Origin of the sequence: Citrobacter sp. A316, assembly GCF_002042945.1 — a bacterium.
Lineage (GTDB): Bacteria > Pseudomonadota > Gammaproteobacteria > Enterobacterales > Enterobacteriaceae > Citrobacter > Citrobacter portucalensis.
Map to the genome: position 1 here is coordinate 56993 of NZ_MVFZ01000018.1, position 57469 is coordinate 114461.

Consider the following 57469-nt stretch of genomic DNA (forward strand, 5'->3'; position numbering starts at 1 on the left):
GCGCAAGAAATATACCGCTGTACCTACATGCTTATGCTTTTCATCTGAATATGCGCTACGAGAGAGTCCTGCCGGGAGATCTTCTGGATATTGCGCATCAGCAAAAATTGAAGGGTGTAAAAATACATGTTGAGGATGGTGAGTCCCAATCACTGCAGAAACTGAACGATCAGCAGCTACACGATTTTAAAGAGAAGGCCAAAAAATATAATCTGGATGTGCATATCGAAACGAGCGCATCGGATAAGGCGACATTGACGGATGCCATCCGTATTGCTGTTGCTACTGGTGCAACTTCAGTGCGTTTCTACCCGCGTTATGAAGGGCATCTGAACGATGTTATGGTGAAGATTGCCAATGATATTGCGTGGCTGTCTCAGTATGACGATTGCGGACTAAGCTTTACTATCGAACAGCATGAAGATCTGCAAGGCCATGAGCTGGTGACGCTGGTGAACAATAGCGGGATGAAAAATCTCTCTATTCTGTTTGATTTTGGCAACATGATTAATGCTAATGAACAGCCGCTTTCTGCGTTAGAGGTTATGTCTCCTCTGATCACTCAGGTGCATATCAAAGACGCTAAAATTATTAAAGAAGGTAAAGGCTGGGGGCATGAGGCTTGTCGTTCAGGACACGGCGATTTACCCATGGAAGAGATGCTCAAGGCATTATTACTTTTAGGTGAAGATAAACCGCAAGTACATGCTTTTGGTCTGGAAGAAGAAGTTGAATATTATGCCCCTGCATTTCGCTTCGACGATGAGGGTGATAACCCCTGGATCCCATGGCGCGATGTAAGTTATACACCGTTGCCCGACAATGACATGATCGATGCGCGACTGGCGCAGGAAAAAGAACATGCTCTTGCCCAAATAAAATACATTCGTGATATGTGTGACAAGTTTATAGGCAATTAATTATTTTTCTTAAAATATTATTAAATACGGAAAGGATTATGAAAATAATCCCCTGGCTTTATTAATTATATAATCTAATTTAGATATTTCTCTCAACAAGCAATGAGGGTTTAATCATGTTCATGAATAAATGGGCAAGGCTTTGTTTTTTGATTTTAGGCGGCGGCACGATATTCAAGCTTTCAAGTATGAAAGATGTTTTCTATGTGCCAATGCAAAATGACTGGGGGTTAACCAATACGCAAATTGGGTTGAGCTTTACGGTTTATACGATTGTTCAGACCACCGGGCTTTTTCTTTCTCTCTATATCGCAGACCGTTACTCCAAGAAAATATTATTACCGTTCGGTCTGATTGGCGTTGGGTTATGTGGTTTATATTTAGCGACCCTACCGTCATTTACCGGTTATCTCATTTGCTTTGCCGCGATGGCGTTCTTTGCCGATGTGGTTTATTGGCCGGTATTGCTGAAAGCTGTTCGTTTGCTGGGCACGAAAGAAGAACAAGGACGCATGTTCGGCTTTTTAGAAGCCGGACGTGGCGTGGTGGATGTTATCGTTGCTTCTGGCGCTCTGTTTGTCTTCGTCCAGTTTGGTGAAGGTAAAGCGGGGATGCAGGCGGGCCTGTTGTTCTATACGGTAATTACGCTTGTGGCAGGTATTGTGACGTACTTTATTGTCGATGATGACAAAGTGAAAGGCGGCGAGAAAACCAGTGCTAACATGGAAGTGTTAAAGGGTATCAAACATGTTTTGTCCTGCCCTAACGTTTGGCTAGCCTCTTTAGGTATTTTCTTCGTTTACGCTGCGTATTGTGGCCTGACTTACTTTATTCCGTTCTTAAAAGATATCTATATGCTGCCGGTAGCACTCGTTGGTGCGTACGGCATCATCAACCAGTATGCGTTAAAAATGGTAGGTGGGCCGATTGGTGGAATGCTGGCAGATAAAGTTGCTAAATCACCGACAGTGTATCTGAAGTGGACGTTCCTGATCTCTGCTGTTGCGATGCTTGTGTTCATGCAGTTACCGCATCAAACAATGAACGTGTATATCGGTATGGCGGCGACATTAGGGTTTGGAGCGATTATCTTCTCACAGCGCGCCATTTTCTTCGCGCCAATGGATGAGATCGGTACCCCACGTGAGTACGCGGGTTCAGCAATGGCATTTGGCTGCATCATCGGATATATGCCAGCGATGTTTGCGTACACGTTATACGGCTATTTACTGGATACCAATAGCGGCATCACGGGCTATAACTATGTCTTTAGCGTGATGATTGCATTCAGCTTAATGGGCTTTATCTGTTCGACCATTCTGGTGAAGCGGATTAAAAAGCAAAAACTAGCGGCTGCAGAAGTGACAGCATAAGGTGAGAGCTTCCCCGGCACGAGGCTACCGGGGAAGCCTGTTAAGCGCGTTTGTACAGCGGCAACCAAATCACCAGCCGTAAACCACCCAGCGGGCTGTCTTCGGCCTTCACCCAGCCACGATGCTGCTGGATTGCGGTTTCAACAATCGCCAGGCCCAGACCTGTTCCGCCAGACTCGCGATCGCGCGCCTCATCGGTACGATAGAACGGACGGAAAATCTGTTCTCTGTCTTCAGGGCTTACGCCCGGACCATCGTCGTCTACGGTAATGGTAATCCCGTCGATATCCACCGCGAAACCAACTTCAATCTTGGTGTGTGAATAGCGCAGGGCGTTGCGCACAATGTTTTCCAGCGCGCTTTCCAGTGCATTTGGGTTGCCGTACAGCGGCCACGGACCCGGCGGGAAATTCACCGTGAGCGATTTACCCATCTGCTCAGCTTCAAAGGCGGCGTTATCCAGCACTTCGCCCCACAGCTGATTAGCTTTCACCGTTTCACTGACCAGCGCGTTTTTCTGCTGATTACGTGACATCACCAGCAGGTCGTTGATCATGCTGTCCAGTCGGTGTGCTTCTGTTTCAATGCGCTCCAGCTCTTTGCTCTCACCGCTACGACGGCGCAGCAGAGCGGTGCCCAGTTGCAGACGCGTTAGCGGTGTTCTCAGCTCGTGAGAGATGTCCGACAGCAGGCGTTGCTGTGTGGTCATCATCCGTTCCAGCGCTGTCACCATCTGGTTAAAGCTCGCGCCTGCCGCCAGAAACTCCTGCGGACCGGCTTCCAGTTCTGGATGCTGACGCAGGTTGCCCTGGGCCACTTCATCCGCCGCGTTTTTCAACTTACGCGCTGGTTTCGCCAGACTCCAGGCAAGCCAAAGCAATAGCGGAGAGCTGACTAACATGGTGACGATCAGCAACAACAGCGGTCGGTCAAACAGCAGGTTGATAAAGTCAGATTGTGAGCTGCTGGCAGGCCGTATGAGATACAGCTGGTAGTTATCTTCACCGTCTCTGACGGAGAAAGGCCCGACCATCTCAACGCGACCGTATTTTTTCTTTTGCGGATGGTCGGCGTTATCGGCCTGACCAATAAAGTTACGAATGATCTGCATTTCGTTGCGTTCTGCACCGATCACTCGTCCTTCCGTCGTAACAAGTAATAACCGCTGTCCTGGCGGCGCCCACTTGTCTATCGCCCGAAACAAGCGACGCCACCACATCAAATCGTTGGGTGGATCGTTCGCCAGTTCAGCTTCAACGTGTTGCTCAATCATCAACCCCTGGCGCTGCTCGCTATCCAGTAGCTCGGTCATCTGGCGTGAGTCGAGCTTGGGTAACATCAGTACCAACATCAACACCAGTGCCAGCGTCAACCAGAAGATGGCAAAGATGCGTGCGGTTAAGCTCCCTATCATGAAGCGGAGACCATCAGGTAGCCGCGACCACGCAGAGTTTTAAACCACGGGTGTCCGTCTTTACGCTCTGGCAGCTTACGGCGCAGGTTCGAGATATGCATATCGATCGCGCGATCGAAAGGCGTCAGGCGTTTGCCCAGCACTTCCTGGCTCAGGTGCTCACGCGAAACCACCTGACCGAGATGCTGTGCCAGCAAATAGAGCAGGGTGAATTCGGTGCCGGTTAACTCCAGAATTTGCCCGTCAAAGCTGGCTTCCTGGCGACCCGGATTAAGGCTTAACGCATCTACTTCCAGAGTCGGCGAGCCGTTATCGCTGTTCTGCTGCTGTTCGCTCCAGTGCGAGCGACGCAGAATAGCGCGGATGCGCGCGACCAGTTCACGGTCGTTAAACGGTTTAGGTAAATAGTCGTCCGCGCCCAGCTCAAGGCCAAGTACGCGATCCAATTCGCTGCCGCGAGCGGTCAGCATGATTACGGGTGTCTGGTGTGTCTGACGAAGTGCTTTCAGCGTATCAATGCCGTTTTTCTTCGGCATCATGACGTCGAGCAAAAGTAAATCGATGCTGTCATCCAGAAGCTCAAGCGCCTGTTCCCCATCATAGGCAACCAGCACATCGAAACCTTCCATTTCGAGCAACTCCTTTAACAGGGAAGTCAGCTCTCGGTCATCATCAACTAACAGGATTTTATTCATTGTTTACGTACCTCCGAGGCAGAAATTACGTCATCAGGCGTCGCTAATCTATGACTTTACGTTGTTTTACACCCCCTGACGCATGTTTGCAGCCCGAATCGTAAACTGTCTCTCGTTGAATCGCGACAGAAAAGATTTTGGGAGCAAGTGATGGGCAAAGTTACCGCTGCCGTCATGGCCTCAACGCTGGCACTCAGTACATTTAGCCATGCAGCTGAAGTCGTCACAGGCGATCACTGGCACCTGGGTGAAGGCTCATCGCAACGCAGCGTTCAGAGCCACATGTTTGACGGTATCAGTTTAACCGAACATCAACGTCAACAGATGCGAGATTTAATGCAGCAGGCAAGACACGAACAACCTCCTGTTAATGTTAGCGAAATGGAGACAATGCATCGCCTTGTCACCGCAGAGAAATTTGATGAAAGCGCAGTGCGCGCTCAGGCAGAAAGAATGGCGCAAGAACAGGTTGCCCGCCAGGTTGAAATAGCCAGGATCCGCAACCAGATGTATCGCCTGTTAACGCCAGAGCAGCAAGCGGTTTTAAATGAGAAACATGAACAACGAATGGAGCAACTGCGCGACGTAGCGCACTGGAAAAAAAGCTCATCGTTGAATTTATTGAGTAGTAGCAACTCACGTTCCCAGTAGTAACCCTGTTTTCCTTGCCATAGACACCATCCCTGTCTTCCCCCACATGATGTGGGGGTTTTTTTTGCCTAAAATTACAGTGAATTACCAAAGATAAACAGCTACTTGCAGATAGTATTTGGAGCTGAAAACAGCTTTTGTTATGTGTGGCTGACTTCAATGTAACTTACTGCCTTTATGTAGAGCGGCGTGATCTGATAATAATGCTTAGCTTTTTCCTAAATCCAACACTTTTCCATCATTGGTAATGATAAATGTGTAGTAGTGATTTTTTCCATTTAAGGTATAGCTTGCACCATACACCACCCCTTTTTCTAAATTGACCGTGAAGCAGGTACTTGGGTAGATGAGATGTTTAAAATCGCCGACTAATAATTTTTTATCTTCTCTACCATTAGTTGACAGAATATAGCGGTTTAACACATCATTTTTATCTATGGTAAAGCAAACACGATTGCCATCTACGTAGATCGCCTGTCGTTCACCGGACTCTGCACCCTCTCTGCCTTTCCCTGGGCACCCGGCCAGAAATAAAAGTAAAGGGAGAAAAAAGAACGATTTCTTCATATCGGAAAGCTCCCGAGTACCTTTTCATATTTCTGCATTAATTCCAGCGCCGGTTCTTCTGGGTCATAATCACGGTAAACATACAGATCGCTATGCCCATCAAACCCATAGTGCTTTAACAACCAGTAATCGCTGACTAAGGATGCTTGTTGCTCCAGTCCGTAATCAAGTAGATTTTTTTCATTTAGGCTGTATGTATAGTCAGCTGCCCATGAGAACGCCCCACGTGTTCGTACCCACATTCCATATTGGTGCTGCCAAACATGCATCATTTCATGCAAAAAAAGATGCTGGGCATTTGGAGTTGGCTGTTTTGTTGGCATCGAGAAATCATCTTCGTATTTTATTGTTCTAAACCACATTTCGCCGTCAGGCGTCATCGCCTGACCTGGGTTTTGAGTATCAAAAGGAAGATAACTTTCCAGATGAACCCAAACCTGATGGTAAAGAATGCTGAAGCCAAAGAGCGAGTTTGCAAGATTTATCTCGCCAAGCCTTAACCTACGCAGACCTCCTTCTTGGATCGGTTTCCAGTCAATAGAATTAGGGTAATACGCCATCTTAATCCCTCAAGATATGTTGATTGAGCGTTTATCGTACACCTAAAGTAAATGAGGATTAGAAGTGTTACAGAGAGGCCTTAAAAATTCAGAATAAAACGTATTCAGGTGACGTATTGCTGCAACATTCCATCCCTGTCTTCCCCCATATGATGTGGGGTTTTTTTTTGCCCAAAATTTGTCCCTCGGTTATTGCCTGACTGTTTTACTTCATCCGTTATACTAGCGGCATATCCTGGCAGGAGTGTTTATGAATCAAACCTATGGGCGGCTGGTGAGCCGGGCGGCAATCGCGGCAACCGTGATGGCATCGCTGTTACTTTTGATCAAAATTTTTGCGTGGTGGTACACCGGATCGGTCAGTATTCTGGCTGCACTGGTGGATTCTCTGGTGGACATCGCGGCGTCATTAACCAACCTGTTGGTGGTGCGCTATTCGCTGCAGCCCGCCGATGATGAACATACGTTCGGACACGGAAAAGCGGAATCGCTGGCGGCGCTGGCGCAAAGCATGTTTATTTCCGGTTCGGCGCTGTTTTTATTCCTGACCGGGATTCAGCATCTCATCCAACCCACGCCGATGAAAGATCCGGGCGTCGGGGTGGTTGTCACCATCATTGCGTTAGTATGTACAATCATTCTGGTCTCGTTTCAGCGCTGGGTAGTGAAGCGCACGCAAAGTCAGGCCGTTCGGGCAGATATGCTTCATTATCAGTCTGATGTTATGATGAACGGTGCGATTCTCATTGCGCTCGGGCTGGCATGGTACGGTTGGCATCGTGCGGATGCCTTGTTTGCGCTCGGGATTGGCATCTATATTTTATATAGCGCATTACGCATGGGGTATGAGGCAGTGCAATCTTTGCTGGATCGCGCTTTACCCGATGAGGAACGTCAGGAAATTATTGATATCGTGACGTCATGGCCTGGAGTCAGCGGCGCCCACGATCTTCGCACGCGGCAGTCAGGGCCGACCCGCTTTATTCAGATTCATTTGGAAATGGAAGATAATCTGCCGCTCGTTCAGGCGCATTTAGTGGCTGAACAGGTTGAGCAGGCAATTTTACGGCGTTTCCCGGGATCGGATGTCATCATTCATCAGGATCCCTGTTCAGTCGTACCCAAGGAAGGCAAGATGTTTGAGCTTTCATAATTCGTTGTAAAAAAAGTGAACCGGGCCAGCATTTTGTGTATAAATTACCACCATTTGGCCTGACCTGAATCAATTCAGCAGGAAGTGATTGTTATACTATCTGCATATTCGTTGGATCGTTTCGATATGCGGAATCGACTTCCGGCAGCAGATTTCATTTTGCATTCCAAAGTTCAGAGGTAGTCATGATTAAGAAAATCGGTGTGTTGACAAGCGGCGGTGATGCGCCGGGCATGAACGCAGCAATCCGTGGTGTTGTACGTGCAGCGTTGACGGAAGGGCTGGAAGTCATGGGGATCCATGATGGCTACCTGGGTTTGTATGAAGACCGTATGGTCCAGCTTGACCGCTACAGTGTGTCCGACATGATCAACCGTGGCGGTACTTTCCTCGGTTCAGCTCGCTTCCCGGAATTCCGCGACGAGAACGTACGTGCGGTGGCGATCGAAAACCTGAAGAAGCGTGGCATCGACGCCCTGGTTGTTATCGGTGGTGACGGTTCCTATTTGGGTGCAAAACGCCTGACTGAAATGGGCTTCCCATGCATCGGTCTGCCGGGCACTATCGATAATGATATCAAGGGTACCGACTACACCATCGGTTACTTCACCGCGCTGGGTACCGTTGTTGAAGCGATTGACCGTCTGCGTGATACCTCTTCTTCTCACCAGCGTATTTCCATCGTCGAAGTGATGGGCCGCTACTGTGGCGATCTGACCCTGGCGGCTGCAATTGCCGGTGGTTGTGAGTTCGTGGTAGTTCCGGAAGTTGAATTCAGCCGTGACGATCTGGTTGCTGAAATCAAAGCGGGCATCGCGAAAGGTAAAAAACACGCAATCGTAGCGATCACTGAACACATGTGTGACGTTGACGAACTGGCGCATTACATCGAGAAGGAAACGGGCCGCGAAACGCGTTCAACCGTGCTGGGTCACATTCAGCGTGGTGGTTCCCCGGTTCCTTACGACCGTATCCTGGCATCCCGTATGGGTGCCTATGCCATTGAACTTCTGCTGGAAGGTCACGGCGGTCGCTGTGTCGGTATTCAGAACGAGCAACTGGTTCACCATGACATCATCGACGCTATCGAAAACATGAAGCGTCCGTTCAAAGGTGACTGGCTGGACTGCGCGAAGAAACTGTATTAATTGCAATTGCCGGATGGCGGCTTGCGCCTTATCCGGCCTACATGATGCAAATCGTAGGCCTGATAAGCGTAGCGCCATCCGGCAAAAACCCCATTCCATATATTCCCCCAAGTTATAGCAAATCTTTTTTTATTCTTTAATGTTTGGATGCCTTTCTGGCACGCTTTGCTCATCACAACACTACATAAGAGAGCTGGGCGATGAACAAATGGGGCGTAGGGTTAACATTATTGCTGGCATCGACCAGCGTTCTGGCAAAGGATATTCAGTTACTTAACGTATCGTACGATCCAACGCGTGAACTGTACGAGCAGTACAATAAGGCCTTCAGCGCGCACTGGAAGCAGGAAACGGGCGACAATGTCGTGATCCGCCAGTCGCATGGTGGTTCGGGTAAACAGGCGACCTCCGTCATCAACGGTATTGAAGCCGATGTCGTGACGCTGGCACTGGCTTACGACGTGGATGCCATTGCTGAACGTGGTCGAATTGATAAAAACTGGATTAAACGCCTGCCGGATAACTCCGCGCCTTACACCTCCACCATCGTGTTCCTGGTCCGCAAAGGCAATCCCAAACAAATTCATGACTGGAACGATCTGATCAAACCGGGCGTGTCGGTCATTACGCCAAACCCGAAAAGCTCCGGTGGAGCTCGCTGGAACTATCTGGCGGCATGGGGCTATGCCCTGCACCACAACAACAACGATCAGGCCAAGGCACAAGACTTTGTGAAGGCTCTGTATAAAAACGTTGAGGTACTCGATTCTGGCGCACGTGGCTCAACCAATACCTTCGTTGAACGCGGTATCGGCGATGTACTGATCGCCTGGGAAAACGAAGCGCTGCTGGCAACGAACGAGCTGGGTAAAGACAAATTCGAGATAGTGACGCCGAGTGAATCTATCCTCGCGGAGCCGACCGTTTCCGTAGTCGACAAAGTGGTGGAAAAGAAAGACACCAAAGCGGTGGCGGAAGCTTACCTGAAGTATCTCTACTCTCCGGAAGGTCAGGAAATTGCAGCGAAAAACTACTATCGTCCACGTGATGCAGAAGTCGCGAAGAAATACGAAAACGCATTTCCGAAGCTGAAGCTGTTCACTATCGACGAAGAGTTTGGCGGCTGGACGAAAGCGCAGAAAGAGCACTTCTCTAACGGCGGTACGTTCGACCAGATCAGTAAACGATAAATAAGTCTGTGATTTACCGACCCGGTGGCCTAACGCGACCGGGTTTTTTATTTGTCATGGTTTTGCGTTACTCTTGCCCTTCAATGGGATACAGGAAACGCGTAATGAAAAAAGCAGGCTATCTTTTACTGGCGGTGATTGTGGTCGCCGCCGCTGCAGGTATCGGGTACTGGAAATTCACCGGCAACCCGGACGCATTACGCCAGATCGTTCTTCAGCAATGTCTGCCGCACCAGCTGCAGCAGCAGGATCCAGCACCATGCGCAGAAGTGAAGCCGGATGCCGGATATGTGGTGTTCAAAGACCGTAACGGCCCACTGCAATATCTGTTGATGCCGACCTGGCGGATCAACGGTACGGAAAGCCCGCTGCTGTTGAAATCAGGCACGCCGAACTTTTTCTGGCTGGCCTGGCAGGCGCGTAGCTTTATGAGCCAAAAATACGGCCAGGAAATCCCTGACAAAGCAGTCTCTCTGACCATTAACTCACGTAGTGGGCGTACGCAAAATCACCTGCATATTCATATCTCCTGCCTGCGAACCGATGTCAGAAAGCAGTTGGATGACAACCTGGCGAAAATCAGCACTCGCTGGCTACCATTACCGGGTGGGCTGCGCGGTCATGAATATCTGGCGCGTCGCGTCACGGAAAATGAGCTGGCACAACGCAGCCCGTTTATGATGCTGGCAGAAGAGGTGCCGGATGCACGTGAGCATATGGGCAGCTATGCGTTGGCGATGGTGCGCCAGAGCGATGAATCCTTTGTTCTGCTGGCTACTCAGCGCAATCTGCTGGCACTGAATCTTGCCTCCGCTGAGGAAATTCAGGATCATCAATGTGATATTCTGCGTTAACCCCACCTAATCTGGCGTTTACTCCGCATGCCTGTCCCCGTATTCTTGTTGAAAAAAACAACAGGAGACAGGCATGTCGCTCTGGCTTACACACCCTCTGTTTATCCCCTCTCTGGTGGTTGGCATCACCATTCTGCTCTGGGCCACGTCTCTGCTGCCGGAGTTTATAACGGCGCTGCTGTTCTTTGCCGTGGCGATGGTGGCTAAAATCGCACCTCCGGATGTTATTTTTGGCGGCTTTGCGTCCTCCGCATTCTGGCTGGTGTTTAGCGGCTTTGTACTGGGTATTGCGATTCGTAAAACGGGGCTGGCAGACAGGGCGGCGAGGGCGCTGTCATCGCGGTTGACCGATTCCTGGCCGTTAATGGTGGCGAGCGTAGTGCTGCTGAGTTACGCGCTAGCATTTGTAATGCCATCCAACATGGGCCGAATTGCGCTGCTGATGCCGATTGTCGCGGCGATGGCGAAACGAGCCGGAATTACCGACGGCACGCGCGCCTGGTATGGTCTGGCACTGGCCGTCGGGTTTGGGACGTTCCAGCTTTCTGCGACGATTTTACCCGCTAACGTACCGAATCTGGTGATGAGCGGCGCGGCGGAAGGCTCTTACGGCATCCACCTCAATTATCTTCCTTATTTGCTGCTGCATACGCCGGTTCTGGGTTGGCTTAAAGGCGCGGTGCTCATTGTGCTTATCTGCTGGCTGTTCCCTGGCAAGCCGCATGCGCCGCGCGATCTTACGCCGTCGGAGCCGATGAGCCGGGATGAAAAACGTCTGGCCTGGATGTTAGCGGTGGTGCTGTTCTTGTGGGTAAGCGAAAGCTGGCACGGTATTGGCCCCGCGTGGACCGGGCTGGCGGCGGCAGTTATCACATTGCTACCACGGGTTGGCTTTATCAATGGCGACGAGTTTTCCACTGGGGTCAACATTCGTACCTGTATTTATGTGGCGGGTATTCTGGGGCTGGCGATCACCGTCACGCAGACCGGTATTGGTAGCGCCGTTGGCGAAGCGCTGTTACAGGTGATGCCGCTGGATGCGGAAAAGCCGTTTACCAGTTTCCTCGCGCTGACCGGTATTACCACCGCGCTTAATTTTATTATGACGGCGAACGGCGTTCCGGCGCTGTATACCACGTTGGCGCAAAGCTTTGCCGATGCGACGGGATTCCCGCTGCTGTCGGTGATTATGATCCAGGTGCTGGGGTATTCCACACCGCTATTGCCGTATCAGGCTTCACCGATCGTGGTGGCGATGGCGCTCGGGAAAGTACCTGCAAGGGCGGGGATGCTGCTGTGTATCGCACTGGCGGCGGCAACGTATTTGATTCTTCTGCCGCTGGATTACGCCTGGTTTACGGTGTTGGGAAAACTGTAGCTGTATCAAAATGTTAATTTTTTGTTTTGTGAGTGGGTGAATTGTATTATGCGCGGCAATATCGGTTAATGCCTGAGCGCAGATTTGCGCACTGGAAATTCAAGGATTGATTCATGGACAGTTTGACCCCCATCCGCTGTTGGCCTGCCATCATCTCGCTCGTGATTACGCTGACCATCTGGTTTGTTATCCCGTGTCCACCTGACGTAACCCCGCAAGCGTGGCACCTGCTGGCACTGTTTATTGGTACGATCGCCGCAATTATCGGTAAAGCCATGCCGATTGGCGCAATTGCGATTGTGGCGATTATGCTGGTGGCGATGACTGGCGTTACTAACCCCGGCAAACCCTCCGCGGCGTTGAACGATGCGTTGAGTGGTTTTTCTAACCAGCTAATCTGGCTGATCGGCTTATCCATTATGCTGTCGCAAAGTCTGTTAAAGACCGGTCTGGGGGCGCGTATTGGCTATGGGTTTATTGCGCTATTTGGTAAAAGAACGCTGGGTATTGCGTGGGCATTAACCCTTGCGGAAACGCTGATTGCACCCGTAACGCCAAGCAATACCGCACGTGGTGGCGGCATTATCCACCCGGTAATGCGGGCGATTGCGGAAAGCCTCGGCTCGCAGCCAGGCCATGCCGAGAATGGCTCAACGGGCCGTTATCTTGCGCTGGTGAACTACAACATTAACCCGATCAGCTCGGCAATGTTCATCACCGCGACCGCACCTAACCCGTTAATCGTCAGCTTTTTGACGAAGGGGACAGACGGCGTGCTGAACATGACCTGGGGAATGTGGGCTATTGCGGCGCTTCTTCCCGCTCTGATATCACTGGTTGTCATGCCGATTGTAATCTGGTGGCTCTATCCGCCCGCTATCACGCGCACGCCAAATGCGCCGCAGTTCGCGCGGCAGAAACTGGATGCGCTCGGTCCATTATCACTGGCAGAAAAAATCACCCTGGCGGTGTTCATTTTGCTGCTCTGTCTGTGGGCGGGTGTTCCAGCGATGCTGATGGGCAGTGCCTGGAGCGTAAACCCCACTAGCGCCGCGTTAATTGGTTTGTCGATTCTATTGATGGCGGGCGTATTGAGCTGGGATGACATTCTTAAATGCCGCGGGGCATGGGATACGATAGTCTGGTTTGCCGCGCTGGTGATGATGGCGGATTTTCTCAGCAAATTGGGGTTGGTGGGATGGCTGGCAACCAGCGTTGGTAGTGCAATCGATCATCTTGGCGTGCACTGGAGCGTTGCGACGCTGCTGTTGATTCTGCTTTACGTTTACTCGCACTACTTTTTCGCCAGTACAACTGCGCATATTACGGCGATGTTCGCTGCGTTCTTCGCCGCAGGATTAGGCCTCGGCGCGCCGCCAGCGCTGCTTGGTTTAATGCTCGGTTTCTCCTCCTCCTTGATGATGTCGCTCACGCACTATGGTACGGGTACTGCGCCGATCATCTTTGGTTCGGGCTATGTCACGCTGGCTGAATGGTGGAAAACGGGGCTGGTGATGAGTGTGGTCAACCTGACTATTTGGGGTGTGACCGGTGCCTTCTGGTGGCACTGGTTGGGATACTGGTAAATTTAATACAGCGGGAGGAGTGCTCCTCCCGCCTTAACAACTTAAGCCTGTTTAGCGGCTTCTGCTGCTTTAACGATGACTGCGAAGGCGTCGGCTTTCAGAGAAGCACCGCCAACCAGCGCACCGTCGATGTCCGGCTGAGCGAACAGTTCTGCCGCGTTAGCTGCGTTTACAGAACCGCCGTACTGGATGATTACTTGCTCAGCGATTTTCGCGTCAGCTTTAGCAATGTGGTCACGAATAAATTTGTGAACAGCCTGAGCCTGAGCAGGAGTTGCAGATTTACCAGTACCGATAGCCCATACTGGTTCGTAAGCGATAACGACGCCTTCGAATGCTGCTGCGCCCTGAGTTTTCAGAACCGCGTCGATCTGACGTGCGCAAACTTCTTCAGTTTTGCCCGCTTCGTTTTCTGCTTCGGTTTCACCGATGCACAGAACCGGAGTCAGACCCTGTTCTTTCAGCACGGCGAATTTTTTAGCGATCAGCTCGTCAGACTCTTTGTGATAAGTACGACGCTCAGAGTGACCGATAATGATGTACTGCGCGCCGATATCTTTCAGCATTTCAGCACTTGTTTCACCAGTGAATGCGCCAGACAGGTTCAGGTCAACGTTCTGCGCGCCCAGAATGATGTGGCTACCGGCAGCGGCGTGTTTCGCCAGGTCGATATACATTTCCGGTGGAGCAATCGCTACTGCACAGCCAGCAACGCCAGCCAGTTCTTTACGCAGATTAGCAACCAGTTCGTTTACCATGTGGCGGCTGCCGTTCAGTTTCCAGTTACCCATCACTAAAGGATGTCGCATTTCATTTCTCCACGCTTGTCAGCGAATTAAGGAATATGGCCGCCCGTCAGGGCAGCATGGTCTGTGAAACAGTATAGAGATTCATCCCCCGAAAGGCTTTGCTTTTTGTCATTTCCCCGTCATTCTCCACGTTGCAGGTGCGTTGGCTGTACTCTCTCACCCCAGTCACTTACTGATGTAAGCTCCTGGGGATTCGTTGCGTCGCCGCCTTCCTGAAACGTGAATAATTTAGGGGGAATTCGACCCTTCGAGGTTTTCAGATAGTGCCAGCTTAATCGGTTCAACAGCGAAGGTCAGCCCCTTTTCGCCGTTATCTGCAACGACATAGCGAATTGCACCTTCCGTTTCGGCGTAATAGTGCTTTCCTTTGCCAGCGGCGAGCAGTTTTTGCAGCTTTTTCTGGCTCTGTTCTTTCGTCAGTAGCGGTGCGACGGTGCGGATGACGGCGGTCATGTATTCCAGCGCTTTCGCTTTGGCTGCCTTTTGCTCTGGCCCTTGAATTGGTAACCAGGTTATCTGCATGCTTTTGATTTTTAGGGTGCCGCGCTCAAGAGCGGAAGATGCATACAGGTTTTCATTGATTTTACTGGCCGCGCGGGTGAGATTTGCCCGATCGCGACTGCTGTCGATGGCGCGGAATTCATTCAGGATAAGCTTCGGATTCTGCGTATTAAAGTTTTCGCGAAACTGGCTAATCGACAGGTCAAAGGTCGGCGCGCCCGCCAGTAAATAGGGGGCTGTGGTTGCTGTCGATGGCTCTTCCGCCAGTGCCGCAGTGCTCGCGGTTAAGGCTGAAAACAATAATAAAAACAGTGTAAATCCTTGCTTCATCAATCGTACCTTTCGTTATGACTGACCACGATTAAAACGATAACCGTCGAGCTTGTCAAAAGGGTAAACTGTTCTGGAAGGTAATAATAAAGGAACTTACATGACCATACAGCAGTGGTTATTCTCATTTAAAGGGCGCATCGGGCGCCGTGATTTCTGGATTTGGATTGGCCTATGGATCGTCAGCATGCTGGTTCTGTTTTCGCTGGCGAGCAAACAATTACTCGATATTCAGACCGCGGCTTTTTGTCTGGTGTGTCTGCTATGGCCAACGGCGGCAGTGACGGTAAAACGTCTGCATGACCGGGGGCGTTCCGGAGCGTGGGCGCTGTTGATGATTCTGGCGTGGATGCTGCTGGCCGGAAATTGGGCGATGTTACCCGGCGTCTGGCAATGGGCGGTAGGCCGCTTTGTTCCAACGTTAATTCTGGTCGGTATGCTTATCGATCTGGGGGCGTTTATTGGCACCCAGGACGCAAATAAATATGGTAAGGATACGCAGGACGTAAAGTACAGAGCTGACTCGTAGGCCGGATGAGTGTAAGCGCCATCCGGCAAAATGCCCGGGTGTTTACCGGGCAGTAAAACGTTCTTACCAGTAATGCTCAGCAGTCATATGGCCCGGTCGGCGACGCAGATGTTTGGTCATCTGCCGGGTCTCTTTCAGCAACTGCTGGGTATCGCGCACCATCTGTGGGTTCCCACAGAGCATCACATGGCTGGTGGCAGTATCCATCGGCAAACCCACTGCTTTTTCCAGCTCACCGCTTTCAATCAGCGCGGGGACGCGGCCGGTCAGCGAGCCAGCGGCCGTTTCACGACTGACCACCGTCTGGATGCGTAATTTACCTTCGTAGCGCTTTTCCAGCGCCTGCATCAACGGTAGATAGCTCAAATCGGCGGCATAGCGCGCGGCGTGGACCAGCACCAGATTTTTGAAGCGATCCAGGTCTTTGCCTAATTGCAGAATCGACAAATATGGGCCGATAGCCGTGCCGGTTGCCAGCATCCACAGCGTGTCGCAATCGGGGACTTCATCCAGCACGAAGAAACCAGCAGCTTCACTCACCACCTGGACTTCATCGCCTGGCTTCAGTGCTGCCAGACGAGGGCTGAGTTTGCCGTCGGGAACCGTCACCAGATAAAACTCTAAATCGGGGTTATCAGGGGCATTGACGTAAGAATAGGCGCGCTGGACGCGTTCGCCGTCGATCTCCAGGCCAAGCTTAGTGAACTGACCTGCAGTGAAAGGAAGAACTGGAGCTCGCACGGTCAAACTAAACAAGGCATCGGTCCAGTTCTGTACCTTCGTGACTTTGCCTGTTACCCAATCTGCCATGGTTTTCTCCTGTCTGCTTTGATTGCCTTATCTTCGTTCGTTGGACGAAAGATTTCCAGCCCATATGGGCTGGAAGGCTCTATTGATCAAATCAATTACAGGATGTGCGCCTGCACATCGGGATCTTTACGATCGAGGTAGTGAATCGACTGAATGCGGCGGATCGTACGTGATTTGCCACGGATCAGCAGCGTTTCTGTGGTCGCGATATTACCTTTGCGGCTAATCCCTTCCAGCAAATCGCCTTTGGTGATGCCGGTGGCGGAGAAAATGACGTTGTCGCTACGCGCCATTTCATCGAGGCGCAGCGCTTTGCCCGCTTCAATGCCCATGGCGGCGCAACGAGCCAGTTCTTGTTCGCCAATACGACGGTTCTCTTCGCTGTCGCCTTTGACATCATGACGCGCGAGCAAACGGCCCTGCATGTCGCCGTCCAGCGCGCGGATCACAGCCGCGGAAACCACACCTTCCGGTGCGCCGCCAATGCCGTACAGCACGTCAACTTCACTGTCTGGCATGCAGGTCAGAATGGAGGCTGCAACGTCACCGTCTGGAATAGCAAAGACGCGCACGCCCAGTTTTTGCATTTCGGCGATCGTTTCATCATGGCGTGGCTTGGCCAGAATGGTGACGGTCAGTTCACTCAGCGGCTTATTGAGTGCAGCGGCAACGTTATGCAGGTTGGCTTCCAGCGACAGGTTCAGGTCGATAGACCCTTTTGCGCCAGGACCGACAATCAGTTTTTCCATGTACATGTCTGGTGCGTTCAGGAAGCAGCCTTTATCGCCCACAGCCAGCACCGCCAGCGCGTTTGCCTGACCCATTGCCGTCATGCGCGTGCCTTCGATAGGATCGACGGCGATGTCGACCGCATCACCAAGACCGGTCCCGACTTTTTCACCGATAAACAGCATCGGTGCTTCATCGATCTCGCCCTCGCCAATCACGATGGTGCCGTCGATATTGACCTGGTTGAGCATAATACGCATGGCGTTTACCGCCGCGCCGTCAGCGGTATTTTTATCGCCGCGGCCCAGCCATTTATAGCCAGCCAGCGCGGCCGCTTCGGTCACGCGTGAAAATTCAATGGCAAGTTCTCGTCTCATTGCAAACTCGTAGCTGAAAGGAATGGCGCGAAGTGTAGCACAGGGGAGGGGGCGAGATTATTGATGTGTGTGCGGGGTTGCCCCCGCACGAAGATATTGCCGGATAAGGCACAGTCGCTATCCGGCAATGACGTATTACTCGTCGTGATCTTCCCACGCCATGGCGCGTTTGACCGCTTTTTTCCAGCCGCTGTAACGGAAGTTACGTTCGGTGGTTTCGATGCCTGGGCGGAATTCACGCTCGATGACCGCTTTTTCCTGTAGCTCATCCAGATTCTGCCAGAAGCCTACTGCCAGACCGGCCAGGTATGCCGCACCCAATGCGGTGACTTCGCGGACTTCTGGGCGCTCAACGCGCGTGCCGAGAATGTCGGACTGGAACTGCATCAGGAAGTTGTTGGCGACCGCACCGCCATCAACACGCAGGGCGTGCAGACGAATACCGGAGTCAGCCTGCATCGCTTCCAGAACATCACGAGTCTGGTATGCAATAGACTCAAGCGTGGCACGGATGATGTGGTTGGAGTTTACCCCACGGGTCAGACCAAAGATGGCGCCGCGAGCATACGGGTCCCAGTACGGTGCGCCCAGGCCAGTAAATGCCGGAACGACGTACACGCCGTTGGTGTCTTTCACTTTGGTGGCGAAATATTCGGAGTCGAACGCATCGCTGATGAGTTTCATTTCATCACGCAGCCACTGGATAGATGCGCCAGCCATAAATACCGCACCTTCCAGCGCGTAGTTCACTTCCCCGGTCGGTCCGCAGGCGATGGTGGTCAGCAGTCCGTTTTCGGACTTAACGGCTTTCTCGCCGGTGTTCATCAGCATGAAGCAGCCGGTACCGTAAGTGTTTTTCGCCATCCCTTCCTTCACGCACAGCTGGCCAAACAGCGCCGCCTGCTGGTCACCGGCGATACCGGAGATAGGAATACGAATACCGCCTTTACCACCGATGTTGGTCTGACCGTACACTTCAGAAGAGCGACGCACTTCAGGCAGCATTGCACGCGGAATATCCAGCGCATCCAGCATCGTGTCATCCCAGTCCAGGGAGTGGATGTTGAACAGCATGGTACGCGAGGCGTTGGTGTAATCTGTGACGTGTACGCGCCCCTGCGTCATTTTCCAGATAAGCCAGGTGTCTACGGTGCCGAACAGCAGTTCGCCGCGACGAGCGCGCTCACGCGAGCCTTCTACGTGGTCGAGGATCCACTTCACTTTGGTGCCGGAGAAGTACGGGTCAATAACCAGGCCGGTGTTGTTACGGATGTACTCTTCCATACCGTCGCGTTTGAGTTTTTCGCAGATATCCGCGGTACGACGACACTGCCACACAATCGCGTTATAGATTGGTTTACCGGTTTCGCGTTCCCAGACGATGGTGGTTTCACGCTGGTTGGTAATACCGATCGCTGCAATTTCATCGGAACTGATATCGGCTTTCGCCAGAACTTCTACCAGCGTGGAGCTTTGGGTCGCCCAAATTTCCATCGGGTCATGTTCTACCCAACCTGCTTTCGGGTAGATTTGTTCGAATTCGCGCTGTGAAACGGCAACGATATTCGCATCGTGGTCCATTACGACCGCGCGGGAGCTGGTGGTGCCCTGGTCGAGCGCAACGATATATTTTTTTTCAGTCATAATTTTTTGTCCCGTAGTCACATTACTGCGAAGCTTTTTGTTGAGTGTTGGCCGCAACGTCTTTCTCTTCAATCGCGCAGACATCGCACGGTAAATGACGACCAATCAGTTTGCGATATGCCCATGCGCCCAAAATCGCGCCGGTAATCGGGCCAAACACCGGAACCAGGAAGTAAGGGATATCACGACCACCCGTGAAGGCAATCTCACCCCATCCGGCCATCCAGGCGAAGAGTTTCGGTCCGAAGTCACGTGCCGGGTTCATCGCAAAACCTGTCAGCGGACCCATGGAAGCACCAATAACGGCAATCAACAAGCCGATCAGCAGCGGTGCCAGCGGACCACGAGGTACACCGTTACCATCGTCGGTCAGAGCCAGAATCAGCCCCATTAGAATAGCGGTAATGACCATTTCAACCGCGAAGGCCTGCACAAAATTGATATGCGGGTTCGGATAAGTGGAGAAAGTACCTGCCAGACCCAGGCTCTCGGTACTGCCGCGTACGATATGGTTAGTTTGTTCGAAATCGAGGAAAAGATTGTAATAAAGCCCGTAAACCAGTGCCGCTGCGCAAAAGGCGCCGGCAATTTGCGAAATAATAAATGGAACAACTTTGCGTTTATCAAAACAGGCGAACAGCCAGAGTGCGATGGTTACCGCGGGATTCAGGTGTGCACCAGAAACGCCTGCGGTCAGATAGATAGCCATCGCTACTCCCAGACCCCAGATGATACTGATTTCCCACTGACCAAAAGTAGCCCCAGCTACTTTGAGTGCAGCGACACAGCCCACACCGAAGAAAATCAACAACCCGGTACCGAGGAATTCAGCAATGCACTGGCCTTTTAAGGTTGAGGTTTGACTCATAATCGGATCCTGAAGAGAGTTTAATGTTTATTGTGTGCGAGAAGGTCACTGACATCCCCGGAGCCGGTAGGCACACTGTTAATTTATCGTTAACGCGCAAAAACGAGAAATATCGAAATTAAAATGTGTGTACTGCATCAACAAAATGAGCGTTTTCGCGCCATTGTGAGGTATTTGTTATACAAAAATAGTGTGAGCTGAATCATTTCACTGAACAATCTGTTAACACTTAAGAGTTATGACAGTAATGTCACCAGGAGAAAGACTAAAAGTGTTGCAAACCGCAATCTGCGCGGGATGCCGCTGGACAGGGATGACGCGGCTTCATACAATCGGTGTTAAGTAGAGTGCGCTCGTTTTTATTAAGGCGTCGCCGGTTATCGGGACGAGGATTTTTATCCATCAACGCCTTGCAATTCAGGAGAGGTATGACGATGTCATTAGAAGTGTTTGAGAAACTGGAAGCAAAAGTACAGCAGGCGATTGATACCATCACGCTGTTACAGATGGAAATCGAAGAGCTGAAAGAAAAGAACAACTCACTGTCGCAGGAAGTTCAGTCTGCACAGCAGCAGCGTGAAGAACTGGAGCGTGAGAACAACAGCCTGAAAGAACAGCAGAACGGCTGGCAGGATCGTCTGCATGCCCTGCTGGGTCGTATGGAAGAAGTCTAATTCTGATTTCTTGAAAAAGGCATCCATAATGGATGCCTTTTTGCTATGTAGAGATTAGGATATCGTATTTTTTAAATATCAAAGAATACGATATGACAAAAAGAAACGATATTATTGATGATTCGGATCGACTTATCACCAGAGATATTAGATATGGTCTTATCTATACAGAGAATTTAGGATGGATTGATTTAGGCCATGCTAATCCGGCAGGGGCTGAAAAATTATGGTTTGAAATGACAAGGCCTCGTGGTGGTGATAGTGAGTTTTATGAAGTGAATTATCATCAAAGTATGTCCAAAAGCATTCATGGCATAAATATCAATACTGGTATATATCGTAGATTTATGGTGCGCCGAGGATTGCAGGAGCGAACCTTACAAGGTATTGCTTTATCAATATTCTTAGGTACGTCACATCGCTTTGAGTCCTTACAGGACTTTTGGCCTTATGTTTATTTAACGGATAGTGGTTATAGTGCTGAAGATTTGGTCTCAAATCTATTTGGTTTTTACCAAGCGGTAAATTATGCAGATTACACCTCTTATCTTCAGATATGCTCGAAAGAAAAGGCTTATCGAATCTGGGACTTCTATGGCCCAGTTGGTGAGTTTAAGAATAAAAGTGTTATTCCGTTACTGTTTCCTGACCCTATCAATAAAGATAAGAGACATGAACCCTATGCGGGTGAATTACCTTTATTTATGGATGTAATAAGACCTATTGCTAATCCTGATTATGTTCGGGAAATCCACATATGAAATCCAGGAGATCAGGTTTTATTATTGTGTTTATGCTTTTTATTGCGTTATTTTACTGTCATTTTATGGTGAGCATCTATACAGAAAAACTCTACACTCAGCAGAATTTATTATTTTATCATCTGCTAACACCGAAACCTCTTAAACAGGTTCCAAGGATATCTAACGACTGGTTTTTTGTAAGCTATGCAGATGATGGTAGTCATCTTCAACGCAGTGAGATAATTTTTACCGGGATACAAAAGAGTGGCATTCAGATAGCTGAGGATAAATTAAATGCTTATATCGAAACTTATCCTGTCAGTCGTGAGACGATGAGTATCGTTGTCGAAGAGAAATATGAAAAGTATGATATTAAAGTCATTCATTACGAATCAAATGAATGAAAAAAAGGCCATCAAATTTGCTGATGGCCTTTTTTGATTACTCGATATCGAGTGGGTCTTCGGAGAGGATTATCCCGGTGTTGTCGGCGTACAGGTGGTCGCCGGAGAAGAACGTTACGCCGCCAAAGTTGACGCGCACATCGCTTTCCCCGATACCTTCTCCTGAAGCACCTACCGGAATAGCGGCAATCGCCTGAATGCCGATGTCCAGCTCTCCCAGATCGTCTACCTGGCGGACGGAGCCGTAGATGACCAGACCTTCCCATTCATTCTGTACGGCCAGGCGAGCCAGTTCGGCATCGACCAGCGCACGACGAACGGAACCGCCGCCATCGACCAGCAGAACACGACCACGGCCATTTTGTTCGAGCAGATCGTACAGCAACCCGTTGTCCTCGAAACATTTTACCGTGATGATTTGTCCGCCAAACGACGCCCGTCCTCCAAAGTTAGAGAACAGCGGTTCCACGACGTTGACATCTTCCTGATAGATGTCACAAAGCTCGGATGTATCGTATTTCATAGGCTTAACGTTCAGTTGCTGCGAGAATTTTTAGTATATCGCGCTATGTGTACTGTTGGCAAAATCATCAATTGTTAATTGATATTTGTCAGTTAAAGAGACCACTGACTTAAGAAAATTCCAACGACAAACAGCAGGTTAGTTAACAATGCCGCTTTTACGGTGCGTTCCAGCATCGGACGCATTGCAGCTGGGTCCATCTCGCGCATTACATAGCGAGCCTGTTTGATCAGCAGCGGAGCGGCGAGGATAAACAGCCATCCCCACAGGCTTTGCAGTGAGAACAGGTTGAACAGTGCCAGACAGACTAGCGTCCCCATCAGCAGACAGGCGTGGTAGCGGCGGGCATTGACGGCGCCTAAACGCACGACCAGCGTGTTCTTGCCGTTCTCTCTGTCGCTGTTGATATCCCGCAGGTTGTTGACGTTGAGCACGGCGGTTGCCAGCAGGCCGCAGGCGGTGGCAGGCAAAATCAGCGCTGGAATCAACGTATGCGCCTGCAGATACCAACTTCCCATTACGCTGAGCCAGCCGAAGAATACCAGCACAGAAATATCGCCCAGGCCGATATATCCGTAAGGGCGATTACCCACGGTGTAGGTGATCGCGGCGATAATCGACAGGCCGCCGAGCACCAGGAAACCGACAAAATCCGCCAGCGTGTGACAAGCTACAGCAACCAGGGCCAGCCCGGACAGACAGATCAGCACCACGGTGACGATCAGCGCGCGCTTCATCTGCTGTTGGGTGATGAGCCCTTTTTGCATACCGCGCAGCGGTCCAATACGGTCGGGCTTGTCGCTGCCTTTGACGGCATCGCCATAGTCGTTAGCGAGATTGGACAGAATTTGCAGCAGTCCTGCCGTAATCAATGCCAGCAGAGCAACCAGCGGATCGAAGTATCCTTGCCACCATGCTAATGCCGTACCGACGATGATCGCCGCGAAGGCGAGCGGTAAGGTCTTAGGTCGTAAACTTTCCAGCCAGGCTTGTGAGCGGCTAATTTGTTGTTGTTCAGTCATATTTAGCGCCAATAAAAATGGGGCTTTATCAGCCCCATCAACAGTGATGAAAATGCATTGAACGCGATTATAGGATAAAACGGCTCAGATCTTCATCTGCGACCAGCGCATCCAGATGTTTGCTCACATATTCGGCATCAATTGTGATGCTTTGGCCGTTCAAATCGCTCGCATCATAGGAAATATCTTCCATCAGACGTTCCAGAACGGTATGCAGACGACGTGCACCGATGTTTTCGGTTGTTTCGTTGACCTGCCAGGCCGCTTCGGCAATGCGTTTAATACCGGATTCAGTGAAGTTGATGTCCACACCTTCAGTCGCCATCAGCGCTTTGTACTGAACGGTGATGGAGGCATTCGGTTCGGTAAGGATACGCTCAAAATCGCTGGTGGTCAGCGCCTGTAGCTCGACACGAATCGGCAGACGACCCTGCAGTTCCGGGATCAGGTCGGACGGTTTGGCTACCTGGAATGCGCCAGAAGCGATAAACAGAATGTGATCTGTTTTCACCATGCCGTGCTTGGTGGAGACCGTACAGCCTTCAACCAGCGGCAGCAGGTCGCGCTGTACGCCTTCGCGGGACACGTCCGGGCCGGAGGATTCACCGCGCTTACAGATTTTGTCGATTTCGTCGATAAACACGATCCCGTGCTGTTCAACGGCGTCGATAGCTTCCTGTTTCAGCTCTTCCGGGTTCACCAGTTTGGCCGCTTCTTCTTCAATCAGCAGCTTCATCGCGTCTTTGATTTTCAGCTTACGCGGTTTTTGTTTCTGACCGCCGAGGTTCTGGAACATGGACTGCAGCTGGCTGGTCATCTCTTCCATTCCCGGAGGCGCCATAATTTCAACGCCCATCGGTGCGGCCGCGAGATCGATTTCGATCTCTTTATCATCCAGCTGGCCTTCACGCAGTTTTTTACGGAATGCCTGACGTGCTGCAGAAGGTTCCTGCGGCTGCTCTGACTGTCCCCAGTTATTTTTAGCCGGAGGGATCAGCACGTCGAGAATGCGCTCTTCCGCCATCTCTTCGGCACGGAAGCGGTTTTTCTCGATTGCCTGCACGCGGACCATTTTAATGGCGGCATCGGTCAGATCGCGGATGATGGAGTCAACTTCTTTACCAACATAGCCGACTTCGGTGAATTTTGTTGCTTCGACTTTGATGAACGGCGCGTTGGCCAGTTTTGCCAGACGACGGGCGATTTCGGTTTTACCGACGCCGGTCGGGCCAATCATCAAAATGTTTTTCGGCGTGACTTCATGGCGCAACTCTTCGTTGAGCTGCATACGACGCCAGCGGTTACGCAGGGCGATCGCCACGGAACGCTTCGCGTTATCCTGGCCGATGATGTGTTTGTTCAGTTCGCTGACAATTTCGCGTGGGGTCATTTCAGACATGGGGGATCCTTACGCTTTGGAGTTCAATTCTTCGATGGTATGGAAGTGGTTGGTATAAATGCAGATATCCCCTGCAATATCCAACGCTTTCTCAGCAATCTCGCGTGCGCCAAGCTCGGTGTTTTCAAGCAGAGCGCGTGCAGCAGCCTGGGCGTAGGGACCGCCGGAGCCGATAGCAATCAGATCGTTTTCTGGCTGGATGACGTCGCCGTTACCGGTGATGATGAGCGATGCAGTTTCATCTGCGACGGCCAGCAGCGCTTCGAGTTTGCGCAGCATACGGTCGGTACGCCAGTCTTTTGCCAGTTCAACGGCAGCTTTCACCAGGTGACCCTGGTGCATTTCCAGCTTGCGTTCAAACAGTTCAAACAGCGTGAATGCATCCGCAGTACCGCCCGCAAAGCCCGCGATGACTTTATCGTTGTACAGACGGCGGACTTTCTTCACGTTGCCTTTCATTACGGTGTTACCCAGTGTGGCCTGACCATCACCGGCGATTACCACATGGCCGTTACGGCGTACGCTTACTATTGTTGTCACGAGCAGACCCCTTGGTTACAAATGCAATGTACAGGCCCCGCACAGTATGCGGGGCGTAATGCAAGTATAGATGGGGGGGATTTTGGGGGTTTCAACCCCCAGTGGAGAGTCGAATGCAGTTTGTGTGACCAGCAACCTTCAGGCGGCTGATGGTGTTGTCGGCATTCTCTTTGCCTTTGACCGGACCAATGACCACACGATTCCAACCGTTATTGGTGGTAATACGGGAGTTAAAGCCTTCAAAGGCCAGCTGTGCCCGTACGGTTTCTGCCTGCTCAGCGCCTTTAAATGATCCGCACTGAACCATCCAACGGCGTTCATCTTTTTTCTCAGCCGTCTGTTTTGGCGGCTGCGTTTCATTGGTTATTGGCGCGGCCGGCTGCGTTTTCGGTTGAGCTGCGGCGGTATGCGCCGGTGTTTGCAGCAGATCCTGATACGGCTGTTGCGCAGCCGGTTTTGGCTGCGGTTTCGGCTGCTGTACCGGCGCGGCTTGCGCTGTACGTGTTTGCTGCTGTTGGTAAGGCTGTTCCGTTGCCCGCGGACGCGGCTGCTGAGCCTGCTGCTGTGCGTTATTCCACTGCTGCTGTTGCACCTGACGCTGACGCTGCAACGTTTGCTGGCGCTGTTCAGGCGTTTGCTCGTTCCACGGTACTTCGTTGAGCTGTGTCGGCTGTTGACGCATATCAGCCTGCATTTGCGCCAATAGCTGGCGCTGCTCATTGGTTAGCTGATCGGCGTTCAGCACCTCGCCGCCCGCAGACGGTTCGGTAGGCGCACGTACGCCAGGCTGACGGCTTTCCAGCTCTTTGATGTATCGCCAGCGCTCTTCCGGTTTTGGCGGAATGCCATTACCGGTGACTTTCTGGTTTTGCAGCGTTTCGGACTCTTCTTTCTTGTGATGCGTAATGAAGTACAGACCACCGATAAAGGTCACGAGTACGGCTGCAGCAATAGCAACCATTGCGGGCGATACCGCAGGCGTATTGCGTTGTTTTTTCCGTGATGTGCTCTTCTTGCGCCGCGAAGGTGCCGGTTGGCCGCGACGTACATAATCTCGTTGTGCCACTATCGTTTCGCTGTATTTATTCGTTCGTCAGCCCGCCATGTTACTTAAGCGGCGGGCCTTTGACCAGACAGGGGAGTCCGAAAGCACTTTACTTTACGTCAGTGCCCGGGTAGTACCCCGAATAATAAGCTCGCAGTCCAGTAAACGTGAGCCACTGCTGACGCTCTGCCCTTGTAATTGATCGAGCAGTAACAGCATAGCTTCACGTCCGATATCGAAACGCGGCTGTGCGACGGTTGTCAGGGGTGGATCACAAAATTCCGTGAGCGAAATGTTATCAAAGCCAATAATGGATAAATCGTCAGGGACTTTCAGACCCTGACGTTTGGCGTAAGAGAGTGCGCCCAGCGCCATGACGTCGCTGTGACAAAAGACAGCGGTAGGCGGCTGCGGTAGTTCAAGGAGCTGCTTTAACGCATTGGCTCCCGCTTCATAGGTAAAGTCACCGCGCGCGATGAAATGTGGATCGACCGTAATTCCGCTGCGACGTAATGCCTGAACGTAACCTTGCAGACGGTAATGGCACAGCGGCATATCTTCGGGTCCGGCGATACAGCCAATGCGTTTATGCCCCAGTTCCAGCAGATAATTCATCGCGTTAAAGGCGGCGGTGAGGTTATCAATGTGGACGGTAGGGAGTTCCAGCTCTGGCGCGAACTCGTTGGACATGACCATTGGCGGTAAATTGCGCTGTTCTTCCACGCTGGCATCAAACGGCAGGCGCGAGCTGAGCAGTACCATGCCATCGATCTGCTTAGTGATAATGAGGTTAAGAAACGTCTTTTCCTGTTGGTTCTGGTGCGCGCAGTCGCCAATAAGCACCAGGTATCCCTGTTCTGCGGCAGTCACTTCGATGCCACGAATCACTTCGCTAAAAAACGGATCGCAGATATCAGGCACAATCACCAGAATGGTACGCGACTCATTACGCTTAACGTTGCGTCCCATTGATTGGGGTAAATATCCCACTTCCAGCGCTGCCTGCTCAACCTTGTTACGGGTTGACTGCGAGACTTTGTCCGGGTTCATTAATGCGCGGGATACGGTTGCCGTTGAGACTTTCGCCTTCAGAGCAACATCTTTCATCGTAGCGGCGGCAACCTGCTTATTCGGTTTCACTCTTTCTCCTCGCCAGAGAGCTGCTGCACAGACTCGTCCCTGGATGACCTTCATCTGAAACATTTTTATCAGATAGTGAATGGAAGCGGTTACAGAATTTTCATAAAAAGTGTGATGGATCTTTAATTTTACGATCCGCCTCGCATCGTGAGGGGTTATCCCTCGATGGGATCGACATCCAGCACCCATTTAACCTTGCGTGCATCGGGTAGCGTATTGATCAGCGCCAGCGTGCCGCTGACGATATGTTGCAGGCGAATTCGTGATGGATGTTGCAACAAAATTTGCCAACGATAGCGACCACCGCGTTTGGGCGCCAGGGCGGGAACCGGGCCGAGCACCCAGAGTTTGTCATCGGCCAACGGACTGGCCTGGATCAGATTCCGTAGCTGCTGCAAGAACATTGGCGCATGCTGGTTGTTATGATCTTCTGCCCGTACGATCACATGGCTGGTCCAGGGGGGGAGCTGGAGCGTTTGTCGCTCGGCCAGCGCCTGTTCGGCAAACGCGTCATAGCCTTTATACAGCAAGGTTTGCAGCAGCGGATGTTCAGGATGGTGCGTTTGCAGTACCACTTCGCCTTGTTTCCCGGCGCGTCCGGCACGGCCAGAGACCTGCGTGTAGAGCTGGGCGAAGCGTTCCGCTGACCGGAAATCTGCGGAGAACAGCGCGCCGTCAACGTCCAGCAGCGCCACCAGAGTGACGTCCGGGAAGTGGTGGCCTTTGGCCAGCATTTGCGTGCCTATAAGAATTCGTGCGCCGCCGCGATGCACTTCTGCCAGATGCTGCTCCAGCGACCCTTTACGGCTGGTGGTGTCGCGATCGATGCGTGAAATTGGCACGCCGGGGAAAAAAGGTGCCAGCGCCTGTTCAAGCTGTTCGGTGCCGAGCCCTACCGGAACCATATGCGTTGAGCCGCAGGAAGGACACTGACGCGGTATTGGGCGCTGGCTGTCGCAGTGGTGGCAACGCAGGTGGTGCTGCGCCTGATGTAGCGTGTAGTAGTGATCGCAACGCGGACATTCGGCAATCCAGCCACAGTCGTGGCACAGCAGCGCAGGCGCAAAACCCCGGCGGTTCAAAAACAGGATCACCTGGTTATCCGCCTGCAGGTGCTGACGCATCCGGGTGATAAGCGCAGGGGCGAGCCCAGCCTGCACCTGCTGACCTTTGAGATCCAGCACGTGCTGAGTGGCTGGGCGCGCATTTCCGGCGCGACGCGTCAGGCGCAGCATGCGGTATTTGTTCTGCCGCACGTTACACAGCGTTTCCAGCGCCGGGGTGGCTGAACCGAGAATAATCGGGATCTGCTCGCTATGGGCGCGGTAAACCGCGAGGTCGCGCGCATGATAGCGCCAGCCTTCCTGCTGTTTATAAGAGCTGTCGTGCTCTTCGTCGATGACAATCACGCCGAGATTTTTAAACGGCGTAAACAGCGACGAGCGTGTGCCGATAACAATTGCCGCTTCGCCATTTTTTGCTTTCAGCCAGGCTGAAAGACGTTCACTGTCGTTTAAACCGGAGTGCAGGACTTCGACCGGCGCATTGAAACGTTCGCGAAAACGGGCAATAGTTTGCGGCGTCAGGCCAATCTCCGGCACCATCACCAGCGCCTGCTTGCCCTGGGCCAGGACGTTTTCCAGAACGCTGAGATAGACCTCTGTTTTGCCTGATCCCGTTACGCCCGCTAATAGCCAGGCGCTAAAACTGTCTGAGGCGCTGTGAATCGCCCCGACGGCGGTGGCCTGCTCGGTGTTCAACCGCAGTCGCTCACCCGAAACCGCGTAGTGCGTACGCCAGTCGCTAAAGCCAGGCGTTTCGCTCGCCAGATCGCACAGCCCTTTTTTCCGCAGTGCCTGTAATGCAGCGTCATTAAATTCCAGTTCAGCCACCTGGTCGCGCCAGATTTTCCCCTGGCGTAATGCAGCCAGCGCCTGTTGCTGCTTGGGAGAACGCTTCAGGCTGTTGAGGTCAATAACCTGGCCTTCTTCAGTGGCAAACCAGTACCACATGGGTGCGTTTGTCGCCGGGCGTCCCTGGCGCAGTAAAATTGGCAGAGCGTGGAACAGTACGTCACCGATGGGATGATGATAATAATCAGCCGCCCATAACAGCAGACGCCAGACAGAGGTCGAGTAGACCGGTTCGCTGTCCAGCACTTCGAGAACGGCTTTCAATTCGCTCCGCGGCAGTTCACTGTGCTCGCTGACGGAAAGGACGATACCCACGCGCTCCTGCTGCTTGCCAAAGGGCACGCGTACACGACACCCTGCTTTGGCGCTCATGCCGTCCGGCAGGAGGTAGTCAAAGGTGCGAGGTAGCGGAACAGGTAAGGCAACGTGCGCAACGGGCATTGAATCATCCTGACTTGAAATCTGGCGGGTTAGTATACACATTAGTGGAGGGTAGAATGCGGATCAGTTTGCATGAGCAGGTTAATTTCTGTATGATTCGCCGCCTTTGATGCAAATTGATTGCGTCAAATACTGACCATTACCCGAGAGTTTCAGGCTGTTGATGCAGCGTGAAAGGTGACGGGGAATAATTAACATCGCGTGGTGTCTGGCGTTAGGGCTGGAAGAGCGACGCGGCCTTAAACCGAGGTTTTCCCATGAAAAAAGATATTCACCCGAAATACGAAGAAATTACTGCAAACTGCTCTTGCGGTAACGTCATGAAAATCCGCTCTACCGTCGGTCACGATCTGAACCTGGACGTGTGCGGTCAGTGCCACCCGTTCTATACTGGCAAGCAGCGTGATGTTGCTACCGGTGGCCGTGTTGATCGCTTCAACAAGCGTTTCAGCATCCCAGGCAGCAAGTAAGTTTCAGCTGTCAGAAAAAAGCGCCTTATGGCGCTTTTTTTGTTTCTGCGGTTCAGAACTGAAATATATATTGATGCATTGAATAATCTATTTTATTTAATAAGTAAAACATCGTTTTATTTTTTCGATTAAATATTTATACTGGTGATCTGCGTCCTTTTTATCTTCTGTCTTTTGCCACTTTTACCAGTTCCTGGCAAAATGCCAAAGGTTTCTGCTTTCTTTCTAAAATACACTTTTGTGGAAATATAAAATTAATCTAAAAGCCTTTTTGTTTTCCCATTTTATGGACAAAACGAAATGGATAATTTCCGTTATTGAGTGTGAAGAGGGATTGTCATGAAATTGAAATCTGCGTTATTACTGATTCCATTATTCTCTGCGGCCGCACAAGCAGGTTATGTTGATTACCGACATGAATATTATGACGATGGACGTAATTACGATCGTGTTTATATGTCTCACCGTTTTGCTACGGGTTTCGGTGTGGCAGTAGAAGCCATTTCTCGTTCCGAAAACACGCAATCAAATGATGCGTGGAATAATATGGAAAGTAACGGCAACGAGTACACCGCAAGCTACCAGTTCACCTGGCAGGGTCTTGTCTGGCAGCCCGGCATTGCGATCGAAACGGGCGATAATATCGCGATTTATAAGCCGTATATCCGCGTGCAGTACAACATCAACGACAGCTGGTGGACCGCGTTCCGCTATCGCCAGGAGTACATGCGCAGAAACACTGACGGCAAAGATGACCGCATGGTCTATCGTCCGGAAGCTTGGCTTGGTTATAACGTCAATGACTGGATGTTTGAGCTAAATGGGATTTATAAAATTGCCGATAGCGAAGATTTATATAACAACCGGAAAGATGATTATGAATATAACTTCCGCGTGGCGTATAAACTAGGCTCATGGGTTCCATTTGTTGAAGTTGGCAACGTTTCCTCGGGTTATAACACTACCACCACAGACGATCGTCAGACCCGTTATCGTGTCGGTCTTGGTTATAACTTCTAATCGGTAATAGTTTTCGTATCGGCTGATTACGTCGATAAGCATAGTTTGTGTGAATAATATGTCTAAGGAGTTGACATCATGTCTAATGATGGAACTATTATCGGAAATAATGAAACCACTGCCGTCAGACCTTTCGGAATTCGGGATAAAATTGGTTATTTATGTGGTGACCTCGGAACCTGTTTTATTCTTGGCTTAGTTAATAGTTTTTTAATGATTTATTACACTAACGTCCTCGGTATTTCCGGCGTTATTGTTGGCTCACTCTATTTTGTCACCAAACTCTTTGATGCGTTCGTCGATGTTGGTGTAGGGCGCTTATGCGATACCTCTAAACTGACGGTACATGGACGTTTTAACCCGTGGGTGCGTCGCATGAAGTATCCATTTTGCATCATTGCGGTTGTCCTGTTCCTGCCGTTTGTGAATGATTTTTCTTATACGGCGAAAATTATCTACATCTGCTGCTCCTATTTCATTTACGGTTCGCTGTTATCGACCGTGAGTATTCCGTACGGTGCTATGTCTGCGGCGATTAGCTCGAATCCGGATGATCGTGTATCGCTTTCAACCTGGCGTAGCGTTGGGTCCGCAATTGGCGGTGGGGCAACTGGCTTTTTCATTCCGATCCTGATGTACACCACCCTGGTGGACGGAAGCCAGGTGATTTCCGGGCAACACTTCTTCTGGATTTCCATTGGTTGCGCAGTGCTGGGCTTGATCTTTTTATCCTTGACCTGTCATTTAACGACGGAGCGCGTACGCGTGGAGAGAAAAGAGAGCATGCCCGTTTCGGTGTTGCTGAAGGGACTGGCACGCAATAAGGCGCTGATTGTTTTAGTGGTTGTGGATTTGCTGATTGTAATTAATCAGGGGTTGTCCGGTACCAACATGACTTACCTGTTTAATGACTATTTCCACAATAAAGAGGCGATGTCAGTCGCGTTGCTGTTTACCTTTGGTTCCCTGGTTTTGCTGGCGCCATCAGCATCCTGGCTCACGAAGCGGTTTGGTAAAAAAGAAGCTAGCGTAGGCGCGTTGCTTTTTGCCGTGGTCATGTATGTGATTATGTACTTTGTCCACATTACGGATGCCAAGGTCTATCTGGTTTTCTTGTTCCTGGCGACGCTGGGAGCAGGGTTATTCAACCTGATGATTTGGGCGTTTATGACTGATGTTTGTGACTACCACCAGTATGTCACAGGCGATCGCGAGGATGGCACGGTTTATGGTGTGAATTTCTTTGCGCGCAAGGTTGGTCAGGCATGCGCAGGGGCGATTGGTGGCTTTATGTTGGCTATCATTGGCTATCAATCATCGTCAACAGGTGGTGCAGTACAAACCAGCATTGTGCAGGAAAATATTTATACGATGGCTAATCTCTTGCCGGCTCTATGCTTGTTTTTGGCGGCGGTCATTCTGATTTATTTCTACCCATTGAACCGTACGGAAACGCTCAAAATGGAAGAAAAATTGAATAAACTCAATGGTATTAGTAAGTAACACAGTGAGAAAAGGCGGGAGCATTCCCGCCTCTACACGCCCATTGCCGTTCTAACTATCAGTATTCCCACGTTTCCGGGTTGATACCCAGTTCACGCATGATTACCTTGGCTTCTTCCGGGATTTCATCACTGCGTTCTTTACGCAGGTCGTCATCGTTGGGTAAGGGTTGCCCAGTAAAAGCATGCAGAAACGCTTCACACAGCAGTTCGCTGTTAGTGGCGTGGCGCAGGTTGTTCACCTGACGACGCGTGCGTTCATCGGTAAGGATTTTTAACACCTTCAGAGGAATGGAAACCGTAATTTTTTTGACTTGCTCACTCTTCTTACCGTGCTCAGCGTATGGGCTGATATATTCGCCGCTCCATTCAGCCATGAGATACCTAATCCTCTTCGTCATTAATATTGAGGCCAGAACCTGAGCCCGGACCATAATTGCGCGTAGTTTATCGTAGTGGCGTGGCCCTGACACGAAGTAAGCCGACGCAGATGTACGCTAATGCATATAATTTTAACGGCTATTTCCAGTTTGCTCAATCTATACGCAAAGAAGTTTAGATGTCCAGATGTATTGACGGCTATTGTAACTATGATTACTCTGGTGTCTGACTTTTCACCGACTCAGCCAGGATCTCCTCAATATGACGCGTAAACAGGCCACCATCGCAGTGCGTAGCGGGTTAAATGACGACGAACAGTACGGTTGCGTTGTCCCGCCGATTCACCTCTCCAGCACCTATAACTTTACCGGATTTAATGAACCTCGCGCCCATGACTATTCGCGTCGCGGTAACCCAACGCGCGATGTTGTTCAGCGTGCGCTGGCGGAACTGGAAGGCGGTGCAGGTGCTGTGCTGACCAATACTGGCATGTCGGCGATTCATCTGGTGACCACGGTCTTCCTCAAGCCAGGCGATTTGCTGGTCGCACCGCATGACTGCTACGGCGGGAGCTACCGACTGTTTGACAGTCTGGCAAAACGTGGCTGTTACCGCGTCCTGTTTGTCGATCAAGGAAATGAGCAAGCATTGCAGGCCGCATTGGCGGAAAAACCGAAGCTGGTGCTGGTAGAAAGCCCAAGCAACCCGCTACTGCGCGTGGTGGATATTGCGAAAATCTGCCAGCTGGCGCGTGAAGCTGGCGCGGTCAGCGTGGTCGACAACACTTTTTTAAGCCCGGCACTGCAAAATCCACTGGCATTGGGCGCCGATCTGGTGTTGCATTCATGCACGAAATATTTAAACGGTCACTCAGACGTGGTGGCTGGTGTTGTGATAGCGAAAGATCCGGAAACGGTCACTGAACTGGCATGGTGGGCGAATAATATTGGTGTGACCGGCGGCGCGTTTGATAGTTATCTGCTGTTGCGCGGCCTGCGTACTCTGTCTCCTCGTATGGAGGTGGCGCAACGTAATGCTCAGGCGATAGTCGATTATCTGCAAACTCACCCGCTGGTGAAAAAATTGTATCACCCGTCATTGCCGGATAATCAGGGCCATGAGATTGCCGCGCGTCAGCAAAAAGGCTTTGGCGCGATGTTAAGTTTTGAACTGGATGGTGATGAGCAAACGCTGCGCCGCTTCCTCGGCGGGTTGTCATTGTTTACGCTGGCGGAATCGTTAGGGGGCGTTGAAAGTCTGATCTCCCACGCCGCAACCATGACACACGCGGGCATGGCGCCAGAAGCGCGTGCTGCTGCCGGAATTTCCGAAACGCTGCTGCGTATCTCCACCGGTATTGAAGATGGCGAAGATTTAATTGCCGACCTGGAAAATGGCTTCCGGGCTGCAAACAAGGGGTAAACATGAGTGTGATTGCGCAGGCAGGGGCGAAGGGTCGTCAACTGCACAAATTTGGTGGTAGTAGTCTGGCAGACGTGAAATGTTATCTGCGTGTCGCAGGCATTATGGCGGAGTACTCGCAGCCTGATGACATGATGGTTGTTTCAGCCGCAGGCAGTACCACTAACCAGTTGATTAGCTGGCTGAAATTAAGCCAGACCGATCGCCTTTCTGCGCATCAGGTTCAACAGGCGCTACGTCGCTATCAGAGCGAGCTTATCAGCGGTTTGTTACCGCCTGAGATCGCGGATGGACTGATTGGCGCATTTATTCACGATCTGGAGCGTCTGGCCGGATTACTCGACAGCGGTGTGAACGATGCCGTCTATGCTGAAGTTGTTGGGCATGGTGAGGTATGGTCCGCGCGTTTGATGTCTGCCGTCCTTAACCAACAGGGGCTGGAGTCAGCCTGGCTGGATGCGCGCGATTTTTTACGTGCTGAACGCGGTGCTCAGCCGCAGGTAGATGAAGGTCTTTCTTACCCATTGCTACAGCAACTGCTGGCGCAGCATCCGGGTAAACGGCTGGTGGTGACCGGCTTTATTAGCCGCAGCAATGCCGGTGAAACGGTCCTGCTGGGGCGTAACGGCTCCGACTACTCGGCGACGCAGGTTGGCGCGCTGGCGGGCGTTTCCCGCGTAACTATCTGGAGCGATGTCGCCGGGGTTTACAGCGCGGACCCGCGTAAAGTAAAAGACGCCTGTTTGCTGCCGCTGCTGCGTCTGGATGAAGCCAGCGAGCTGGCGCGTCTGGCGGCGCCGGTTCTCCATGCCCGTACCTTACAGCCGGTTTCCGGTAGCGATATCGATCTTCAACTGCGTTGTAGCTATACGCCGGAGCAAGGTTCAACGCGCATTGAACGCGTACTGGCCTCCGGTACCGGGGCGCGTATTGTGACCAGTCATGATGACGTCTGCCTGATTGAGTTTTTGGTTCCGACTGGCCAGGACTTTAAGCTGGCATATAAAGAGATCGACCAGGTTTTAAAACGTACCCAGGTGCGTCCGCTGGCAGTGGGTGTCCATCCTGACCGCCAACTGCTGCAATTTTGCTATACCTCCGAAGTCGCTGACGGCGCATTAAAAATTCTGGATGAAGCTGGCCTGCCAGGCGAGCTGCGTCTGCGCCAGGGGCTGGCGCTGGTGGCGATGGTCGGGGCGGGCGTCACCCGTAATCCGCTGCACTGCCACCGTTTCTGGCAACAGTTGAAAGGTCAACCGGTTGAATTCACCTGGCAGTCGGAAGAGGGTATCAGCCTGGTCGCGGTACTGCGTACTGGGCCAACGGAGAGCCTGATTCAGGGTCTGCATCAGTCAATTTTCCGCGCGGAAAAACGCATTGGTCTGGTGCTGTTCGGCAAAGGCAACATTGGCTCGCGCTGGCTGGAGCTGTTCGCTCGCGAGCAGAGCACGCTCTCGGCGCGTACCGGATTCGAGTTTGTGCTGGCGGGTGTGGTTGATAGCCGTCGTAGCCTGCTGAATTACGAAGGACTGGATGCCAGCCGCGCGTTAGCCTTCTTTGATGATGAGGCGGTAGAGCAGGATGAAGAGTCTCTATTCCTGTGGATGCGTGCTCACCCGTATGATGATTTAGTGGTGCTGGACGTCACTGCCAGCGAGCAACTGGCGGATCAGTATCTGGATTTTGCCAGCCATGGTTTCCACGTTATCAGCGCCAACAAACTGGCGGGGGCGAGCAGCAGTAATAATTATCGCCAAATTCATGACGCTTTTGAAAAAACCGGTCGCCACTGGCTGTATAACGCCACCGTGGGTGCAGGTTTGCCGATCAACCATACCGTGCGCGATCTGATTGATAGCGGAGATACCATTCTGTCGATCAGTGGGATCTTCTCTGGCACGTTGTCGTGGTTGTTCCTGCAATTTGATGGCACGGTCCCGTTCACCGATCTGGTGGATCAGGCGTGGCAACAGGGTCTGACTGAACCCGATCCGCGCGTAGATCTTTCCGGCAAAGATGTGATGCGTAAGCTGGTGATTCTGGCGCGTGAAGCAGGTTACGACATCGAACCGGGCCAGGTTCGCGTGGAATCGCTGGTGCCTGCGCACTGTGAAGAAGGCTCGATTGACCATTTCTTTGAGAATGGCGATGAGCTGAACGAGCAGATGGTGCAGCGTCTGGAAGCGGCGCGTGAAATGGGGCTGGTGCTGCGCTATGTGGCGCGTTTTGATGCTAACGGTAAAGCACGCGTTGGCGTTGAAGCGGTTCGTCCTGAACACCCGCTGGCAGCGCTGCTGCCGTGCGATAACGTATTCGCCATTGAAAGCCGCTGGTATCGCGATAACCCGCTGGTGATCCGTGGACCGGGCGCAGGTCGTGACGTCACCGCCGGAGCTATTCAGTCAGACATCAACCGTCTGGCGCAGCTGCTGTAGTTTGCGTTGCCGGATGGCGCTTACGCTTATCCGGCCTACATATTTCATGAACCGTAGGCCCGGTAAGCGGCAGCGCCACCGGGCAAATCGCGCTGGGTGATCAGGGCGTTGTATTGATCTACCAGCGTCCTTATCGTCTGAAACACCGAATGGGCGGAGTAACGGGGGCTTTGCTGAAATTCCGTCTGTTGCCGCAACCAGGCGAGAAAATGATGGCTTGCCGCCAGGGTTATTGACGCGCCTTCTTCAACCTGCCCCTCCGTTAACAAACACACCATTTTACGCGAATCGCCTCGTTGCCAAATCTGCCACTGGTTTCGCCACCACCCCTGATAGGTTTTACCCTGCAATTGCCAGGGCAGCGTGCGCTTATCGTTGTTGATTTCTTCATCAATAAACCACAGCGAGGCGTGATGATGGCGAAACTGTTCCGCCCATGCGGTAATCGCCGCGCCGCGCAGAAAACATTCGTGGGCAATAATGTGAGTTTTTACCTCCGGCCACAGATGGCTCAGCAGACGGAAATGCCCATGGGCAGCAATTACCGGACGTAAAATCGCGCCGCTGGCGTTACGTTTGAGCATCGCGCTGCCGTACTGAATTTCGTCAAACTGGCTGCGGCGTAAAAACTGGGTTTCCCGCTGGCTGACTCGCTCAACAATATCATCATGCGTTGCAGTTGCTTCACCGATGCCGCGCCAGCGGTAACGTAATGAGTCTCCAATGGGATGGGGCGTGAAATTACTGGAAACATGCAACACATCACCGCGAATAGCGTCAAAACTGAGCAATATATAGAGTTTTTGGTCGGTGCTGGATCCCTGAAAAGGTACGATTAAGGGAACCGTCGCTATTTGTTCTGGTGGAACAATGGTGGTGAGCGGCTGCTGCTTTGGTGTCCAGACTTGTTTGCAGCTCCGGCACTGAACTCGTTGGCTGCCCTGGGGATTGTGCCCATAGCGGATGGTTTTCCGCTGATAACAATGTGGGCAAAACTGACCTCTATTGATCGCAAAATCCGCTAAATATGCCGACAACCAGCTATGGAACTGTTCCTCGTTAAACAGCGGGGGATAGCTGCCGCATGCCCGGCAATGCAGTGCGGCATAACCCAGCCGATAATCTGGCCAATGGTAATCAACTGAATGATCCTGTCCCAAATTTTGACAGCCGAAGGACTTGCAGCAATTGATAGTGAACAGAGGCATCATCGGATTACCAACGATTTTTAAGGGTCGTTGATTTTGACCCGCGACTATCCCTGACGGATGTGATTTTTCTCACATAAAAAAACCTTTCAGAACGTAACGTAGCGATTCTTTATATGACTGAAAGGGATTGATTATGAAGTTAAAAATGCTTGCTGTTGGTGTTCTGGTCTCTTTGCCGCTCTGGGCCAGTGCCAAAGATGTCACGATTATCTATACCAACGATCTCCATGCCCATGTCGAACCTTATAAAGTCCCATGGATTGCTAATGGCTCACGTGACATTGGTGGTTGGGCCAATATCACGACGATGGTGAAGCAGGAGAAAGCGAAAAATAGCGCCACCTGGTTTTTTGATGCTGGTGACTATTTTACCGGGCCATATATCAGCAGCCTGACCAAGGGTAAGGCGATTATCGATATCATGAACACCATGAATTTTGATGCTGTCACCATGGGTAATCATGAATTTGATCACGGTTGGGACAATACGTTGTTGCAGCTGAGTCAGGCGAAATTCCCTATTGTGCAGGGCAATATCTTTTATCAAAACAGCAGCAAAAAGTTTTGGGATCAGCCCTACACCATCATTGAGAAAGATGGCGTGAAGATTGGCGTGATTGGTCTGCACGGCGTGTTTGCTTTTGATGATACGGTTTCCGCTGCGACACGTGTCGGGATCGAGGCGCGGGATGAAGTGAAGTGGTTGCAACGCTATATCGATGAGCTTAAAGGCAAAGTCGATCTTACCGTGGCGCTGATCCATGAAGGCACGCCAGCACGTCAGTCCAGTCTGGGGGGTACCGATGTGCGCCGTGCGCTGGATAAAGACATCCAGACCGCAAGCCAGGTGAAGGGGCTGGATATCCTGATCACCGGTCATGCGCATGTGGGCACGCCGGAGCCGATTAAAGTCGGTAACACCCTGATTCTTTCTACCGACAGCGGTGGTATTGATGTGGGTAAACTGGTGCTGGATTACCAGCAGAAACCGCATCAATTTACCGTGAAGAACTTCGAGTTGAAGACCATTTTTGCTGATGAGTGGCAGCCAGACCCGCAGACGAAACAGGTCATTGATGGCTGGAATAAAAAGCTCGATAAAGTGGTACAACAAACGGTTGCCAACTCCCCGGTTGAGCTGACGCGTGCTTACGGTGAATCTTCTTCCCTGGGAAATCTGGCGGCAGATGCGTTGCTGGCTGCGGCGGGTAAAGATACCCAGTTAGCGCTCACTAACTCGGGCGGCATCCGGAATGAAATCCCTGCTGGAGCCATCACCATGGGCGCAGTCATTAGCACCTTCCCGTTCCCGAATGAGCTGGCAACCATGGATCTTACCGGTAAGCAGTTGCGCAGCCTGATGGAGCATGGCGCGAGTTTAAGCAACGGTGTATTGCAGGTGTCCAAAGGACTGGAGATGAAGTATGACAGCAGTAAACCGGTTGGTCAGCGGGTCACCGTATTGACGTTAAACGGCAAACCCATTGAGGATGCCACGGTTTATCACATTGCCACCAATAGCTTCCTGGCAGACGGCGGTGATGGTTTTACAACATTTACCGAAGGTAAAGCGCGTAACACATCCGGTGGTTACTATGTCTCTAATGCGGTCGTTGATTATTTCAAAGCAGGAAATACGCTGACGGATGAGCAACTCAAAGGCATGCGTGTGGTCGATGTGAAACCGTAGTGAGCTCAGGCCAGCAGATATTCTGCTGGCCTGTTGTTTTAGCCTTTGTGGGAGGCAAACACCTCTTTTGCGGCGAACAAGCCGTTGAGTGCCGCGGGGAAGCCAGCATATACGGCCATCTGCATAATCACTTCAACGATCTCATCCTGCGTTAAACCTACGTGTAATGCCGCGCCAATATGTACCTTCAACTGCGGTGCGGCGTTACCCAGCGCAGTTAATGCCGCGACGGTAGCGATTTCTCTACTGCGTAAATCCAGCCCTGGTCTTGAATAGATGTCGCCAAAAGGAAATTCAATCAGGTATTGGGCGAAATCTGGGGCAATATCTTGCAGACTTTCGACGACTGCATCGCCCCCTTTACCATCCACTTTTTGCAACATCTTCTGACCGGTAATAAAGCGTTCTGAAGGCATCATTTCTTCCTCTTTCATGTGGTCTGTGGCGTGAGGATAGAGCGTGCGGAATGATTGGGATAATACCGTTTCCGTGATACCTTTTCGGTATGACAACCCCGTCTTTGCACTCTCTGGATATTCGCCTGCTGCGTTACTTTGCCGTAGTCGCGGAAGAGAACAATATGAGTCGGGCGGCGCAGCGTTTGTTTATGTCGCAGCCGCCGCTGAGTCGCCATATTCGCCAGCTTGAAGAACGCCTGGGAGTGACGCTTTTTGTCCGTCATACCCGTGGGCTTACGCTGACGGAGGACGGCCAGCGTGTGCTTGATATCGTGCTCCCGCTATTGGCGCTACAGGATAAAACCTGGACGGCGCTGAGTCAGCTAGCGAAAACGGGGGAGCAATCTCTGCGCTTAGGGCTAAGTACGGCGTTTGAGCAGGGCGTTTTCGCTGCACTTGAGTCGCAGCTTATTACGCGAGTACAGAAGCTGCATGTTGTCCGTCATAGTTCGCCTGAACTGGCGCGCCAGGTGCGTCGGGGAAAACTGGATGCCGCGGTGGTAGCACTACCGCTTGAGGCCTCGGGGCTTAGCGTCACGCCGCTTGGCTGGCAAGAATCGATGATCGCCGCTTTACCCGCGCAGTGGGCAGAAGCGACGCTGCCGTCGCTCTCGTTAACGGCGCTGAACCACCGGCCACTGTTCTGGTTCAAACGTGATCGTAACCCCGCCTTCTTTGATTACACCCGACACATTTTTCGTCGTGCGGGTTACTCGCCTGCCTGTATTGAAGAGCCGCTGGAACATGACGTGCTGCTGGCGCGGATCGCGCAGGGTGACGGTCTGAGCCTGATTCCGGCCTCCTTTTCGGCTATCCAGCGTCAGGGCGTGACCTTTCTTCCGCTTACCGATACCGAATTACGTATTAGTACGGGGTTGCTGATGCTGCCTGAGAACGTAACAAAATTAGCGTGGCTGCAGACGGCCATGACGCAATCCCTCATTATTTCAGGCTGATGTGAATTTTTTTCACGTTGGCTGAGTATTCCTCACCTTTAACGATGATTTTTGTGTTGACGCCAGCATGCTTTTCCGTCATTTTTACATCTAGACGTCTAAACGTATAGCAGTTCACAACACAACATATAACGACAAAAGATTGATGAGGTAAGGTATGAGCTTTTTTCACGCCAACCAGCGGGAAGCCCTGAATCAGAGCCTGGCGGAAGTACAGGGTCAGATTAACGTTTCGTTTGAGTTTTTCCCGCCGCGCACCAGTGAAATGGAGCAAACCCTGTGGAACTCCATCGATCGCCTGAGCAGCCTGAAGCCGAAGTTTGTTTCAGTCACCTACGGTGCAAACTCTGGTGAGCGCGACCGTACGCACAGCATTATTAAAGGCATTAAGGATCGCACTGGCCTTGAAGCGGCTCCGCACCTGACCTGTATTGATGCAACTCGCGATGAGCTGCGGACCATTGCTCAGGACTACTGGAATAACGGTATTCGTCATATTGTTGCTCTGCGCGGTGACTTGCCGCCGGGAAGCGGTAAACCGGATATGTATGCCTCTGACCTGGTGACTCTGCTGAAAGACGTTGCGGACTTTGATATCTCCGTTGCGGCTTATCCGGAAGTACACCCAGAAGCGAAGAGCGCTCAGGCCGATTTGCTGAACCTGAAACGCAAGGTAGATGCCGGTGCAAACCGCGCGATTACCCAGTTTTTCTTCGATGTAGAAAGCTATCTGCGTTTTCGCGATCGCTGTGTGTCTGCGGGTATCGATGTGGAAATTATTCCGGGCATCCTGCCGGTATCCAACTTTAAACAGGCGAAAAAATTTGCCGATATGACCAATGTTCGTATCCCTTCCTGGATGTCGACCATGTTTGATGGTCTGGATGATGATGCCGAAACCCGCAAGCTGGTGGGAGCGAATATCGCCATGGACATGGTGAAGATCCTGAGTCGCGAAGGGGTGAAAGATTTTCATTTCTATACCCTAAATCGCGCCGAGATGAGCTACGCTATTTGTCACACACTAGGTGTAAGACCGAATTAAACAGATGCCCCAGCCCTCTACGGAGGGCTTTTTATTGATCATTTTGATCTACATCTCTGTAACTTAAAATATAAAAGGAATTAGCTATCGAATCTGTGGGTTATTTCGACTATATCTTATCTCTGGTGGTGTATATCGTAGTCAGAACACTGTAAAGGGAGCATATAGATGAGCATGTCCGACGATAGCCAGAACGCATCAACTGCCGGTAAGTGTCCTTTTCATCAGGGCGGTCACGATCAGAGTGCGGGAGCAGGAACGAATAACCGCGACTGGTGGCCTAACCAACTCCGCGTTGATCTTTTAAACCAACATTCCAATCGTTCGAACCCGCTGGGTGAGGACTTCGACTACCGTAAAGAGTTTAGCAAACTCGACTATTCTGCCCTGAAAGGGGATCTCAGAGCCCTTCTGTCCGAATCTCAACCGTGGTGGCCCGCTGACTGGGGAACTTATGCCGGATTATTTATCCGCATGGCATGGCACGGTGCAGGGACCTATCGTTCCATCGATGGACGCGGTGGCGCGGGTCGCGGACAGCAGCGTTTTGCACCACTGAACTCCTGGCCGGACAACGTCAGCCTGGATAAAGCGCGTCGTCTGCTGTGGCCAATCAAGCAGAAATATGGTCAAAAAATTTCCTGGGCCGACCTGTTTATCCTTGCGGGCAACGTGGCGCTGGAAAACTCCGGCTTCCGTACCTTTGGCTTTGGTGCCGGTCGTGAAGATGTCTGGGAACCGGATCTCGACGTAAACTGGGGTGATGAAAAAGCCTGGCTGACCCACCGTCATCCGGAAGAGCTGGCGAAAGCGCCGCTGGGCGCAACCGAAATGGGTCTTATCTATGTAAACCCGGAAGGGCCGGACCATAGCGGCGAACCGCTTTCTGCGGCAGCGGCGATTCGTGCGACCTTCGGTAACATGGGCATGAACGACGAAGAAACCGTGGCGCTGATTGGCGGCGGTCATACGTTGGGCAAAACCCACGGTGCAGCACCGGCTTCGCACGTAGGCGCCGATCCAGAATCCGCGCCGATTGAAGCGCAGGGTCTGGGCTGGGCCAGCAGCTACGGCAGCGGCGCGGGCGCAGACGCAATTACTTCCGGCCTGGAAGTGGTCTGGACGCAGACGCCGACCCAATGGAGCAACTATTTCTTCGAGAACCTGTTCAAATATGAGTGGGTGCAAACCCGCAGTCCGGCAGGCGCGATTCAGTTTGAAGCCGTTGACGCGCCAGAAATTATTCCCGATCCGTTTGATCCGTCGAAAAAACGTAAGCCAACAATGCTGGTTACCGACCTGACGCTGCGTTTCGATCCTGAATTCGAGAAGATCTCCCGTCGTTTCCTGAACGATCCACAGGCGTTCAACGAAGCGTTTGCCCGTGCGTGGTTTAAACTGACGCACCGTGATATGGGGCCAAAATCGCGCTACATCGGACCGGAAGTGCCAAAAGAAGATCTGATTTGGCAAGACCCGCTGCCGCATGCGTTCTTCAATCCAAGCGAAGAAGATATTCTGAAGCTGAAGGCGACCATCGCCGCTTCCGGGTTGTCCGTGGGTGAACTGGTATCGGTAGCGTGGGCTTCCGCATCAACTTTCCGCGGTGGGGATAAACGTGGCGGCGCTAACGGTGCGCGTCTGGCGCTGGACCCACAGCGTGGCTGGGATGTGAATGCTACCGCGGCACGCGTACTGCCTGTGCTGGAAGGCATTTATAAGTCAGCCCATACCGCTTCGTTAGCCGATATTATCGTGCTGGCCGGTGTTGTCGGTATAGAGCAGGCGGCTAGCGCTGCGGGTGTCAGCATTAAGGTTCCTTTTGCACCGGGCCGCGTGGATGCGCGCCAGGATCAAACGGATATTGAGATGTTCGAACTGCTCGAGCCGATTGCTGATGGTTTCCGTAACTACCGCTCTCGTCCTGACGTGTCGACCACCGAGTCGCTGCTGATTGATAAAGCACAGCAGCTGACGCTGACCGCACCGGAAATGACCGTGTTGGTGGGCGGTATGCGCGTACTGGGCACCAACTTCGACGGTAGCCAGCACGGCGTCTTTACCGATCGTCCAGGCGTACTCAGCACTGACTTCTTCGTCAATCTGCTGGATATGCGTCATGAGTGGAAGGCGGTTGATGAGTCACAAGAGCTGTTCGAAGGTCGTGACCGTCTGAGCGGTGAAGTAAAATACACCGCAACCCGCGCCGATCTGGTGTTCGGTTCTAACTCTGTACTGCGCGCAGTGGCTGAAGTTTATGCCTGCAGCGATGCCCACGAGAAGTTCGTGAGAGATTTCGTTGCCGCATGGGTGAAAGTGATGAACCTGGATCGTTTCGATCTGCTGTAACAGGCAATGCCGGATGTCGCTTGCGCGTATCCGGCATGGTATGAATAAAAAAATCCCCGCGATTGCGGGGATTTTTTATTGGCAGCTTATTCCCACTCTTGCAGGTAACGTTGACCGTACTGATCAGCCACCAGCAGGGCGGCATATACCTGGTCCGGCGTTGCGCCGCCAGGCATGTTGTGGATGGTTTCGCCTTCGGCACAGGCTGCCTCAGCCACAATGCGCATTTTCGCTGGGATATCCTGTTTGATGTCCAGTTGCGCCAGGGTAATTGGCAGTCCAACGGAATGACACAGCGCCGCCACGGTTTCAATTTCATCGACCGGCGCGTTTTCCAGCACCAACTGCGTCAGCGTACCGAAAGCCACTTTCTCGCCGTGATAGTAGTGATGCGCATCCGGGATTGCGGTCAGACCGTTATGAATGGCGTGAGCCGCTGCCAGACCACCGCTTTCAAAACCAACGCCACTCAGATAGGTGTTAGCTTCAATGATGCGCTCCAGTGCTGGAGTCACCACGTGCTGCTCGGCTGCCAGCATCGCTTTTTCACCTTCTTCGATCAGCGTATTAAAGCACAGCTCTGCCAGCGCCAGCGCCGCCTGAGTACACTGACCGCCCGCCATGGTGGTTGCGCCGCTACGTGAACAGGCGCGGGCTTCGAACCAGGTCGCCAGCGCATCGCCAATACCCGCAGCTAACAGACGCGCCGGTGCGCCCGCGACAATTTTGGTATCAACAATGACCCTGTCCGGGTTGTTGGGCAGCAGCAGATAGCGATCGAATTCACCGGCATCGGTGTAAATGACGGACAGCGCGCTGCACGGCGCATCGGTAGAGGCGATGGTTGGCGCAATGGCGACAGGCACGCCCATAAAGTGCGCCAGCGCTTTGGCGGTATCCAGCGTTTTACCGCCGCCAATACCAAGTACTGCGCCACACTGCGCTTTTTCCGCCACGCCGCGCAGACGGTCGATTTCGTTTTGTGAACATTCGCCGCCAAACGGTGCAATTTCCAGCGCCAGTCCGGCATCCTGGAAGCTTTTTTCCAGTGCGCCCAGGGCAAAACCTAAGACAAACTTGTCCCCAACGACCAGCCAGCGTTCTGCCAATGGTTTGAGGTAGCTGCCAAGACGGGTAATAACATCGGCACCCTGGATGTACTTACCAGGTGATTGAATAATGCGATCCATACTTTATTTCCCTCACAGGTTGATGTGACCAAATGCGTTGTTCCAGTCCTGCTCAAACTTCTCTATTGCTGACTCTACCGCAGGGGTATTGAGCATTTGTTGCGCTACGTCTAATGGCAGGGTGATTGCTTCACATCCTGCCAGTAAGCAATCCAGCGCCTGACGCGGGGTTTTAAAGCTGGCTGCCAGTACCATGCTGTTTGGCGCATGCAGTTCCAGTAACGTTTGCAGTTCCTGTACAGTGCGAATTCCGTCGCCGCCCTGCGCGTCGATACGGTTAACGTAAGGTGCGATATATTTAGCTCCCGCCAGCGCAGCCAGTAGCCCCTGAGAAGCACTGTAAACGGCGGTTCCCAGCGTGGTGATACCCTCTTTTTTTAGCATCTTAATCGCGGCCAGACCTTCGGATGTCACCGGGATTTTCACTACCAGACCAGGCACCGCATTGCTCAAGCGTTTAGCTTCTTCCACCATGCCCTGCGCGTCTCGACTCATGGTTTGGGCAAACAGAATACCCTCTTCGCCGATGGCGTTTTGCAGGCGCGGCAGTACATCCCAGATGGATTCTTTGCTTGCCGCTACAATGCTTGGGTTGGTGGTAACACCTGCGATAGGGAAGATGCGTGCCAGACGTTCAACTTCCGCGACGTTGGCGGTATCAAGGTAAAGTTCCATACAAAAACATCCTCTTTAAAGTTCAAGTTCATGCTGCAACAGGCTGGCGATAGCGTCGGCTGAGGCGGCGCTAACCAGCGCGTTACGGAATTCTTCATGCATAATGCGGCGCGCCAGACGCGAGAAAATACGCATATGCTGATCGCCAGCGGCATGTTTGTTGAGCGTCAGCATAATAATGAACTGCGCATCATCATCACCCCAACGTACCGGCGCTTGCAGGCGCGCTACGCTGATGGTGGACTGCTCAATATGTTCGGATTTGCTGTGTGGAATGGCGAAGCTAAAACCTAATCCGGTAGAGAAGACGGCTTCGCGTGCCCACAGGTCTGCTTCCAGTTTACGTGGATAGCGGCAACGGCCTGCCAGCAGGAGGTTGTCGGTCATCCCTTTGATGACCTCTTCTTTACTGCGCCAGTCGCTATCCAGCGTGATGCACTCGGCGGTAACCAGCGGAGTATCCTGTTGGGTCATGCGGAACTGGGCCAGCAGATGTTCGACCTCCAGCGAAGTTCGACAAGCCATCGCTTGATTCAGCAACTGACGGCAGGCACGGCTGTCGAGTTGCGCCATCCGCGCTTTGGCGGCGGGAATGGAGGGAGCGCTCATGCTAAGTTCGTCCAGACCCAGTCCCACCAGCAGTGGCAGTACAGAACCTTTGGCACCCAGTTCACCGCACAGGCCAATCCACTTCCCCTGTCGATGTACTGCCTGCACGGCGTAATCCAGTGCGCGCAGGAAGGCCGGATTCAGGCTGTTGTAGTGGCGGGTAACTTTGGCGTTGTCGCGGTCGACCGCCAGTAAGTATTGCGTTAGGTCATTGCTGCCAATACTAAAGAAATCAATCTCTTCGCAGCATTGGTCAATGATGAACATCACAGACGGAACCTCCAGCATAATACCGAGCTGGATCTTCTCATCAAACGGAATGTGTTCACTTCGCAGTTGCTGCTTGGCTTCAGCCAGTTTCTCTTTGACCCACAGGATCTCTTCCATGGAGGAGATCATTGGGATCATGATTTTCAGGCTACCGTGCGCTGAGGCGCGCAGGATCGATCGCAGTTGCGTGGTAAACAATGCGGCATATTCTTCATAGATACGCACCGCACGATAACCGAGGAACGGGTTGGCCTCAGCAGGAATATTCAGGTAATCAACGGGTTTATCACCGCCGATATCCATGGTGCGCACAATAATGCTGCGTCCCTGTGCGGGTTCCAGCGCCTGGCAGAAAATGTTGTATAGCTCGTTCTCATCCGGGGCGCAGGTACGGTCCATATACAGCATTTCCGTACGGAACAGGCCAACCGCTTCCGCACCGTTACTAAAGGCTGCCTGCGCTTCCACGGAGTGGGCGATGTTGGCGGCGACTTCCATGCGGATATCATCAGCCGTGCGTGCCTCCTGGGTCAGCCAGATACGTTGCTGTTCCCGAATGGCATCCTGGATACGGGCTTCTTGCTGATAGTAACGTACGACGGATTCATCAGGGGCAACGACGACTGCTCCTGCGTTACCATCGATATAAACTGTTTGCTGCAGCCATGGCCTCAAAGATTCAATATCTACGCCAACCAGCGTAGGGATGTTGAATGACCGGGCGAGAATCACCGTGTGTGACGTAGTACCACCGCTTTTTAACAGCAAGCCTTTCAGCAATGTTTTATCCAGTTCGAGGAACTGGCTCGGTGTTAGCTCATCCGCCATGCAAACCGTAGGCTGGGTCAGTTTTCCCGGCGCAGGGAAGCGCTGTTCTCCATAAATTTGCTGCAGAAGCTGGAAGCAAACATCGCGTACATCCAGCGCACGCTCCTGTAAATAACTGCTGCTTGAACGGGAGAATTCATCACAAAAATGTCCGGCACTTTCAACAACCGCCTGGGCGCAGCTTAACCCGCGTGATACGCCGGCGAGCAGGTGCTGGCGCAGTGAGAGGTCGCTGGCCAGCGAGCGGTGTGCTTGCAGAATCGCGCTGGTAGCGCCGTCGCTGTCGAGTAATCGAAACTCAATATTCTTCATCAACAGCGTTAAACCGTTATCCAGTGCTGCTTGCTCGGTTTCAATATCCTGAGCGGATGGAAGGTTACTGAGCGCGTTGAGATCCAGCGAAGAAAGCAGACTCAGAACGCCTCCTGCGCTGCCGCTGCAAACGGTGCGAGCGCGGAAAAGCTGTGGATTTAAATGGGTGAGCGATGCCGGAAGTGGCTCCAGCTCGTTGTTCTTGGCTTCCGCTAGCGGTGCATCGCAGTGCGGAAATTCATTACGTAACCATTGGCTCAGATGCTGGTGAGCTGCTTGTTCATCTGTACCGGAAATCAGCAACTGGCAGCTATCACCCGCCAGAGTATCGGTACCAATCAGCGATAACGCGCTCTTAGCGTTGCCCTTACGTTCGGTACGCAGGTTGTGCCACTCAATGTGCGAGGTAAAGGTGTTGCACTGCGTTTCTATGTGGCTTGCCGGGCGTGCATGTACGCCATTGGGTAGCTCACAGGTAAATTCCACAATCAGGGCCATAGCCTCATCTCCCATAACGATTTCTCGCTACAGGATAAAAGGGCAACGCCTGAGCCTGCCATGTGACAAATCTGCCAAAAACTGGATAAATGTAATGTAACCATCAAAGTGAGACATCCCTCACAAGTCAGCGTATCCCCTATGAATTCCGAGAAACTGCAAGTTATGAGGCGGATCGCATTTTTGTACTGACATTACAAAAGTCCAGCAAATGGCCTTTTTATCCACTGTTTGCGTCGCGTCGGATTGCCTATTGTTTTCCGCAACAAGTTTATGGATATGGGCTTTAGGCAGCCCGGGAGCGACGTATGAAAGAGTTGGTACAAATCCTGAAAAATACTCGTCAGCACCTGATGACCGGTGTTTCGCATATGATTCCCTTCGTCGTAGCGGGCGGTATTTTGCTGGCTGTCTCCGTCATGCTGTATGGCAAGGGCGCGGTACCGGATGCTGCGACCGATCCTAATCTCAAAAAGCTTTTTGATATTGGCGTCGCCGGGTTGACGCTGATGGTGCCATTTCTTGCCGCTTATATCGGCTATTCCATTGCTGAACGTTCTGCTCTGGCCCCTTGTGCGATTGGCGCATGGGTGGGAAACAGCTTCGGTGCCGGTTTTTTTGGCGCATTAATTGCCGGGATTATTGGCGGTATCGTCGTCCATTATCTGAAGAAGATCCCGGTTCATAAGGTGTTGCGCTCGGTAATGCCCATCTTCGTTATTCCTATCGTCGGCACTTTTATCACCGCAGGCATCATGATGTGGGGCTTGGGAGAACCCGTTGGCGCGTTAACCACGAGCCTGACCGAGTGGCTGCAGGGTATGCAGCAGGGCAGCATCGTACTGCTGGCGGTAATTATGGGACTGATGTTGGCCTTCGATATGGGAGGGCCAATTAACAAAGTTGCCTACGCCTTCATGCTGATTTGCGTGGCGCAGGGGGTTTATACCGTGGTGGCAATCGCTGCGGTGGGGATCTGCGTGCCGCCGCTGGGTTTAGGTTTGGCGACGTTGATTGGTCGTAAGAATTTCTCTTCTGAAGAACGCGAAGCCGGTAAAGCTGCGCTGGTAATGGGTTGCGTTGGCGTAACAGAAGGCGCGATTCCGTTTGCTGCAGCCGATCCGCTGCGCGTCATCCCATCGATTATGGTGGGTTCCGCCTGCGGCACGGTAACCGCCGCCCTGTTTGGTGCGCAGTGTTATGCCGGCTGGGGCGGGCTGATTGTTCTGCCTGTAGTGGAAGGAAAACTGGGTTATATCGCGGCGGTTGCCGTTGGTGCTGTAGTGACCGCCGTGTGCGTTAACGTACTGAAAAGTCTGGCGCGGAAAAAAGTGTCTCAGGTCGATCAGAAAGAAGATGACCTGGATTTAGATTTTGAAATGAATTAAGTGAGGAATGAGTCATGACCAAGATTATCGCAGTAACCGCATGTCCTTCTGGCGTTGCCCACACCTATATGGCAGCCGAAGCGCTGGAAAGCGCCGCTAAAGCCAAAGGTTGGCAAGTAAAGGTTGAGACTCAGGGGTCGATCGGTCTGGAAAACGAACTGACCGCGGCGGATGTGGCGGAAGCCGACATGGTTATTCTGACCAAGGACATTGGTATTAAATTTGAAGAACGTTTTGCGGGCAAAACTATCGTTCGCGTCAACATCAGCGATGCAGTGAAACGTGCCGACGCCATCATGAACAAGATTGGCGCGCATCTGGCGCAAACCGCTTAACTTTTCATTTTTAGAGCCTGCTTCATCAGGCGTTATCGTTGCAGGCAGTTTGAACACGGACAGCGCGCAGGAACCCGAGCGTACACGCAGTACGTGAGGGGCGCGAGCACTGCCCTGGCTCAAAATGACAAATAAGATAGCTTGATGGACAGGTTCCAGGGAGTTCCTCATGACTAACCGTATCCAACGTTTAAAAACCGCTCTGTTTCAGAACAACCGTGAAATTTCGCTTGAGCGTGCGCTGTTATATACCGCCAGCCACCAGCAGACGGAGGGAGAGCCGGTTATTCTGCGTCGGGCGAAAGCCACCGCATATATTCTTGAGCACGTTGAGATTTCGATTCGTGATGAGGAACTGATTGCCGGAAACCGTACCGTTAAACCGCGTGCGGGCATTATGTCGCCGGAAATGGATCCTTACTGGCTGCTTAAAGAGCTGGAGCAGTTTCCAACCCGTCCGCAGGACCGTTTTGACATCAGCGAAGAGGATAAACATCGCTATCGTGATGTGCTGTATCCGTACTGGGAAAAGCGGTCGATGAAAGATTTCATCAACGGTCAGATGACCGATGAGGTAAAAGCCGCCGTCAGTACCCAGATTTTTAGCATTAACCAGACTGACAAAGGTCAGGGACATATCATTATTGATTATCCACGCCTGTTGAATCACGGGCTTGGCGAGTTGGTAGCGCAGATGCGGGCGCATTGTCTGCAGCAGCCGGATAATCACTTTTATCAGGCTGCGCTGTTGCTGCTTGAGGCTTCGCAAAACCATATTCTGCGTTACGCTATGTTGGCAGAGAAGATGGCGGAAAGCTGCCCGGATGCGCAGCGACGCCAGGAATTACTGACGATTGCTGAAAACTCCCGGCATAACGCCCAGAGTAAGCCGCAAACCTTCTGGCAGGCATGTCAGCTGTTCTGGTACATGAACATTATTTTGCAATATGAATCCAACGCCAGTTCTCTTTCACTCGGCCGCTTCGACCAGTATATGCTGCCGTTTTATCAGGCCTCGCTGACGCAGGGGGAAGCCCCTGCATTCTTACAGGAGATCCTCGAATCCCTGTGGGTAAAATGTAATGACATTGTGCTACTGCGATCCACCAGCAGCGCGCGCTATTTTGCTGGCTTCCCAACAGGCTACACCGCGCTACTGGGGGGATTAACGGAGAATGGTCGTAGTGCGGTAAATGTGCTGTCTTTCCTCTGCCTTGATGCGTATCAGAATGTACAGCTGCCACAACCAAATCTCGGTGTGCGCACGAACGCGTTGATCGATACACCGTTCCTGATGAAAACAGCACAGACCATTCGTCTTGGTACCGGCATCCCACAAATCTTTAACGATGAAGTGGTGGTGCCCGCGTTTCTGAATCGCGGTGTTTCGCTGGAAGATGCGCGGGATTACGCGGTAGTAGGCTGTGTCGAGCTGTCTATTCCAGGCAGAACATACGGTTTGCACGATATCGCCATGTTTAATCTGCTGAAAGTGATGGAAATCTGTCTGCATGAGAACGAAGGCAACCGCACGCTGACGTACGACGATCTCCTGGCGCATATTCGTGCCAAAATCAGCCACTACATCACGTTGATGGTCGAGGGCAGTAATATCTGCGATATCGGTCACCGCGACTGGGCGCCGGTGCCGCTGCTCTCCTCGTTTATTAGCGACTGTCTGGATAAAGGGTGCGATATTACCGACGGCGGCGCGCGGTATAACTTCTCCGGCGTACAGGGGATCGGTATTGCAAACCTGAGCGATTCGCTGCATGCGCTCAATGGGCTGGTATTCGAACAACAGCGCTTATCTTTTGATGAGCTTTTGTTGGTGCTAAAAGATAACTTTGCTACCCCGGAAGGCGAGAAAGTTCGCGCCAGGCTGATCAATCGCTTCGAAAAATACGGCAACGATATCGATGATGTAGATAACATCAGCGCCGAACTTCTGCGTCATTACTGCAAAGAGGTAGAGAAATACCAGAATCCACGCGGCGGGCAATTTACGCCGGGTTCGTATACCGTCTCTGCGCACGTGCCGCTGGGTTCGGTCGTTGGGGCAACACCGGATGGCCGCTTCGCCGGGGAACAACTGGCAGACGGGGGCCTGTCGCCGATGCTGGGACAGGATATGCAAGGACCGACGGCGATATTGAAGTCGGTCAGCAAGCTGGATAACACGCTACTTTCCAATGGGACGTTGCTGAATGTGAAGTTTACGCCAGCCACACTGGAAGGTGAGGCCGGTTTACGCAAGCTGGCGGATTTTCTGCGGGCATTTACCCAGCTTAAACTCCAGCATATCCAGTTTAACGTGGTAAATGCCGACACATTGCGCGAAGCACAGCAGCGCCCGCAGGATTTCACCGGGCTGGTGGTGCGCGTGGCGGGTTACAGCGCCTTCTTTGTCGAGCTGTCGAAGGAGATCCAGGATGACATCATTCGCCGCACCGCGCATCAACTGTGAGGTAATTGATCCACGTGGCGAGGAAGTCGCGCGTATATTCAACATTCAGCGTTACTCACTGAATGATGGGCAGGGTATTCGTACGGTCGTCTTTTTTAAAGGCTGTTCGCATACCTGCCCTTGGTGTGCTAACCCTGAATCTCTCTCCCCGCGTATTGAAACGGTACGGCGGGAGAGTAAATGCCTGCACTGCACACCCTGTCTGCGTGATGCTGACGAGTGTCCCTCCGGTGCGTTTGAGCGTATTGGTCGTGATATCACGCTGGACGAGCTGGAACGCGAAGTGATGAAAGATGATATTTTCTTTCGCACTTCTGGTGGGGGGGTGACGCTTTCCGGCGGTGAAGTGCTGATGCAAGCGCCCTTTGCCGCACGATTCCTGCAACGTCTGCGGCGCTGGGATGTGCGCTGTGCAATTGAAACGGCTGGCGATGCGCCGGCCGGTCGCTTGTTATCGCTGGCAAAAGAGTGTGATGAGGTGCTGTTCGATCTCAAAATAATGGATCGAGATCTGGCTCGTGAGGTCATCAACATGAACCTGCCGCGTGTGCTGGCGAATTTACGGTTATTGGTGGAGGAAGGGGTTAATGTCATACCTCGCCTGCCGCTGATTCCGGGCTTTACGATGAATTCAGATAACACGCAGCATGTGTTGACGATGTTGTCATCACTAGGCATAAAGCAGGTACACCTGCTACCGTTTCATCAATATGGCGAGCCAAAATACAGCCTGCTCGGTTTGCTCTGGTTGATGAAAGAAGTGCCCGTACCGACGGCGCAAGAGGTGGATAGTATACGTAAGATGGCAGAATGCGCCGGATTTCAGGTAACAGTAGGAGGATAGTATGACCATCGCACCTGTACGATATCTGGTTGCTGTCACCGCGTGCGTAAGTGGCGTGGCCCATACCTATATGGCAGCTGAGCGGCTGGAGAAACTCTGCCAGCAGGAAAAATGGAGCATCAAGATCGAAACTCAGGGTGCATTGGGTACCGAAAATCGCCTGACGGAAGAGGATATTAACCGCGCTGATGTGGTGTTGCTGATTACTGATATTGAACTGGCAGGAGCAGAACGTTTTACGCAGAGCCGATACGTTCAGTCGGGCATTAGCGCATTTCTGCGTGAGCCGCAGCGGGTGATGAGCGCCGTGCGAAAGCTGCTTTCAGCGCCACAGCACACGCATCTTACTCTGGATTAGTTTTTATCTCCGTCAACTGGCTGTGGTACTGCCGACGGTATTCTGATGGCGAACGTTCGGTATTTTTGCGAAACAGGCGGCAGAAGTAGTTGCTGTCAACAAACCCACAGGTGTGGGCCACTTCTTTAATCTTCAGCTCGTAACCCTTCAATAGCGTTTTTGCGTGTTCCAGCCGCGTGTGGTTCAGGTATTCGTTGAAACCGACGGCGCCCGTTTTTTGAAAAAGGTGGGAAAGGTAATTGGGTGAAATGTAAAACGCCTGTGCGACGGATTCTCGGGTGAGTGGTGAAGCGTAGCGTTCGTCAATATAGTTGCGAATGGCTTCGAAAAGCGCCTGGCTGCGTGATGCGGTTTGGATCTGGCTACCGAGCAGATCGCGACAGTGGCTCAGTAAGCTCGCGACGATTAGCCTGGCAGTTTGCTGCTCCTGCGGCTGCATCTGCATTTCATTGAGCGTTTGCAGCAGGAATGAGCCAATACGCGGTCCACGCCGCGCAACGTGCTGGCGAGTAAGGTTTTGATATTGCTTGCCGTCCCATTGCACGATGCTGAAACCCAGTTGTTGTTTGCCGAACAAGATGCTGAGTGTCGTGACTGGTGTGACCCACTGCGGAAAGTTCCAGCCACCAGCGGGAACGAATAACACATCGCAAGGCTGTAACGTCGCGGATGCGCCAGCAACACCGTTATCGGTGAATTCACCTTCCAGCACAATCTCCAGTCGGGGAAAATCGACCTGATACGCCAGTTCCGGCGTTGAGCTACTGGTGCTGGCAAAGTAAATCTGGCGCAGCGGCGTGGGGCCGTTAATCAGGCGAGAGAGCAGATGGCTGATGTCGTGATACATGTTAATCCCTTGCAGGCAGCAGACAGGGGAACAGTAACGTTGAAAACAATCGCCCTCAAGTGATTATTGCCGGATGGCGGCTAATGCCTTATCCGACCTACAAGTCTTTGCGAGCTGTAGGCCGGATAAGCGTAGTGCATCCGGCAGACGGTTATTGATTACCGATTTGATCGCCGTAAGGCAGGGTGTCGTAATCAATCAGGGCATTTTTCTTATACGGATTGCCAATCCAGCGGGTCGTCTCTTTGAACTGCGGGCTGGTAATGGCACGAGTTGGATCGAAACCATCATAGGTGAAGCCCGCTAAATCAGACCAGGTGTGGATAAGCTCTGAGCTGCTGTATTTACGATTCACATCCTGTGAGAAGTCACGCGGGTGTGCGGCCTGCCATTTTTCCGAGGTCCACAGCAGGAACGGCACCGTATACATATGGCGCGTCGGGTTGTCTTCATTACGACCCTGCGTTTTATGCGGTGGCGTATCGTACACCTCCTCTCCATGATCGGAGAAGTACAGCAGGAAGCCGTTCGGATCCGTCGCTTTATAGTCTTTGATCAGACTGGCAATGATATGGTCATTGTAGACATTCGCGCTGTCGTAATCGTTGTAAGCTTCCAGCTCATCGTCACTCAGGCCTGCGGGCACATTGTCGATATTATTGTCGAACTTACCCTGACCATCCGGATAGCGGAATTTGTACTTAATATGCGTTCCCAGCAGGTGAACGATGATGAACTTTTTCGGTGCCGGGTCGGCCAGTACTTCTTTAAACGGTGCCAGCACATTGCTGTCATATTCGCGCGCACTTTGCGTACGCTGCTGGTTCATATAGAACTGTTTATCCGTCTGCTTAGAGAACACCGTCAGCATGGTGTTGCGGGCGGTCATCGTCTGCTGATTGGTGATCCAGAAGGTTTTATACCCCGCCTGTTTCATCATGTTCATCAGGGATGGCTGAGTCAGATACAGGTCCGGGTTCTTCTCGTTGGCGAAGGTTAGCGCCTGCTGCAGAATTTCAATGGTGTACGGACGGGAGGTCACGACATTATTGAACACGGTGAAGTTAGGATCGGATTTATGCAGCGCATCCAGTTCCGGCGTTGTTTCACGCGGGTATCCGTACAGGCTCATACGGCCACGTTGCGTTGACTCGCCAATCACCAGTACCAGCGTACGCGGTGCATCACCGGAGTTGTCTTTAAAGTTGGCCAACGGCGGCAGGGCATTGTTCTCATTCAGCAGGCTATTCAGCGCGGTCAACTGCTGACGATACTGATAATACCCGGAGATGAACTGCCACGGTGCGGCAGGTTCCATGCGTGATGCCAGGCCATTCAACGTTTTTTCAAATGGTTTATGTTTGATGAACGTGTTTACCGTCATCGGATGCAGAATCAAACCGTATAACAGTGCAAACGACACCAGATAGCGCCAGGGTGATGGAATATGCACAGGACGCAGACGTGTCCATAGCAGAATTGCCACAGCTGTATAGGCCAGCGCAATTAAGACAATCTTCAGACTGAAATATTGGCTCAGATATTCGCTGGCTTCATTCGCATTGGTTTCAAACATCACGTACAGAACGCTTTGCGAGAACTCTTGTCCGTAAATGACGTAATAGCTCAGTGCAGCTAGTGAGGCCGCCCATAGCATTACGCCAATGACGGCAGCAATAACGCGGATACGGTTTGGAAATAAGAATACCGGAATCAACCACAGCGAACTGAACAGCAAGGAGTCGCGTAAACCATTAGTTCCGCTATAGCCGGATAAGAGAATAACGACCTGGAGTAAACTGGAAAAAAAACAAAAATAGAGGAGCGCCCAACCCAGGGCTTTCCAGCTAAATTTAGGTTTAGACTGGGAGTGTAAGGATTGCATAATGTAAGCCTGTCTTTAATTGTAGCGCCAAGAGTAGCACTTAAACATTAAGAGGAACTGAAGCATCACGATCTTAGGATCGTGTTTTGCCATC

The 57469-nt window shown here is 52.0% G+C and carries 52 protein-coding genes (1 of these 52 only partly in view); 27 read left to right on the forward strand and 25 right to left on the reverse strand.

The window, feature by feature from the left end:
- Together BZK41_RS20125 and BZK41_RS20130 are read left to right on the forward strand one after the other, a co-directional pair.
- Nucleotides 1-920, forward strand: the 3' portion of a protein-coding gene (locus BZK41_RS20125) for a TIM barrel protein (RefSeq protein ID WP_079939317.1). Its footprint begins 34 nt before the window's first position; the window shows 920 of its 954 coding nt (coding positions 35-954); its start codon lies beyond the left edge, outside the window; the stop codon is at nucleotides 918-920.
- A 122-nt stretch (nucleotides 921-1042) separates the two neighbouring features.
- Nucleotides 1043-2293: an MFS transporter gene (locus BZK41_RS20130; RefSeq protein WP_122973888.1), complete on the forward strand. Its 1251-nt coding sequence runs from the start codon at nucleotides 1043-1045 to the stop codon at nucleotides 2291-2293.
- Nucleotides 2294-2333: 40 nt separating this feature from the next.
- Here the strand turns inward: BZK41_RS20130 and cpxA are convergent, their stop codons facing one another.
- Nucleotides 2334-3707, reverse strand: a complete 1374-nt coding sequence (gene cpxA, locus BZK41_RS20135) for an envelope stress sensor histidine kinase CpxA (RefSeq protein ID WP_003028758.1) — start codon at nucleotides 3705-3707, stop codon at nucleotides 2334-2336.
- Complete coding sequence (cpxR, locus tag BZK41_RS20140; RefSeq protein WP_003028763.1) at nucleotides 3704-4402, reverse strand: envelope stress response regulator transcription factor CpxR; 699 nt, start codon at nucleotides 4400-4402, stop codon at nucleotides 3704-3706. Before cpxR ends, cpxA begins: the two co-directional genes overlap by 4 nt.
- 150 nt (nucleotides 4403-4552) lie before the next feature.
- Here cpxR and cpxP point away from each other — a divergent pair, with 150 nt between their 5' ends.
- Entirely contained in the window at nucleotides 4553-5053 is a 501-nt protein-coding gene (cpxP, locus tag BZK41_RS20145) for a cell-envelope stress modulator CpxP (protein ID WP_008787022.1), read from the forward strand.
- A gap of 207 nt (nucleotides 5054-5260) precedes the next feature.
- Here cpxP and BZK41_RS20150 read toward each other — a convergent pair whose 3' ends face one another.
- On the reverse strand, nucleotides 5261-5620 hold the full coding sequence (locus BZK41_RS20150; protein WP_079939318.1) for a putative T6SS immunity periplasmic lipoprotein: 360 nt from the start codon (nucleotides 5618-5620) through the stop codon (nucleotides 5261-5263).
- On the reverse strand, nucleotides 5617-6180 hold the full coding sequence (locus BZK41_RS20155; protein ID WP_079939319.1) for a type IV secretion protein Rhs: 564 nt from the start codon (nucleotides 6178-6180) through the stop codon (nucleotides 5617-5619). Before BZK41_RS20155 ends, BZK41_RS20150 begins: the two co-directional genes overlap by 4 nt.
- 250 nt (nucleotides 6181-6430) lie before the next feature.
- Here BZK41_RS20155 and fieF point away from each other — a divergent pair, with 250 nt between their 5' ends.
- The 6 genes from fieF to BZK41_RS20185 all read left to right on the forward strand — a co-directional run bounded on the left by fieF (nucleotide 6431) and on the right by BZK41_RS20185 (nucleotide 13489).
- Nucleotides 6431-7333, forward strand: a complete 903-nt coding sequence (gene fieF, locus BZK41_RS20160; protein ID WP_003825216.1) for a CDF family cation-efflux transporter FieF — start codon at nucleotides 6431-6433, stop codon at nucleotides 7331-7333.
- A gap of 185 nt (nucleotides 7334-7518) precedes the next feature.
- On the forward strand, nucleotides 7519-8481 hold the full coding sequence (pfkA, locus tag BZK41_RS20165) for a 6-phosphofructokinase (protein WP_079939320.1): 963 nt from the start codon (nucleotides 7519-7521) through the stop codon (nucleotides 8479-8481).
- A gap of 200 nt (nucleotides 8482-8681) precedes the next feature.
- Nucleotides 8682-9671, forward strand: coding sequence for a sulfate/thiosulfate ABC transporter substrate-binding protein Sbp (gene sbp / locus BZK41_RS20170; RefSeq protein ID WP_008787024.1), 990 nt, complete (start codon nucleotides 8682-8684; stop codon nucleotides 9669-9671).
- A gap of 104 nt (nucleotides 9672-9775) precedes the next feature.
- Nucleotides 9776-10525: a CDP-diacylglycerol diphosphatase gene (locus BZK41_RS20175; RefSeq protein WP_020996109.1), complete on the forward strand. Its 750-nt coding sequence runs from the start codon at nucleotides 9776-9778 to the stop codon at nucleotides 10523-10525.
- Nucleotides 10526-10598: 73 nt separating this feature from the next.
- A complete protein-coding gene (locus tag BZK41_RS20180) occupies nucleotides 10599-11903 on the forward strand; it encodes an SLC13 family permease (RefSeq protein ID WP_079939321.1) in 1305 nt (434 codons plus the stop codon).
- A gap of 113 nt (nucleotides 11904-12016) precedes the next feature.
- Nucleotides 12017-13489, forward strand: a complete 1473-nt coding sequence (locus tag BZK41_RS20185) for a DASS family sodium-coupled anion symporter (protein WP_079939322.1) — start codon at nucleotides 12017-12019, stop codon at nucleotides 13487-13489.
- Nucleotides 13490-13530: 41 nt separating this feature from the next.
- Here BZK41_RS20185 and tpiA read toward each other — a convergent pair whose 3' ends face one another.
- Both tpiA and BZK41_RS20195 read right to left on the reverse strand, forming a co-directional pair.
- Entirely contained in the window at nucleotides 13531-14298 is a 768-nt protein-coding gene (tpiA, locus tag BZK41_RS20190; RefSeq protein ID WP_003028783.1) for a triose-phosphate isomerase, read from the reverse strand.
- Nucleotides 14299-14526: 228 nt separating this feature from the next.
- Nucleotides 14527-15129 (reverse strand): YiiQ family protein, encoded by a 603-nt coding sequence (locus BZK41_RS20195; protein WP_079939323.1) that lies wholly within the window; start codon nucleotides 15127-15129, stop codon nucleotides 14527-14529.
- A 100-nt stretch (nucleotides 15130-15229) separates the two neighbouring features.
- Between BZK41_RS20195 and BZK41_RS20200 the strand changes: the two genes are divergently transcribed.
- Entirely contained in the window at nucleotides 15230-15658 is a 429-nt protein-coding gene (locus BZK41_RS20200) for a DUF805 domain-containing protein (protein ID WP_079939324.1), read from the forward strand.
- Nucleotides 15659-15721: 63 nt separating this feature from the next.
- Here BZK41_RS20200 and fpr read toward each other — a convergent pair whose 3' ends face one another.
- The 4 genes from fpr to BZK41_RS20220 form a co-directional block, all read right to left on the reverse strand.
- A complete protein-coding gene (fpr, locus tag BZK41_RS20205) occupies nucleotides 15722-16468 on the reverse strand; it encodes a ferredoxin--NADP(+) reductase (protein ID WP_079939325.1) in 747 nt (248 codons plus the stop codon).
- 95 nt (nucleotides 16469-16563) lie between these two features.
- On the reverse strand, nucleotides 16564-17574 hold the full coding sequence (gene glpX / locus BZK41_RS20210; RefSeq protein ID WP_003840506.1) for a class II fructose-bisphosphatase: 1011 nt from the start codon (nucleotides 17572-17574) through the stop codon (nucleotides 16564-16566).
- Nucleotides 17575-17709: 135 nt separating this feature from the next.
- On the reverse strand, nucleotides 17710-19218 hold the full coding sequence (glpK, locus tag BZK41_RS20215) for a glycerol kinase GlpK (protein ID WP_003028792.1): 1509 nt from the start codon (nucleotides 19216-19218) through the stop codon (nucleotides 17710-17712).
- A gap of 22 nt (nucleotides 19219-19240) precedes the next feature.
- Entirely contained in the window at nucleotides 19241-20086 is an 846-nt protein-coding gene (locus tag BZK41_RS20220; protein ID WP_003825195.1) for an MIP/aquaporin family protein, read from the reverse strand.
- Between the two features lie 428 nt (nucleotides 20087-20514).
- Between BZK41_RS20220 and zapB the strand changes: the two genes are divergently transcribed.
- The 3 genes from zapB (at nucleotide 20515) to BZK41_RS20240 (ending at nucleotide 21907) form a co-directional block, all read left to right on the forward strand.
- On the forward strand, nucleotides 20515-20760 hold the full coding sequence (gene zapB / locus BZK41_RS20230) for a septal ring assembly protein ZapB (protein ID WP_005121725.1): 246 nt from the start codon (nucleotides 20515-20517) through the stop codon (nucleotides 20758-20760).
- Nucleotides 20761-20852: 92 nt separating this feature from the next.
- Nucleotides 20853-21521 (forward strand): hypothetical protein, encoded by a 669-nt coding sequence (locus BZK41_RS20235; RefSeq protein WP_079939352.1) that lies wholly within the window; start codon nucleotides 20853-20855, stop codon nucleotides 21519-21521.
- Complete coding sequence (locus BZK41_RS20240; RefSeq protein WP_079939326.1) at nucleotides 21518-21907, forward strand: hypothetical protein; 390 nt, start codon at nucleotides 21518-21520, stop codon at nucleotides 21905-21907. Before BZK41_RS20235 ends, BZK41_RS20240 begins: the two co-directional genes overlap by 4 nt.
- A gap of 37 nt (nucleotides 21908-21944) precedes the next feature.
- On the opposite strand, the gene rraA is transcribed toward BZK41_RS20240, so the two are convergent.
- From rraA to priA, 7 genes are all read right to left on the reverse strand, one after another.
- Nucleotides 21945-22430 (reverse strand): ribonuclease E activity regulator RraA, encoded by a 486-nt coding sequence (rraA, locus tag BZK41_RS20245; RefSeq protein WP_079939327.1) that lies wholly within the window; start codon nucleotides 22428-22430, stop codon nucleotides 21945-21947.
- Nucleotides 22431-22522: 92 nt separating this feature from the next.
- Complete coding sequence (menA, locus tag BZK41_RS20250; RefSeq protein WP_079939328.1) at nucleotides 22523-23452, reverse strand: 1,4-dihydroxy-2-naphthoate polyprenyltransferase; 930 nt, start codon at nucleotides 23450-23452, stop codon at nucleotides 22523-22525.
- 67 nt (nucleotides 23453-23519) lie between these two features.
- Nucleotides 23520-24851 (reverse strand): HslU--HslV peptidase ATPase subunit, encoded by a 1332-nt coding sequence (hslU, locus tag BZK41_RS20255; RefSeq protein WP_003028803.1) that lies wholly within the window; start codon nucleotides 24849-24851, stop codon nucleotides 23520-23522.
- Between the two features lie 9 nt (nucleotides 24852-24860).
- On the reverse strand, nucleotides 24861-25391 hold the full coding sequence (gene hslV / locus BZK41_RS20260; RefSeq protein ID WP_003028805.1) for an ATP-dependent protease subunit HslV: 531 nt from the start codon (nucleotides 25389-25391) through the stop codon (nucleotides 24861-24863).
- Between the two features lie 91 nt (nucleotides 25392-25482).
- Nucleotides 25483-26457, reverse strand: a complete 975-nt coding sequence (gene ftsN, locus BZK41_RS20265) for a cell division protein FtsN (protein WP_079939329.1) — start codon at nucleotides 26455-26457, stop codon at nucleotides 25483-25485.
- A 93-nt stretch (nucleotides 26458-26550) separates the two neighbouring features.
- Complete coding sequence (gene cytR / locus BZK41_RS20275) at nucleotides 26551-27576, reverse strand: DNA-binding transcriptional regulator CytR (RefSeq protein ID WP_003825179.1); 1026 nt, start codon at nucleotides 27574-27576, stop codon at nucleotides 26551-26553.
- Nucleotides 27577-27731: 155 nt separating this feature from the next.
- Entirely contained in the window at nucleotides 27732-29930 is a 2199-nt protein-coding gene (gene priA, locus BZK41_RS20280) for a primosomal protein N' (protein WP_079939330.1), read from the reverse strand.
- A gap of 257 nt (nucleotides 29931-30187) precedes the next feature.
- On the opposite strand from priA, the gene rpmE reads away from it, so the two are divergent.
- The 3 genes from rpmE to BZK41_RS20295 all read left to right on the forward strand — a co-directional run bounded on the left by rpmE (nucleotide 30188) and on the right by BZK41_RS20295 (nucleotide 32923).
- On the forward strand, nucleotides 30188-30400 hold the full coding sequence (gene rpmE, locus BZK41_RS20285; protein WP_008787040.1) for a 50S ribosomal protein L31: 213 nt from the start codon (nucleotides 30188-30190) through the stop codon (nucleotides 30398-30400).
- A gap of 339 nt (nucleotides 30401-30739) precedes the next feature.
- The gene (locus tag BZK41_RS20290) at nucleotides 30740-31420 is read left to right on the forward strand and encodes an oligogalacturonate-specific porin KdgM family protein (protein WP_079939331.1); all 681 of its coding nucleotides are present in this window, start codon (nucleotides 30740-30742) and stop codon (nucleotides 31418-31420) included.
- 78 nt (nucleotides 31421-31498) lie between these two features.
- Nucleotides 31499-32923: an MFS transporter gene (locus BZK41_RS20295; RefSeq protein WP_079939332.1), complete on the forward strand. Its 1425-nt coding sequence runs from the start codon at nucleotides 31499-31501 to the stop codon at nucleotides 32921-32923.
- A 58-nt stretch (nucleotides 32924-32981) separates the two neighbouring features.
- Here BZK41_RS20295 and metJ read toward each other — a convergent pair whose 3' ends face one another.
- Nucleotides 32982-33299: a met regulon transcriptional regulator MetJ gene (gene metJ / locus BZK41_RS20300; RefSeq protein ID WP_003825168.1), complete on the reverse strand. Its 318-nt coding sequence runs from the start codon at nucleotides 33297-33299 to the stop codon at nucleotides 32982-32984.
- 265 nt (nucleotides 33300-33564) lie between these two features.
- Here metJ and metB point away from each other — a divergent pair, with 265 nt between their 5' ends.
- Nucleotides 33565-34725 carry a cystathionine gamma-synthase gene (gene metB, locus BZK41_RS20305; RefSeq protein ID WP_079939333.1) on the forward strand — a complete coding sequence of 387 codons (1161 nt, stop codon included), beginning with the start codon at nucleotides 33565-33567 and terminating at the stop codon, nucleotides 34723-34725.
- Between the two features lie 2 nt (nucleotides 34726-34727).
- Nucleotides 34728-37160 carry a bifunctional aspartate kinase/homoserine dehydrogenase II gene (gene metL / locus BZK41_RS20310; RefSeq protein WP_079939334.1) on the forward strand — a complete coding sequence of 811 codons (2433 nt, stop codon included), beginning with the start codon at nucleotides 34728-34730 and terminating at the stop codon, nucleotides 37158-37160.
- 44 nt (nucleotides 37161-37204) lie between these two features.
- On the opposite strand, the gene BZK41_RS20315 is transcribed toward metL, so the two are convergent.
- Entirely contained in the window at nucleotides 37205-38371 is a 1167-nt protein-coding gene (locus tag BZK41_RS20315) for a cytoplasmic protein (protein WP_079939335.1), read from the reverse strand.
- A 133-nt stretch (nucleotides 38372-38504) separates the two neighbouring features.
- Here BZK41_RS20315 and BZK41_RS20320 point away from each other — a divergent pair, with 133 nt between their 5' ends.
- Complete coding sequence (locus BZK41_RS20320; protein WP_079939336.1) at nucleotides 38505-40061, forward strand: bifunctional UDP-sugar hydrolase/5'-nucleotidase; 1557 nt, start codon at nucleotides 38505-38507, stop codon at nucleotides 40059-40061.
- 38 nt (nucleotides 40062-40099) lie between these two features.
- Here the strand turns inward: BZK41_RS20320 and BZK41_RS20325 are convergent, their stop codons facing one another.
- The gene (locus BZK41_RS20325; protein WP_079939337.1) at nucleotides 40100-40477 is read right to left on the reverse strand and encodes a carboxymuconolactone decarboxylase family protein; all 378 of its coding nucleotides are present in this window, start codon (nucleotides 40475-40477) and stop codon (nucleotides 40100-40102) included.
- Nucleotides 40478-40566: 89 nt separating this feature from the next.
- On the opposite strand from BZK41_RS20325, the gene BZK41_RS20330 reads away from it, so the two are divergent.
- The 3 genes from BZK41_RS20330 to katG all read left to right on the forward strand — a co-directional run bounded on the left by BZK41_RS20330 (nucleotide 40567) and on the right by katG (nucleotide 44869).
- Nucleotides 40567-41475 (forward strand): LysR family transcriptional regulator, encoded by a 909-nt coding sequence (locus BZK41_RS20330; protein WP_079939338.1) that lies wholly within the window; start codon nucleotides 40567-40569, stop codon nucleotides 41473-41475.
- 157 nt (nucleotides 41476-41632) lie between these two features.
- Complete coding sequence (gene metF / locus BZK41_RS20335) at nucleotides 41633-42520, forward strand: methylenetetrahydrofolate reductase (RefSeq protein WP_003825161.1); 888 nt, start codon at nucleotides 41633-41635, stop codon at nucleotides 42518-42520.
- Between the two features lie 168 nt (nucleotides 42521-42688).
- On the forward strand, nucleotides 42689-44869 hold the full coding sequence (gene katG / locus BZK41_RS20340) for a catalase/peroxidase HPI (protein ID WP_079939339.1): 2181 nt from the start codon (nucleotides 42689-42691) through the stop codon (nucleotides 44867-44869).
- Between the two features lie 86 nt (nucleotides 44870-44955).
- Here the strand turns inward: katG and BZK41_RS27070 are convergent, their stop codons facing one another.
- From BZK41_RS27070 to ptsP, 3 genes are read right to left on the reverse strand one after another with little or no spacing between them, the layout of a single operon-like run.
- Complete coding sequence (locus tag BZK41_RS27070) at nucleotides 44956-46059, reverse strand: glycerol dehydrogenase (RefSeq protein WP_139762637.1); 1104 nt, start codon at nucleotides 46057-46059, stop codon at nucleotides 44956-44958.
- Nucleotides 46060-46071: 12 nt separating this feature from the next.
- On the reverse strand, nucleotides 46072-46734 hold the full coding sequence (gene fsa, locus BZK41_RS27075; protein WP_003825157.1) for a fructose-6-phosphate aldolase: 663 nt from the start codon (nucleotides 46732-46734) through the stop codon (nucleotides 46072-46074).
- 15 nt (nucleotides 46735-46749) lie between these two features.
- Nucleotides 46750-49251 carry a phosphoenolpyruvate--protein phosphotransferase gene (gene ptsP, locus BZK41_RS20350; RefSeq protein WP_079939353.1) on the reverse strand — a complete coding sequence of 834 codons (2502 nt, stop codon included), beginning with the start codon at nucleotides 49249-49251 and terminating at the stop codon, nucleotides 46750-46752.
- Between the two features lie 308 nt (nucleotides 49252-49559).
- Here ptsP and BZK41_RS20355 point away from each other — a divergent pair, with 308 nt between their 5' ends.
- From BZK41_RS20355 to BZK41_RS20375, 5 genes are all read left to right on the forward strand, one after another.
- Nucleotides 49560-50639: a PTS fructose transporter subunit EIIC gene (locus BZK41_RS20355; RefSeq protein ID WP_003825153.1), complete on the forward strand. Its 1080-nt coding sequence runs from the start codon at nucleotides 49560-49562 to the stop codon at nucleotides 50637-50639.
- A 14-nt stretch (nucleotides 50640-50653) separates the two neighbouring features.
- Nucleotides 50654-50974 carry a PTS fructose-like transporter subunit IIB gene (locus BZK41_RS20360; protein WP_003825151.1) on the forward strand — a complete coding sequence of 107 codons (321 nt, stop codon included), beginning with the start codon at nucleotides 50654-50656 and terminating at the stop codon, nucleotides 50972-50974.
- Nucleotides 50975-51143: 169 nt separating this feature from the next.
- Nucleotides 51144-53441: a formate C-acetyltransferase gene (locus tag BZK41_RS20365; protein ID WP_079939340.1), complete on the forward strand. Its 2298-nt coding sequence runs from the start codon at nucleotides 51144-51146 to the stop codon at nucleotides 53439-53441.
- Nucleotides 53407-54285, forward strand: coding sequence for a [formate-C-acetyltransferase]-activating enzyme (locus BZK41_RS20370; RefSeq protein WP_079939341.1), 879 nt, complete (start codon nucleotides 53407-53409; stop codon nucleotides 54283-54285). Before BZK41_RS20365 ends, BZK41_RS20370 begins: the two co-directional genes overlap by 35 nt.
- A 1-nt stretch (nucleotide 54286) precedes the next feature.
- Nucleotides 54287-54643, forward strand: coding sequence for a PTS fructose-like transporter subunit IIB (locus BZK41_RS20375; RefSeq protein WP_008787052.1), 357 nt, complete (start codon nucleotides 54287-54289; stop codon nucleotides 54641-54643).
- Here the strand turns inward: BZK41_RS20375 and BZK41_RS20380 are convergent.
- Both BZK41_RS20380 and BZK41_RS20385 read right to left on the reverse strand, forming a co-directional pair.
- On the reverse strand, nucleotides 54630-55490 hold the full coding sequence (locus BZK41_RS20380) for an AraC family transcriptional regulator (RefSeq protein WP_079939342.1): 861 nt from the start codon (nucleotides 55488-55490) through the stop codon (nucleotides 54630-54632). The two genes, BZK41_RS20375 and BZK41_RS20380, sit on opposite strands and share 14 nt — an antisense overlap.
- Nucleotides 55491-55641: 151 nt before the next feature.
- A complete protein-coding gene (locus BZK41_RS20385) occupies nucleotides 55642-57375 on the reverse strand; it encodes a phosphoethanolamine transferase CptA (RefSeq protein WP_079939343.1) in 1734 nt (577 codons plus the stop codon).
- Nucleotides 57376-57469 lie beyond the last annotated feature (94 nt).

Excerpts from the sequence above, each read along its gene's own strand:
- BZK41_RS20130 (WP_122973888.1), top strand. The coding sequence starts at position 1,043 with ATGAATAAATGGGCAAGGCTTTGTTTTTTGATTTTAGGCGGCGGCACG.
- cpxA (WP_003028758.1), bottom strand. The coding sequence starts at position 3,707 with ATGATAGGGAGCTTAACCGCACGCATCTTTGCCATCTTCTGGTTGACG.
- cpxR (WP_003028763.1), bottom strand. The coding sequence starts at position 4,402 with ATGAATAAAATCCTGTTAGTTGATGATGACCGAGAGCTGACTTCCCTG.
- cpxP (WP_008787022.1), top strand. The coding sequence starts at position 4,553 with ATGGGCAAAGTTACCGCTGCCGTCATGGCCTCAACGCTGGCACTCAGT.
- BZK41_RS20150 (WP_079939318.1), bottom strand. The coding sequence starts at position 5,620 with ATGAAGAAATCGTTCTTTTTTCTCCCTTTACTTTTATTTCTGGCCGGG.
- BZK41_RS20155 (WP_079939319.1), bottom strand. The coding sequence starts at position 6,180 with ATGGCGTATTACCCTAATTCTATTGACTGGAAACCGATCCAAGAAGGA.
- fieF (WP_003825216.1), top strand. The coding sequence starts at position 6,431 with ATGAATCAAACCTATGGGCGGCTGGTGAGCCGGGCGGCAATCGCGGCA.
- pfkA (WP_079939320.1), top strand. The coding sequence starts at position 7,519 with ATGATTAAGAAAATCGGTGTGTTGACAAGCGGCGGTGATGCGCCGGGC.
- sbp (WP_008787024.1), top strand. The coding sequence starts at position 8,682 with ATGAACAAATGGGGCGTAGGGTTAACATTATTGCTGGCATCGACCAGC.
- BZK41_RS20175 (WP_020996109.1), top strand. The coding sequence starts at position 9,776 with ATGAAAAAAGCAGGCTATCTTTTACTGGCGGTGATTGTGGTCGCCGCC.
- BZK41_RS20180 (WP_079939321.1), top strand. The coding sequence starts at position 10,599 with ATGTCGCTCTGGCTTACACACCCTCTGTTTATCCCCTCTCTGGTGGTT.
- BZK41_RS20185 (WP_079939322.1), top strand. The coding sequence starts at position 12,017 with ATGGACAGTTTGACCCCCATCCGCTGTTGGCCTGCCATCATCTCGCTC.
- tpiA (WP_003028783.1), bottom strand. The coding sequence starts at position 14,298 with ATGCGACATCCTTTAGTGATGGGTAACTGGAAACTGAACGGCAGCCGC.
- BZK41_RS20195 (WP_079939323.1), bottom strand. The coding sequence starts at position 15,129 with ATGAAGCAAGGATTTACACTGTTTTTATTATTGTTTTCAGCCTTAACC.
- BZK41_RS20200 (WP_079939324.1), top strand. The coding sequence starts at position 15,230 with ATGACCATACAGCAGTGGTTATTCTCATTTAAAGGGCGCATCGGGCGC.
- fpr (WP_079939325.1), bottom strand. The coding sequence starts at position 16,468 with ATGGCAGATTGGGTAACAGGCAAAGTCACGAAGGTACAGAACTGGACC.
- glpX (WP_003840506.1), bottom strand. The coding sequence starts at position 17,574 with ATGAGACGAGAACTTGCCATTGAATTTTCACGCGTGACCGAAGCGGCC.
- glpK (WP_003028792.1), bottom strand. The coding sequence starts at position 19,218 with ATGACTGAAAAAAAATATATCGTTGCGCTCGACCAGGGCACCACCAGC.
- BZK41_RS20220 (WP_003825195.1), bottom strand. The coding sequence starts at position 20,086 with ATGAGTCAAACCTCAACCTTAAAAGGCCAGTGCATTGCTGAATTCCTC.
- zapB (WP_005121725.1), top strand. The coding sequence starts at position 20,515 with ATGACGATGTCATTAGAAGTGTTTGAGAAACTGGAAGCAAAAGTACAG.
- BZK41_RS20235 (WP_079939352.1), top strand. The coding sequence starts at position 20,853 with ATGACAAAAAGAAACGATATTATTGATGATTCGGATCGACTTATCACC.
- BZK41_RS20240 (WP_079939326.1), top strand. The coding sequence starts at position 21,518 with ATGAAATCCAGGAGATCAGGTTTTATTATTGTGTTTATGCTTTTTATT.
- rraA (WP_079939327.1), bottom strand. The coding sequence starts at position 22,430 with ATGAAATACGATACATCCGAGCTTTGTGACATCTATCAGGAAGATGTC.
- menA (WP_079939328.1), bottom strand. The coding sequence starts at position 23,452 with ATGACTGAACAACAACAAATTAGCCGCTCACAAGCCTGGCTGGAAAGT.
- hslU (WP_003028803.1), bottom strand. The coding sequence starts at position 24,851 with ATGTCTGAAATGACCCCACGCGAAATTGTCAGCGAACTGAACAAACAC.
- priA (WP_079939330.1), bottom strand. The coding sequence starts at position 29,930 with ATGCCCGTTGCGCACGTTGCCTTACCTGTTCCGCTACCTCGCACCTTT.
- rpmE (WP_008787040.1), top strand. The coding sequence starts at position 30,188 with ATGAAAAAAGATATTCACCCGAAATACGAAGAAATTACTGCAAACTGC.
- BZK41_RS20290 (WP_079939331.1), top strand. The coding sequence starts at position 30,740 with ATGAAATTGAAATCTGCGTTATTACTGATTCCATTATTCTCTGCGGCC.
- BZK41_RS20295 (WP_079939332.1), top strand. The coding sequence starts at position 31,499 with ATGTCTAATGATGGAACTATTATCGGAAATAATGAAACCACTGCCGTC.
- metJ (WP_003825168.1), bottom strand. The coding sequence starts at position 33,299 with ATGGCTGAATGGAGCGGCGAATATATCAGCCCATACGCTGAGCACGGT.
- metB (WP_079939333.1), top strand. The coding sequence starts at position 33,565 with ATGACGCGTAAACAGGCCACCATCGCAGTGCGTAGCGGGTTAAATGAC.
- metL (WP_079939334.1), top strand. The coding sequence starts at position 34,728 with ATGAGTGTGATTGCGCAGGCAGGGGCGAAGGGTCGTCAACTGCACAAA.
- BZK41_RS20315 (WP_079939335.1), bottom strand. The coding sequence starts at position 38,371 with ATGATGCCTCTGTTCACTATCAATTGCTGCAAGTCCTTCGGCTGTCAA.
- BZK41_RS20320 (WP_079939336.1), top strand. The coding sequence starts at position 38,505 with ATGAAGTTAAAAATGCTTGCTGTTGGTGTTCTGGTCTCTTTGCCGCTC.
- BZK41_RS20325 (WP_079939337.1), bottom strand. The coding sequence starts at position 40,477 with ATGCCTTCAGAACGCTTTATTACCGGTCAGAAGATGTTGCAAAAAGTG.
- BZK41_RS20330 (WP_079939338.1), top strand. The coding sequence starts at position 40,567 with ATGACAACCCCGTCTTTGCACTCTCTGGATATTCGCCTGCTGCGTTAC.
- metF (WP_003825161.1), top strand. The coding sequence starts at position 41,633 with ATGAGCTTTTTTCACGCCAACCAGCGGGAAGCCCTGAATCAGAGCCTG.
- katG (WP_079939339.1), top strand. The coding sequence starts at position 42,689 with ATGAGCATGTCCGACGATAGCCAGAACGCATCAACTGCCGGTAAGTGT.
- BZK41_RS27070 (WP_139762637.1), bottom strand. The coding sequence starts at position 46,059 with ATGGATCGCATTATTCAATCACCTGGTAAGTACATCCAGGGTGCCGAT.
- fsa (WP_003825157.1), bottom strand. The coding sequence starts at position 46,734 with ATGGAACTTTACCTTGATACCGCCAACGTCGCGGAAGTTGAACGTCTG.
- ptsP (WP_079939353.1), bottom strand. The coding sequence starts at position 49,251 with ATGGCCCTGATTGTGGAATTTACCTGTGAGCTACCCAATGGCGTACAT.
- BZK41_RS20355 (WP_003825153.1), top strand. The coding sequence starts at position 49,560 with ATGAAAGAGTTGGTACAAATCCTGAAAAATACTCGTCAGCACCTGATG.
- BZK41_RS20360 (WP_003825151.1), top strand. The coding sequence starts at position 50,654 with ATGACCAAGATTATCGCAGTAACCGCATGTCCTTCTGGCGTTGCCCAC.
- BZK41_RS20365 (WP_079939340.1), top strand. The coding sequence starts at position 51,144 with ATGACTAACCGTATCCAACGTTTAAAAACCGCTCTGTTTCAGAACAAC.
- BZK41_RS20370 (WP_079939341.1), top strand. The coding sequence starts at position 53,407 with ATGACATCATTCGCCGCACCGCGCATCAACTGTGAGGTAATTGATCCA.
- BZK41_RS20375 (WP_008787052.1), top strand. The coding sequence starts at position 54,287 with ATGACCATCGCACCTGTACGATATCTGGTTGCTGTCACCGCGTGCGTA.
- BZK41_RS20380 (WP_079939342.1), bottom strand. The coding sequence starts at position 55,490 with ATGTATCACGACATCAGCCATCTGCTCTCTCGCCTGATTAACGGCCCC.
- BZK41_RS20385 (WP_079939343.1), bottom strand. The coding sequence starts at position 57,375 with ATGCAATCCTTACACTCCCAGTCTAAACCTAAATTTAGCTGGAAAGCC.